The sequence below is a fragment of the Sporosarcina sp. P29 genome (genome assembly GCF_002743265.1).
Classification (GTDB): domain Bacteria; phylum Bacillota; class Bacilli; order Bacillales_A; family Planococcaceae; genus Sporosarcina.
In genome coordinates this window covers 1-57671 of the sequence record NZ_PDYX01000001.1, presented here as the reverse complement: position 1 = coordinate 57671, position 57671 = coordinate 1, and the positions used below count along the sequence as shown (strand labels likewise).

Here is a 57671-nt window from a genome sequence, read left to right as displayed (position 1 = left end):
ATTGTTGGCGTGGAGAAACATTTGGACAGATGCTTCGAGAAAGAGCAGAAGAACACGGTAATAAGATTGCAATAACTGATGGGGGAAAACAAGTAAATTATGAAACTTTGGATAAAAGAGTGGATCAACTTGCTTCCGGGTTTCAAAAGCTTGGTTTTAAAAAAGAAGATAGAGTAGTCATTCAAATTCCAAATACAGTTGAGTTTTTTGAGGTTTGTTTTGCCTTGTTCCGATTAGGAGTGTTGCCAGTATTTGCTTTGCCGTCGCACCGATATAGTGAAATACAGTATTTTTGTGAGTTGACCGAGGCAAAGGCTTATATAATGCCGGAAAACTTTTCCGGATATCATTATCATGAAATGGCTAAGACTATTCAGCGTGAAACAAGTACTTTAGAGCATATCATTACACTTGGTGAATCTGAAGAGTTGGAACAGTTAGCAGATCTTTATTTGGAAGAAGAGTATATTAAGCCTAATGTTTATCCAAATGACATCGCATTTTTACAATTATCTGGTGGTAGTACAGGGCTATCTAAATTAATTCCACGAACACATGATGAGTATATGTATAGTCTTCGTAAGAGTAATGAAATATGTCGAATGGATGAGAATAGTGTGTACCTTGCAGTTTTAGCAATTGCGCATAATTATCCATTGAGTTCACCGGGAGTGCTCGGTTCACTTTATGCAGGCGCAAGGATCGTGCTAGCAACAGGATCAAGTCCAGACGAGGCTTTCCCTATAATTGAAAAAGAAAAAGTAACGATTGTAGCACTTGTTCCACCGATAGCCATTATTTGGTTGGAAGCATTGAAGACACGTTCATATGATTTCACTAGTTTAGAAATCATTCAAGTTGGCGGAGCGCATTTCAATGCTGAAATAGCTAAACGAATGCAACAGACCTTTGGATGTAAGCTGCAACAAGTGTATGGGATGGCTGAAGGGTTGGTTAATTACACAAGATTAGATGATCCAGAAGAGACTATTATTAATACGCAGGGACGACCGATGTCACCCTACGATGAGATTCGTGTAGTTGACGAAGAGGATCGGGAAGTTGAACTAGGTGAAGTAGGGGAATTGTTAACTAGGGGCCCATATACTATTCGCGGATATTATAAAGCGGAACAACATAATGCTAAAGCATTTACGTCGAATGGGTTTTATCGCACAGGTGATTTAGTTAGCTTAGACGAAGCGGGAAATATTGTCGTTGAAGGTCGTATTAAGGACCAGATAAATCGTGGCGGTGAAAAAATAGCTGCAGAGGAAATGGAAGATCATATTGCTTCACATCCTAATGTATTTGACGTTGCTGTCGTCTCTATGCCGGATAAATTTCTTGGAGAGAGATCATGTGCGTTTGTTATCCCTAATGAGGGGATGATAACTAAAGTTGAAATGAAGGATTTTCTAATAAAAAGAGGGATCGCGGATTTTAAGATTCCTGACCGGGTTGAAATAGTGGATACCTTTCCACAAACATCATTTGGAAAGGTCAGTAAAAAAGCATTGCGTGAAATGATTACAAAGAAACTATCACCTATCTATAAATAAAATAAACGAAAAGGACGTGATTACATGGGAATTCCTACTATTCCATCTTATCAAATGCCGAATATATCTATTTATCCAACAAATAAAGTGTCGTGGCAGGTGGAGCCGGATAGGGCAGTTCTGCTCATACATGATATGCAGAATTATTTTTTGAACTTTTATGATACGGAACAATCACCGATACCAGAATTGATCCATAATATCGCAAAATTGAAAGAGCAGTGCAAAAAGCAAGGGATTCCAGTTGCCTATACGGCGCAACCAGGGAATCAGAACGCGGCAGATCGGGCACTCCTAACTGACTTTTGGGGAAAAGGATTATCCGATGATCCAGCTCAAACAGGGATTATTAATGATTTAGCACCAGATTCAAATGATTTAATGTTAACTAAATGGCGTTATAGTGCGTTTAAAAAATCAGATTTCTTGAATATATTAGAAAAGCAAGGGCGTGACCAACTAATTATTTGTGGAGTTTATGCCCATATAGGATGTTTAATGACGGCTGCAGAGGCATTCATGTATGATATACAGCCTTTCCTCGTAGCAGATGCGGTTGCCGACTTTTCATATGATGAACATAAAATGGCATTGGATTATGCCGCCAAACGTTGTGGAGTTACGACGTCTACAGATGAATTAATCAAAGTACTGTCGAAAGGTACAGAAAATAGCAATAATGAATCCCTTACATTTGAAACAATTCATGAGCAAGTTGCCTGCTTACTGGATATACAAGCGAAGGATCTATCAGACACAGATGATTTATTTTATATGGGGCTTGATTCTATTGGACTTATGAGTTTAGTTGAAGCATGGAGACAACAAGGTCTGGAAGTAAGCTTTATGGACTTAGTGGAAAGAAAAACATTAGCTGAATGGCGTGATTTAATGGAAAGCCGAATGGTGAAAGTATAAATATAAAGGAGGGGGTATCGTATGTCTAGCGTGTTAACGAAGTATCAGTCATTAACGGGTGCGCAAGCTGGAATTTGGTATGCGCAGCAATTGGAGTCGGATAACCCTGTTTATAATACAGCGGAGTATATTGACATAAATGGAAAGCTACATGTGGAGTATTTTAAGAAAGCTGTAGAACGAGTAATGAAAGAGACAGATTCCATTCATGCTAAATATGGAGCAGACGAAAATGGTCCATGGCAGCATATTTCCGAGAAAAGGGATTTTTCGCTTGAACTTATCGATGTTACTGGGGAAGTGGACCCTGATCAATCTGCAAAAAAATGGATGAAATCTGATATAGATAAACCGTTGGATTTAACTAAAGATGTCGTTGTTAAACAGGCTCTATGTAAGATAAGCGAGAATCGAAGTTTTTGGTATTTGCGTATTCATCATATTGCAGCAGATGCTTTCGGTTTTTCTCTAATCGTACAACGTGTTGCTCAGATTTATACAGCCCTAGTAAAGCAAGAAACGATAAAGGGAAATGAGTTGGGAGATTTTCAAAAGGTATTGGATGAACATCAATCGTATGTGCGTTCGGAGAAATTTATTCAAGACCGTGAGTTTTGGATGGGGCGATTCCAGGATCATCCAGACATTGTTAGTTTAAAGGGTTCATCGTTAGGATTATCTAAACGCATTATCCATAAGACAAGTTATTTGCAAGCAGATACGATAGAGCGGTTAAGGAAAACAGCTAGTTCCAGAGGGGGAAACTGGTATGAAACGATTGTAGCAGCTGTTGCTGTATATATGCAGCGTTTAACTAGTAGTGAGGACATTGTGCTTTGTTTACCAATGATGTGTCGTATGGGCACGTCTTCAGTAAAGGTCCCAGCAATGGTGATGAATTTACTACCATTAAGACTGAATATACAACCCAAAATGAGTTTCATAGAGTTGATAAAACAAGTTCATCAAGAAATGAAGCAAGTGCGGTCCCATCAGCATTATCGTCATGAATATTTACGGCATGATCTGAAGTTGTTAGGGGATGGTCAACGCTTGTTCGGACCTCAAATAAATATGATGCCATTTGATTATGGATTGGACTTCGCTGGTAGTAAAGGAACGACAAATAAGCTCCATACGGGTCCAGTAGATGACCTATCCTTGAATATATATGATCAACAAGACGGAAAAGGGATAAGGATTGATTTGGATGCCAATGCGGATATTTATGAACCGGATGAGGTAACTCTTCATCTAAATCGTTTGGTGAATTTGATTGAGAATATAGCTGCTGCAGATGCGGATTTGCCAATATCTCAATTAGGGGTACTTTTACCTGGAGAGTTTGACAATGTAATCAATAATTGGAATCAAACAACTCAACAATTGTCTTATATGTCTGTACAAGAAATATTTTTAAAACAAGTTACCCGTACACCGCATGCCGAGGCCTTAAGGTTCGACGATGAAAGCCTTTCTTATGCAGCATTAAATAAACGGGTTAATTGTCTGACGAATTTACTTGAGGAAAAGGGACTAGGGCCTGGTAAGTTTGCAGCTTTGGCTTTACCCCGATCCGTAGATATGGTTATTGCAATGTTGGCTGTTTTAAGAGCGGGAGCAGCGTATTTGCCAATTGATCCCGAATATCCTGTTGAGCGAATTTCTTATATTCTGGAAGATGCACAGCCGATTTGTATCCTGACACATAAGGACATACAATCTCAATTACTAGACAGTCATGTAGATCATGTCGTGTTGGATGATCCCGCTGTTCGTAATCAACTAACAGCTTATGCTGATATAGATTATCCGAACAGAATAGTAGCGCCCAAGAGTCCAGCGTACATGATTTATACTTCCGGATCGACAGGGCGTCCGAAAGGAGTTGTTGTTACAGTTGAAGGATTAACCAACTTCCTTTGCTCGATGCAAAATAAGTTTGCTTTGAGTCATCAGGATCGTCTTTTAGCAGTTACGACAATTGCTTTTGACATTTCAGCATTGGAAATATTTCTTCCGCTCATTAGTGGTGCATGTTGTGTGATTGCAAAGGATAACGCAAACAAAGACCCGGCAATATTAGCACAATTGATTGAAGACCGTAATATTTCCATTATGCAGGCAACGCCCACACACTGGAATGCGCTTGTATCGACCTATCCAGAAGCACTTCGTGGAATACGTATCTTGGTTGGCGGAGAAGCGCTTCCTGAAAAACTCGTAAAATCTTTACATGAGCTAGATTGTGAAGTGACAAATTTGTATGGACCAACAGAAACGACAATCTGGTCCACAGCTATTACTTTAAATACAGGGGAAACGGGTATTCCTTCTGTTGGCTATCCGATCGAAAATACACAAATATTCATTTTAGATGCCGGTTTACAGCCTGTCCCCCCAGGGGTAAGTGGAGATTTATATATTGCAGGTAAAGGGTTAGCACAGGGCTATTTTAATCGTCCGGATTTAACAGCAGATACATTCATTGCTAATCCATATGGAAATCCAGGTGAAAGGATGTACAAAACAGGCGATATTGCACGTTGGCATGCGGATGGAAAGCTTGATTATATTGGCAGGTCAGATCATCAAGTTAAAATCCGCGGTTTTCGAATAGAGCTTGGAGAAATTGAATCCGTCATAGCGAAAAACTCAGAGGTTAGTCAAGTAGTCGTTGTTGCTAGGGAGGACCAATCAGGGGATAACCGTATAATAGCTTATCTCGTGCCAGAAAAGAATGCCATTATTGATTTAGCTAAAACACGTAAATATGTGGAAGAATTACTTCCTGATTATATGGTTCCTTCTGCCTTTATTATAATGGACGATTTGCCGCTGACACCAAATAAGAAAATAGACCGCAAAGCATTGCCGTCTCCAGAATTCGAAAAAGGTAAAGATAGTCGAGATCCTAGAACACCACAGGAGGAAATAGTTTGTGATTTATTTAAACAAGTGTTAAATGTTTCACAAGTGGGAATTGACGATAGTTTCTTCCATCTTGGCGGTCATTCATTACTTGCTGTACAGTTAGCGAATCGTATTCGTGAAGTCTTTGAAGTGGAAGTTGGGATAGGGAAAATCTTTGAAACACCGACTGTAGAAGGACTTGTTAAACAGTTAGAGGCAGGACGGAAAGGAAGGCCCCCTGTTCAAAGAGTCGAATCCAAGGGTGATATCCCATTATCGTTTGCGCAGCGTCGATTATGGTTCCTATATCAGTTAGAAGGACCAAGCCCTACATATAATATACCACTAGTGGTTAGATTATCAGGGAAATTAGAAAAGAACGCATTGCAAGAAGCAATCTGCGATGTAATAGAAAGGCATGAACCGTTGCGAACTATTTTTCCCGAACATGCGGGGACAGCCAGGCAAGAGGTATTAAATCCAGAAAAGGTTAAGCCAGATTTACATGTACACCAAATAGAAGCATCCGAGTTAACAAGCCGATTGAATAATACTGTTAAATATTGCTTCCAATTGGATGAGGAACCTGCATTTCGAGTTGAGCTCTTTTCAACCGCAGAGAAAGAACATGTTGTTGTACTGTTACTACATCATATCGTTGGCGATGGATGGTCCTTGACGCCGTTAACACAAGATTTGAAGAAGGCATATAGGAGCCGCGTTAATGGCAAACAGCCGGATTGGATAAATTTACCAGTTCAATACGCGGATTATGCATATTGGCAAGAGAATTTATTGGAAGAAAAGCAAGGACAAGAGAGTCTTGTTAAAGAACAGCTTGATTATTGGTTAAATACCTTAGCGGATTTACCTGATCATTTGGAACTCCCAACAGATTATCCACGACCAGTGGAATCTAGCTATTTAGGGAAAACGTATCGCTTTACGATTGACGCGAGGCTTCATCAGAAGTTACTTCATATCTCTGCACAAAACGGAGTTAGTTTATTTATGACGTTGCAAGCCGGTCTTACGGCGTTACTGACTCGTCTTGGGGCAGGATATGATATACCTTTAGGGAGTCCGGTAGCTGGAAGAAATGATGATGCTTTGACAAATCTCGTGGGGTTGTTTATTAACACCTTAGTATTACGTACTGATACATCTGGTAATCCGAGCTTTAAGAAGTTACTTGGTAGAGTGAGAAAGGTAAATTTGAATGCGTATGAAAACCAGGATTTACCTTTTGAAAGATTGGTAGAGGAATTGAATCCTCCGCGTTCTAGATCAAGGCATCCATTATTCCAAATCATGCTTGCATTACAAAATACACCTGAGCCAAAGTTAGATTTACCTGAAATGAAGAGTGAATTGTCATTATATAGCGTAGGAGCTTCTAAATTCGATATGACGTTAGAGTTTCGAGAAAATGTAAGTGAATCGGGGTATGCGGAAGGATTAGATGGATTCCTTGAGTATAGTACAGACTTGTTTACAGAAGAGACAATAGAATCGATGATGAATAGACTGATTCGTTTGTTAGAATCTGCTGTGCTTGATCAGGATAAACCAATCGGACTTCTGGAGATTTTAGATCAAAATGAAAAGAAAGAGCTGGTCCAAGATGTAAAAGTGAATGATGAACAGGAAGAATCCAGTTTGTCAGTACGATTTGAAAAGCAGGCCATGCTTGAACCAAAAAATATAGCGCTCATCTTTGAAAACGAACAAATGACATATCAAACATTGAATGAAAGGGCTAATCAACTTGCGCATCTATTAATTGGACAAGGCGTTGGACCGGAGCAATATATTGTCTTAGCTTTACCTAGATCAATGGAAATGGTAATCGCTATGCTTGGTATTATAAAAGCTGGAGCTGCATATGTGCCTATTGATCCTAATTATCCGAGTGAACGAATTACCTTTATGATAGAGGACGTAAAGCCTTTGATGGTGATTACAAATGAAGAGTATACAAATAAATTACCTAATAATTATGCGGTGCCAAAACTTATTTTAGATGCAGAAGATACACAGGAAGTACTTAGTAAACAAAAAGATACGAATCCAATAGATGCAGAGCGTACAGAGCCGTTACAAGCTCTTCATCCGGCATATATTATATATACTTCGGGTTCCACTGGTCTGCCTAAAGGAGTAGTGATTCCCCATCAAAATGTGAATCGTCTACTAGGATCTACAGACGAATGGTTCCAATTTAATGCGGATGACGTATGGACTTTATTCCACTCCTATGCGTTTGACTTTTCGGTATGGGAAATGTGGGGGGCTTTGCTCTATGGTGGAAGACTTGTTATTGTGTCTTATGAGATTAGCCGTTCTCCGTATGAGTTTTTACAACTATTAGTAAATGAGAAAGTAACGGTCCTGAATCAAACTCCTTCCGCATTTTATCAATTAATGCAGGCGGACAGAGAACAGCAGGAATTAGGTAAACAGCTGCAATTACGATATGTCATTTTTGGCGGAGAAGCGCTTGAACTTAATCGACTAGAGGATTGGTATAAGCGTCATACAGAGGACGCACCTAAACTAATTAATATGTATGGAATTACGGAAACGACCGTACATGTTACGTATATGGAAATTAATGAAGCTCTTGTATCACTAAGAGCGAATAGTATTATCGGTCAGGAGATAAAAGACTTAAATGTATATATATTGGATGAATATTTACAGCCAGTACCAATAGGGGTTATTGGAGAAATGTATGTATCTGGTCCAGGGTTAGCAAGGGGATATTTAGGAAGACCAGGTTTAACGGCTGACCGTTTCGTGGCAAATCCATTCGTTGAAAATGGATCTAGAATGTACCGTACGGGTGATTTAGCCCGTTGGAAAGAATATGACATGTTAGATTACATCGGACGCGCTGATCAACAGGTGAAAATAAGAGGCTTTAGGATTGAGCTAGGGGAAATTGAATCTGTGCTATCCGAGCACCCTAGCATCGAACAGGTAACCGTGGTCAGCAGAGAGGGCCAGTCGAGTGGAAATCAACTGCTTGCTTATATAATATTAAATTCCGATGCAAGTGAAAATGGTGTTGATATCCGGCGGTGGGTTGCTAAACGTTTGCCAGATTATATGATACCTTCCGCATTTATCATGATTGATATATTCCCATTAACTCCTAATGGGAAGCTAGATTACAAGGCTTTACCTGATCCAGATTATTCTGAGGAAGTAACAGACAAAGGACCAAGAACACCACAGGAAGAAATATTATGTAATCTATTTATGGAAGTATTGGATTTGCCGTATGTGGGAATTGATGACGAATTCTTCCACCTAGGGGGACACTCCTTACTTGCTGTCCAGCTAATGACTCGAATCAAAGAATCATTTGGTATTGACCTAAGTATTGGGAATCTCTTTGAGTCTCCTACGGTTGCGGGTCTGGCAGAACGATTGGAAACTGGTGACAATACAAGTGCGCTAGAGGTTTTGTTACCACTTCGAACAAGTGGAAGCTTATCTCCTTTATTCTGTGTTCATCCGGCTGGCGGACTTAGTTGGTGTTACGCAGGTCTGATGAAGGAATTGAACAAAGATTATCCAATTTACGGTCTTCAGGCACGAGGTATTTCCGATCCAGATAATCATCCCCATTCATTAGATGAGATGGCTGAGGATTATGTTGAACAGATACAATCTGTTCAACCACAAGGTCCCTACTATTTACTGGGATGGTCACTCGGAGGTAATATCATGCAAGCCATGTCGACAAAACTGCAGAAAAAGGGTGAAAAGGTTGCGCTAGTTGCTATGTTAGATTCTTATCCAAATCATTTTCTCCCAATTAAGAATGTTCCAGATGAGGAAGAAGCACTTATTGCTTTGCTTGCATTGGGAGGTTATGATCCTGAAAGCGTAAATGGAGATGCACTTACGCTCGAAGATGCCATAGAGTTGTTAAGAAAGGATGGAAGTGCGTTAGCGAGTCTTGATGATAAAACAATCACTAATTTAAAGGAAACATATGTACAATCTGTTCAAAACTTAAGTGAATTTGAACCGGAAATATATCAAGGTGATGTCTTGTTTTTTAGATCGACTATTACCCCAGAGTGGTTTGATCCAATTTCCACTAATACATGGGAGCCTTACATCGATGGCAAGTTGGAAGTATATGATATTCATTGTCGTCATAAAGATATGTGCCAACCGGAACCATTAGCAGAAATCGGAGAGATTCTATCTAAAAAGCTAAGTATGTTGTATGAATCGACTAAAATAAACTCAGAGAGGAAGAGATAGAACATGAGTAACCCTTTTGAAAACGCAGAGGAATCTTATGCTGTATTAATCAATAGTGAGGGACAATATTCTCTTTGGCCTGGTTTTCTTCACATTCCATCGGGCTGGGATCAGGTTTATGGAGTGGCGAATAGGCAAGAATGTTTGGATTATGTAAATTCCAAATGGGATAATTTAATGCCGAACAGTGTGAAGACAATTGAGAATGTTAGTAATAGGAATTAACCATGAAGAAACGTGTAAGTGTGAAGTTTGCTGTAGGTGCAGTATATGTATTAGCGATGTTTATGTCTGCTCTCGACAGTACAATTGTTAATGTGGCATTGCCGGCTATTGGAGGAACATTCCATGTTCCTCCTGAAGCCATGGGAACCATAAATATTGGATATCTAATTAGTTTAGCCATGTTTCTACCAGCAGCAGGCTGGATGGGGGACCGTTTTGGAACAAAACGGATATTTTTGAGTGCGATAGGCATATTTACTATTGCATCTGTCTTGTGCGGATTTGCTCATAATATGTTTACGTTGAATGTATATAGGATTCTCCAGGGTATTGGGGCAGGTTTCATTACCCCTGTTGGCATGGCCATTCTATTTCGGACATTTACTCATGAAGAGCGTCCCAAGCTGTCACGTATGCTAATTATACCGATCGCACTAGCTCCGGCTCTTGGTCCTATTATAGGTGGTTTTTTAGTGGATACAATTTCCTGGCGTTGGATATTTTTTATAAATATACCTATAGGCTTGCTGGCTTTATTCATTGGGAAGGTATATTTACAGGAACATGTTGAGCCAACAGCCGGAGCATTTGATTATAAAGGGTTTATATTATCCTTAACAGGTTTTTCGCTGTCGATTTATTCATTGACACAGGGAACTGTTAAAGGGTGGACATCTCCTGAAATTATAGTAACGGGATGTTTGGGACTTGTATTAATGGTTTTACTTGTTCGCCTTGAACTGCGTGAGGATAAACCATTGATAGATGTGAGATTGTTCAAGGATCCAATGTTCCGCTCAATGAGTTTTATCGGTCTTTGTTCCGCCGCGGGTTTACTTGGAATGCTATATGTTTTTCCGCTAATGTATCAAAATGCGTTGAACGTTAGTGCTTTTCATACAGGTCTAACCACATTCATAGAAGCACTTGGATTAATGGTGGCTTCCCAGCTAATGCCTTGGACATTGAAGAAAATGGGTTTGCGGCGACTCCTTATTTTTTCTCTAATTGGTACAATCATTGTTTTTATGCTTATTTCGTTATTTGTTGCATCTAATCCGTGGTTACTTAGATTTTTAATGTTTGGAATAGGGTTTTTCTTAGGACAAACAGTTGGGGCAGCGCAAATATCAGCTTTTAAGAATATAGACTTCCCATCAATGGGCAGAGCTACAATGCTATTTAATATGCAAAATAGACTTGGCGCAGTTCTTGGGGTTGCTATCTTATCAGGAGTACTAGGAACATCCAATACGTCAACAGGGGAACAGGTTAACTTGCTAACCTATCAATATGCATTGTTTGGCGCTTCGATATTTTTAATAGTTGCATGTTTAATAGCAGTGAGAATGAATAAAACGACAGAAAATGATCCCACACTACACTTGAATCTGGTTGAGAAAGCAGAATAGCGGTCTATTATAAAATAAATCAAAATGTAAAGATGAAGGGAGCATTCCATGTGGTAGAAGTCTATATCTGTCAATTACCTAAAGAAAAGAGTCAAGCAAAATTGGGGGAATTACTTTTAAAAGTGCCTAAAGAAAGACAAAAGCATATTCGAAGGTTCTACCATCTGGATGATGCATACCGAACTATTATAGGAGATTATTTATTAGATCATGTTTTAAAGCAACGGACTGGGAAAACATTAAAAGAAATAACCTTAAAAAGAAATGCATATGGCAAACCGTATTTACCTGATTATCCATTTATTCAGTTTAATATATCTCATTCAGGTAAATACGTAGTTTGTGCAGTACATAATCAGGATGTAGGCATTGACATTGAGGAAATTCAAACTTTCGATTTACTCTTGGCTAAACAACTGTTTACTGTGGATGAATACCAAATGATACTTAATTCAAATGATAGAAATCATGCATGCTATGAAATTTGGACTATGAAGGAAAGTTATACAAAAGCAATAGGAATGGGACTGGTTATCCCGCTAGATGCTATTTGTATAAGAAAACACGTAGGTAACCTTATGGAAGTTGTTAGTTCGGACGAAAAGGAGCTAGTAACGAATTTCATATGTAAACAATATGCGATTCATACAGATTACAAGCTAACTGTGTGTGCACGTATGACTGGAGGGAATATGTTTCATGAACATCCAACCGAAATGAATTTCGATCAATTGTGTTGAATTACTATTTTCATTTCCAAATAAAATTTAAAAGCAGTTATATCTAGTAGTAGATAAATCCATTTGCAGCCACACTTCTCAATTGGTGTTACACAACTATTTACATCATTAGGAAAAAATTCATTTAATGATTGACAATGATTCTCATTATCGATAAAATGAGAATTGTTCTCAGTTGAGAAGGTGGTGATTCTTTACTACGGCAAAAAAGGAAGTCTCATTTTTTAGTACTCAGTTATAAAGGAGGGAAGGAATATAGGAAGGACGAAAAGAAAATCTGTAGTAATTGGTCTAACATTAGGAATGCGACAAGATAGGCTAACTGTATGTAAATGATGTACGTTTTTACCCGGTTGCAATTTCTTCGTCTGAAATACAAAGTTAGACGCATAAAAGATCCATCGAACTCAGAGTGATTTGTTATAAGATATTTTCAGTTAAATTATCTGACTGTTAAAGGGATTTAGAATAATTCTGAGGTGATTCCTCCGCGAATTGGCTAATAATTGCTATTTCGATAGAGGTAGTAGTTGAAATAGTTCATGGGTATAAAGCGAGGGCCACAGATGGCAGCATTGCAGTACCTGGGAATCGACTACTTCATCAACGTTATTCTTAGTGCAAGTTATGCTGTTACTCGCCGAGCGTGGTTTTAATCGTAAGAAATACGAAGGTTTGCCGTCTCAAGGACAATTAGGCATCGATACTTAAATTAAAAGGAGAAGATGAATGATGAAGAAGCAATTAAGCTTATTAGTATTTGCATTGATGGCTATATTGGTACTTGCTGCATGTGGAGGAAAAGTAGAAGAGGAAAAAACAACAGAGAATGATAAACAGGAATCCCCTGTTGACAAAGAAGCAACGCAACAATCTGCAGATGATAGTGCAGCTGAAAATGGCATGCAAGAAATTACATACTTAGGTGAGACCTATTCTGTACCAGAAAACGCAGAACGCATTGTCATTACAGGGGCGATGGAAGCGATGGAAGACGCAACGGTTTTAAATATAGAGCCAGTTGGAGGAATTACAGTTGCAGGAGAATTCCCAGAAACATTTAAAGCGGTGGTAGGAAATACAGAGTCAATCGGTGAAAAGCAACAACCAAATTTTGAAAAAATTCTAGAATTGCAGCCAGACGTTATTTTGGGAACGACAAAATTCAAAGATGAAGTGGTTGAAAAATTGGAACAAATTGCACCTACAATTTTAGTTTCCCATATTTCAACGAATTGGCAAGATAATCTGATGCTAATGGCTCAACTTGGAGATAAAGAAGAAGAAGCGAAAACACTTTTAGCCCAATATGACAAAGATATTAAAGCTGCGACAGAAATAAAGGAAGAGTTTAAAGGCAAGACGGTAATGGCGATTCGCATTCGTGGTGGTAGCTTGTTTGTCTACCCGGAGGATGTATTCTTTAACCCTTCTTTATACAATGAACTAGGAGTAGATGTTCCAGACGTTATCCAGAAAGCAAAAGCTCAAGAAGAGATTTCGATTGAGCAGCTAGCAGAAGCAAATCCAGATGTTCTTTTCATTCAAATTCAAACAAGTGGAAATCAGGAGAATGAGCAAGCATATGAAGAATTGAAAAAGAATCCAATCATTCAAAATATCAACGCTTTCAAAAATGATGCTGCTTATATCAATATTGTAGATTCTTTGTTAGAAGGAGGAACGGTATTAAGTAAAATCGAATTCTTAAAAGCTCTGGAAGAAAACGTGTTAAAGAAATAGAGGGAATTTAGATGTCCATAATTCGAAAGAATAAGATTGTATTAATCCTTTTCCTATTGATTTTATTTATCGTTACAATAACGTATTCAATCATGTATGGGGCTAGTCGTTATTCGGTTTTAACAATATGGCAAGCCTTGGTTCATTTTGATCAAACGAATATGGAACATCTAATCATACGATCTTCCAGGATCTCTAGGGTGCTAGGTGCTTTGTTGATCGGTGCTTTCATCGCGATATCTGGAGCGCTTATGCAAGGAATGACGAGAAACTACTTGGCCTCCCCCGGCATTATGGGTGTGACCGACGGTTCGGTTTTTGTTATCACATTGTCAATGATATTTCTTCCGAACGTTCAACCTGCTACCCTCCTAATATTTTCATTTATAGGTTCTTTAATGGGCGCAGTGTTTGTTTTTGGAGTCGCCAAGCTAGTGCCAGGTGGCATGTCGCCTTTATCGCTTGTAATTATCGGAACAATTCTAGGTATGTTTTTGAACGGCGTATCACAAGCCCTGGCAACATATTTTCAAATATCACAAAATATCAGTTTTTGGTACAATACGAGACTTCATCAAATTGATCCGGTCATGCTTCAATGGTCTGTACCTTTAGCAATCATCGGACTTTTCTTAGCATTTTACGTTTCAAAGTCTATTACAGCCATTTCCCTAGGAGATGAAGTCGCACAAGGTTTAGGAATTAACCTTGTGGTGATGAAAACATTGACGTTAGTGAGTGTCGCACTGTTAACAGGTGTGTCTGTAGCTTTGGTTGGTAAGGTTACCTTTATCGGTTTAATCATCCCGCATATCACACGTTTTTTAGTCGGCGAAGATTATAAAAAGATTGTTCTATACGCCGGATTGTTCGGTGCACTATTTTTCGCATGGGCGGATATAGTAAGCCGTTTGATTAACCCGCCATTTGAAACTCCAGTCGGTGTCATTACGGCACTTGTAGGCGTACCTTTTTTCCTTTATCTGATTCAAACAAAGGGAGGGAAGCGTTATGCCTAAGCTGAATCTAAATAAGCGTTTCTTTGTAGTAGCAGGTATTGGAATCCTATTTACGTTACTCGTTATTTATTTGAGTCTTACAAGCGGTCAATACCCATTGACGGTATCTGAAACGTTCCGAACGTTATTTGGTGTCGATCATATTCCAAATCATGAACTTGTGATCTTTGGTTTTAGGATGCCTAGAATAGTAATTGGTGTTCTAGTCGGTTTATCACTGGGAGTAGTAGGAGCCGTTTTACAAGGTGTGACGAAAAATAATTTAGCCGATCCAGGTATTTTAGGTATTCAGTCTGGTGTAGGACTCACAGTGGTTCTTTATATGTTTTTTGTTCAGGGGAATGTGAATGAGATGTCAAGTCTCTCGATCGTCGGGGTGTCTGTATGGGGATGGCTTGGTGGAGTCCTCGCTACTCTCCTGCTATTTATACTTTCAAGTCATCAAGGCCAGCTCGATCCAAAACGTTTGATTTTAGTTGGTATTGCATTGAATTCTGGTTTTGGTGCGCTTACCCTTTTTATCTCATTGAAGATGGATCCTAAAGATTTTGAAATGGCGACAGTTTGGTTATCAGGAAGTATTTATAGTGCATCATGGCAACAAGTATTATCTATGTTACCTTGGGTTCTACTAATCATTCCGTTACTCGTTTGGAAAGCACCCATTCTAAATGTGTTACAACTCCATGATATAACGATTGTTGGTTTAGGGGTTCGGATAAACCGACAACGCGTGTTGTTGGTAATGGGGGCGGTTGGATTGATCAGTGCAAGTGTGATTGTTTCCGGAAGCATTGCATTTGTCGGATTACTAGCTCCTCATATATCAAGGCGATTAGTGGGTATTCATCATCAACATATCATTCCGATGAGCGGTATTATCGGAATGATTCTTGTTGTAACAGGAGATTGGATTGGTAAGGTGGTCTTTGCACCTGCTGAATTGCCAGTTGGAATTGTTATTTCAATTATTGGCGTACCTTATTTCATTTATTTATTAATGCGAAATAGCCGAAAATTACGGGCATAAAGAATGGAGGTTGGTTATGACTTATAGACATATAGTGAAATCAATACGTCATTCTATATCAGAGACTGACTATAGAATTAAAATTGCCATCCCTAAGGAACCAGCACCAGAGGAAGGGTATCCTGTGTTTTATATATTGGATGGGAATGCTTACGGTGTTCTTTTCGAAAGTGTTGTGAAGTTGCAAGCACAACGCACCGAAAAAACAGGCGTACCTCTTGCGGTAATTGTCTCGATAGGATATGCACAAGAAGAAATCTTTTCACCTTTACGTATATATGATTTCACACCACAAAGTGAAGTTGTCAACTTACCAGAACGGCCATCGGGAGTACCGTGGCCTACCTCTGGCGGTGCGGAAGAATTTTTAAAGGTATTAAAAAAAGTGAAACGAATGGTTCGACAAGAAGTCGAAATGGATGTTCGCAAGCAACTAGTTTTTGGCCATTCGTTGGGAGGACTATTTCTAGTTCAAACGCTTATTTTGGAGCCGGAATTATTCACACATTATTATATTTGCAGTCCATCTCTTTGGTGGAACCAAGAGCAAATACTACAGGATGCTTTGAAAATCACTCCTATAGAAAGTGTGATCTTTATAGCGTCAGAACAACAGGAAAAGCATAAGATGTTTGAAAATGTACAATCTCTATATAACCATCTGAAATCTTTGCCCCTGCAATCGGTCGAAATGTTTACATCTCCGGATGAAAATCACATGTCCATCATTCCAGCCAGCATGTGCCAAGCATTGCGATTTTTAATGAAAAATAAGTGAGGTGAATGGAATGATTGATGTTGAAGAAATTACTGTCGGTTATGGCTCGAAAATCATTATTGAAGAACTAAGTGTCGCGATACCTAAAGGACAAATCACGACAATTATTGGACCAAATGGATGTGGCAAATCTACTTTATTAAAAACTATTTCTCGTATTTTACAAGCGAGTCATGGCGCAGTCTTTATCGATCAAAAAGCGATTCATGAGACAAGCACGAAAGAAATCGCGAAAAAGATGGCCATCTTACCCCAAACAGCGGAAGCACCCGATGGATTAACGGTATATGAGCTCGTGGCATATGGTCGTTTTCCACATCAATCAAGTTTTGGTCGTTTAAAAAAAGAAGATATTGAGGCGATTGATTGGGCGCTAGAAGCAACAAACTTAACTGAATTTCAAGAGCGACCCATTGAAGCATTATCTGGGGGTCAGCGACAACGTGTATGGATTGCGATGGCGCTTGCTCAAGATACAGATATTTTAATATTAGATGAACCGACGACGTATCTTGACATGGCGCATCAACTTGATGTTTTACAATTGGTAGAACGACTCAACAAAGAACAAGGGAAAACGATTGTGATGGTGTTGCATGATATAAATCACGCCTCTCGTTTTTCAGATTTCTTAATAGCTATGTATAATGGTGAAATTGTAACAGAAGGTATACCAGAGCGCGTCGTTACTTGTGAACATTTGCAGCAGATCTTTCAAATTCAAGCAATCCTATCGATTTGTCCTTTTAGTCAAAAGCCAATATGCTTATCTTATGGGAAATTAAATACGAGTGTATTATGAATACATGTTGTAATTTAACTAGTATATGTGGGATCAACAGGCTTATTTTAGCCTCTTAGAGAGATGTATTCAATTTTAATTAAAGTTATAGTAATGATACATATAATTAGCTAAGGAGAATATATAATGCAAATATACTGGACTAAAATTAATACTATTATAGAAGAAACACCTGAGGTTAAAACGTATATGCTCGACTGTCCGAAAGACTTTACATGGGAAGAAGGTTCCCACACCCACTTCGCACTGGAAGGTTTTAATGCGGGAGATAAACCAAACCGTAGCTTGATTCGTCACATGTCAATCTCCACTTTACCGCACGAAAATTTCATCGGTATCACAACACGCATCAGAGAGCAGTGCTCTGAGTTTAAAAACATATTAAGAAAACTTGAGGTTGGCGATGAGGTTGCAATCTTTAAAACACACTCAAATGTACCGCTTAAAAGAGAAGACAAAAATGTTTACTTGCTGTCATCAGGCGTCGGTCTGGCAACTTTTAGACCGCTTGTACTTGACTATTTCGATCGTGCTGATCACGTCAATCACATTCATTCGTTGAACATCGACTCATCAAATAATTTCTTATTCACGAATATTTTTGAGTCCGCACCTGACAAGAATTTCACATCACAATTCGTCGACACTCGTAAAGACTATTATGAAGAAGTGAAAAGTCTTTCGGCAGACAAAGAGGGACTCTTCTATGTTGTCGGCAGTGACGAATTCCTTGTGCAGAACATTGCAGTTCTACGTGAGCAGGGCATCAAACCTGAACAAATTATGATCGACAAGCATGAACATTCGTTGCCTGAGTTTTTATCGATTGATATGTAAACTTTAGTCCGACTTTAATAAAGATCATTGTGTAATATTCCTTTAAAAACTTTTAAATAATGACATGGATTTTAGCAGGAAACCAGTGAAGTAAGTAATCACAATGACAAAGCTTTTCCCAATTGGCACACGTCCTAACTAAGGATTTGTGTCTTTTAAAATTGAAGAGAGTATTTTGTGATTATTAGTAAAATGAAGGAATATGAAGAAATATGCAAATAAAAAAGTTGATTTTGAATTTAATTATTGACGAGTGAATAAAGGTATATTAATTATGTCAAGAATGAACATTGACACGTCACTGTTAGGTGTCCTATATGCGAGGTGGGAGGTTATGAGCGAAAGAAAACAAAAACGTGATGTGTATGTAGCTATCGCTGATCCAACAAGACGTAAATTGCTATATTTGTTGGCAGAGGCAGAGGCAGATGAATTACCTTTGTACGAGCTAACTTCGGAATTTCAAATGGGGCGTACTGCCATATCTAAACATTTGGCTATTCTTAAAGGGGCTGACCTAGTTACTGTACGTAAAGTAGGAAGAGAAACAAGATATCGAATAAATGCTACCCCATTGCAAGAAATTAAAAACTGGGTATCATTTCATGAGAATTTCTCGATGGAAAAAGTAGCACATGTAAAACAAAAGGTATCGGAGGAATAGACCATGGCAGATGTATCATTAGACTTTCAATTTACAAGTTCGATTGAGCAAGTGTGGAAAGCGTTAACAGATTCAGATATGCTGGCAAAATGGATATGGCAAAATGACTTTTCACCAGTAATCGGAGAAAAGTTCCAATTTCGTTCTGAGCCAAATGAATGGTGGGATGGAATCGTTAATGGTGAGGTGCTTGAAGTAGAGGAACCTCACATATTAACATACACTTGGGCAAGTGCTGGTGAAACGACTACGATCACATGGACGTTAAAAACAGGTTCAGATGGTAATACGCATGTACATTTTCAACAAACTGGTTTCAGTGAACAAACAAAAGCAACCAAAGGCGCTATTGAAGGAGCCAAATACAGTTGGACGAATTTTGGAGAGCAACTTAAAAAAATAGTAGAAAAATGATTACTTGTGGCTTTAGCTAACTGAACAAGCCCTAGTAGCGTATAATAAGTAACAATAAACAGAACACTAAATGGGTGTTATTTCCAATTAGTATTCTGTTTTTCGAATTAAGGAGAAATTAGAAATTTTACATCTGCTCCATTTGAATAGTAATCAATCATTTTTAATAAAATAAATTATAGATGGTTGAATATTTGCATCCTTACTATTGCGTTATGTAATTCTTAAAAGAAGATAGAATGAACAGCACTGCAAACGTTAAGAAAATTGACGTTTACAGTGCTGTTCTTTGTTTGTATTCAGTAAATTTCAGCAGAATTAACTTTGTCCGACAAAAACGTTTTGAACAACATCGCGATATCTGTCCAAAGATAGTTGTCGATCACTTGAGCACATGATACGAATGATTGACCTACATTTATTGAGCTATCAGTGGAAATTCCAAAGACTGGAGCCCATCCCCTTATCACCGTTTAATATAGTGGTAAATATTCCCCGCCAGCTGAATGTTGAATAATTGCTGGCCATCTGTCAGATCGGTTGAAAGAATTTCTTCAATCCGTTTTAGGCGGTAGTTCAGCGTGTTGGTATGGACGTGAAGGGCGACAGCGGTTCGTTTGATGTTTTGGTTTTGACGCAAATAGGTAAGTAGTGTTTGCAACAAGTCTCCTTTTCGAGTTTGTTCGTATTGAATAAGCGAGCCGATGACTTCGTGGACGAAATCGAGCAGTTCTTCTTCTGAATTTTGTAAGATGAAACGCTGGATGCCGAGGTCTGTGTAGGACAGTGCGCGTTCTTCGAAATGGTAGCTTTTCATGAATGTGATGCATTTTTCAGCTTCTTTGAACGATTCATGTGCGGCGGCAAGGTTTGATTTCATTCTGCCGATGCCGATAGTGATGTCGAGTTCACTGTATGTTTTTTCGATTTCCTGCTGCAAGTGCAAGGCGAGTTGTTTAATGCTACTTACTTGGTTTGCTGTCTGCAGTTTGGCAGGGTAGGAGAATAAGGCGACAAGCTTGTTTTGATCGATAAGCGCAGCGCCTTGCGAGTTTTTTCCCAGGAAGTACTTATTTGTCATATGGAGCAGGTTGTTGATGACGTTTTCGCTGATAGCACCGTGCTGCAATTTGTCTTTGTTTTCGACGTTGATACTGACGGCGATGTAGTTGCGGTTCAAGTCGAATTGTAGATTTTTTGCCTGCTTCATTAATGTTTCATCGATCGCCTGGCCAGATAATATTTTTGTCATGAATTCGCCCTGCAGACGCTGCTGTGTTTCATAGACAGCTTGTACTTTGACGAGCTCGAGCATGATGACCGTGCAAATGTGTTCGAGCGCGATGATTCCAGCTTCTCCGATTGGATCTTTTGAAACGATGATGAGCGTGCCGAGCGACTTCATTTTCGATTGTAGCGACAGCGCGATGAATTGATACGTTTCGAGGCCTAGCGTGATTTCAGAGACGCTATACGGCCTATTGGGCGACTGGTCGTTCTGTTTCGCAAAGCGTCGTACTTCGCTTTGCATCTCTTCTGACACAGGCGTGCGGCAGGCAGAAGCGGTCAGTTCGCCTATTTCATCGAATAAGAAAATATGCTCGCCGATTGTTTTGTAAATATAGTCGATAATGGATTGGATTCCTTCTCCGTTGACGACGAGATTGGCGATGTTGCGCTGCGTTTCAATCGAGCGTGACAGCTGCTGGACAATCTTTTTTTCTTTATAATAAATATTCGATTTTTCGAGCGCGATGGCGGCTTGCTCGGCGATCGCCTCTAATAGTTGCATATCCTCTTTTTTGAAATGAAGTGATTTATCGAATGAATCAAGCGTAATGACGCCTATGCACGTTCCTTTCGATAAAATCGGCGATGAAATGATTGAAGTAAAATGGAAATTATCAGGAATCGATTCGTCAAGAAGCGTTCGGTTGTCAGGAGTGAGTGTATCGAGCGCCTGTTTGATTTCTTCTTCGTTTTTAAACACTAGTCCTTTTTCCATTTGAAACGTCATACCCGTCATAGATTCCCCGCTGCTTAATTCAATCGATTTAAAGATTTGTGGATAAAACAAGCCATGTGCGGATTTGGCCATCAGGCGCTGTTTCTGCTGGTCGAAAACCCAAATTGAACCGCCTCCTGCTGCGTCTACTGCGGAAATTGCTTCACCGATAATTAAGTCGAAAATCGTTTCAATATCTAATGAAGAGTTTATGACAGTGGAAACATGTACAAGAGATTTGAGCTGGCGGTGAGTTAACGTGTCTTGCATAATCTATCATCCTAACCTTATGGTATTTTATGTTTTTTGTGTAAAACACACAAATTCTTTCGGAGAATCACACATGGAATTGACTTTTTTTATTGTTTATAATTATAAGTGAATTGGAAATAAAATGAAAGCGTGTCTATTGAAAGTATACGTATAGATGAAAGCGTTTGCAATGTAAGTGTTAATAGCACAAGTAGCGGCAATAACAGAATGTAATGAAAGAATGGAGGATATTGGATATGAATTTTGATTTAACGGATGAACAACAAATGGTGCGCAAGCTGGTTCGTGAGTTTGCGGAAGCGGAAGTGGCACCGGGTGCAGATGAGCGTGATCGTACAGGGGAATTCCCGAAAGAGATTTTTGAAAAGTTTTCAGAGCTAGGATTGATGGGGCTACCATTCTCAGAAGAGTACAGCGGTGGCGGAGCGGATACGACGAGTTTTGCGATTGTTACGGAAGAATTGAGCCGTGTCTGCGCATCGACAGGCATCACGTATTCTGCGCATATTTCACTTGGCGGCGCGCCACTTCATTTATTCGGCACACAGGAGCAAAAAGAGAAATATCTTACGCCGATTTGTACGGGCGAATCGTTCGGGGCGTTTGGATTGACGGAACCGAATGCTGGGTCCGATGCAGGTGGTACAGAGACGACAGCTGTACTTGAAGGCGATGAGTGGGTCATTAATGGTTCGAAATGTTTCATTACGAATGCGAGTTATGCGAAACATCTTGCCGTAACGGCGATTACAGACCGTTCGAAAGGAACGAACGGTATCAGTGCATTTATCGTACCAACTGATGCACCAGGGTTTACGGTCATCTCAAACTACGAAAAGATGGGGCTTCATTCTTCCAACACGACGGAATTGATTTTGGAAAACGTCCGTGTGCCGAAAGAAAATCTTCTCGGTGAAATTGGAAACGGTTACAAACAGTTTTTGGCAACACTTGACGGCGGACGGATTGGCATCGCCGCGATGGGTGTCGGCATCGCGCAGGGTGCGTACGAGAAGGCGCTAAATTACGCGCAGGAACGAAAGCAATTCGGTAGAAGCATTTCGAACTTCCAGGCGATTCAGTTCAAACTCGCGGATATGGCGATGAATATTGAACTGGCACGCAATATGGTGTATAAAGCAGCTTGGCTGAAAGATCAAGGCCGTCCATTCAAAAAGGAAGCGGCATTTGCAAAATTATTTGCTTCTGAAATGTGCATGCGGGTCTGCGATCAAGCAGTGCAGATTCACGGTGGCTATGGCTATATTAAAGAATACCAGGTCGAGCGTTTCTTCCGTGATGCGAAACTTTTAGAAATCGGTGAAGGCACGTCTGAAGTTCAGCGCATGGTCATTGCAAAACAGATCGGTTGCTGATTTGTGAAAGGATTTTTAATGAATTGACAAAGGGGCGATTGAATGGATATTGAACGAGTTTTACAATTAGCGGCAAATAGTAAACTTATTTATCCTAGTGAAGAAAAGGTGCGCTCGACGTCAATTGGTAGCGCGGAAGCTTTCCAAGAACTTCTCCAGCAGTCCCAAGAAGATCCGGCTGCATTTTGGGATCAGCAAGCCCGTGAGCTCGAATGGTATGAACCCTGGAAAGAGACGATCAGCGGCACGCTTCCCGATTTCAAGTTTTTCGTTGAGGGCATTACAAATCCGAGTATCAATTTACTCGACCGGCATATACATAACGGCGCCGGTAACCGGACAGCTCTCATTTGGGAAAGTGAGAACGGCGATTCCAAGTTTTACACGTATTCGATGCTTCTTGCTGAAGTGAACCGTTTTTCCAATGTGCTTCGGTCGTTTGGTGTGAAAAAAGGCGATTGTGTCGCGATTTATCTGCCGAACTTGGCGGAGGCGGTCATAGCGGTGCTCGCTTGTTTCCGTGTCGGGGCGATTTACAACGCAGTATTTTCGGGCTATTCCGAGCGTTCTTTGTCCGATCGTCTTGAAAGCTTTGAACCGAAAGTCATCGTCACCGCGGATGCAACAGTGCGCCGCGGCAAAGAAATCCGTTTGAAAGAAAAAGTTGATCAAGTAGCGCCGTCTACTTCATCAGTTGAAGCGGTCATCGTCGTCAATCGCATGGGTATCGATATCGATATGCAAGAAGGTCGCGATTACTGGTGGCATGAGCTGACGGAAAAAGCAAGCATTCATTGCGAACCTGAGCGCCTTGAAGCAAATGAAAGCGGCATTGTTTTCTATACGAGCGGCACGACGGGCAAGCCGAAAGGGATCGTCCATTCAGGAACGGCATTTGTCGTGCAGAACTATGTCTACGCGAAATACCATCTCGACCATCGAGATGACGATGTATTTTGGTGTACAGCGGATATCGGCTGGTTGACGATGCACATTTGGGGCATCGTCGGATCTCTTGCGAACGGCGTCACGACAGTTGTTTACGAAGGAGCGATCGATTATCCCGAGAAGACACGTTTTTATGAAATCATTGAAAAATATCGTGTCAATAAACTATTTACCGCTCCGACAGCGCTACGCATGTTGAAAAGCATGGGGGAGAAGCCGATCGAGCAGTTTGATTTATCATGTCTTGACGTAATCGCACTCGTCGGTGAGCCGTTCGATGCGGAGACATGGCACTGGACATATGAAGTGCTCGGCAAGAAAAAAGTTTATATTAACAACACTTGGGGGCAGACCGAAACAGCCGGCTCACCGATTTCAGGAGCAGCATGGCTGACGCCGATGAAACCCGGCTCTTCTGGCAAACCGTTTTTAGGCGCGGTGATAGATGTCGTCAATGAAGTCGGCGAACCTGTGAAAGCCGGGCAGCTCGGCAACTTGATCATTAAACAGCCGTTCCCGATGTTGTGCCGGACGATTTGGAGAGAGCCGGAACGTTATTACGGTTCCTACTACAGCCAAGTCGACGGCAGCTACTATGCAAGCGATCTCGCACTGATCGATGAAGACGGCTATATTTGGGTAGTCGGCCGCTCCGACGATGCGTTCAACGTCGCAGGTCACCGTTTGAGCACGATGGAAATGGAAAGTGCTGTGCTTGAATGTGCAGGCGTGGCGGAATGCGCGGTCATTGGTGTGCCGGATGAAATTAAAGGGGAAGTGCCTTTAGTTTTCGTTCGCCTTTCTGAAAATGAAGCAGAAGGGCAGGAAGTTAAAGAACGGATTAAAGAAAACATCATCCGCCAAATTGGAAAAATAGCCCTACCGAAAGAGATCGTCCTAACCGACTCACTGCCGAAAACGGTGAGTGGAAAAATTATGCGCCGTCTGATTAAAGAAATCGTTACGACAGGCAGTGTTGCAGGCGATGTGACGGGGCTTGAAGATCCATCGACAGTTAAGGAACTTCAGAGCGTCATGGAAGCGAATACTGCAGGCAAATAAATGAACAGCAGAGCCGGTCTTTTTGTGGCCGGCCTTCTCTTTCTTAAATTGATACTGATAAAAGCTTGTTACAGGATAAATTGAAAGGGTGAATGTCATGTTTAAAAAGATTTTAATTGCAAACCGTGGGGAAATAGCGGCCCGTATTATGCGTACATGCAGAGCGCTAGACATTAAGACGGTCGGTGTCTATTCGGAAGCAGATGCGGAAGCTGTCCATGTCAAGCAGGCGGATGAAGCATATTTGCTCGGCGGCCCCCGTGTAACAGAAAGTTATATGAAAATCGATAAAATTTTAGAAGCAGCTCATCAGTCGAAAGCAGAAGCGATCCATCCAGGCTATGGTCTGCTTTCTGAAAATGCCGAATTTGCTCGCCGCTGCGAAGAAGAAGGATTCGTGTTCATCGGACCTTCACCTGCAGTCATTTCTGAGATGGGCAGCAAAATTGCGTCGCGTAAGGCGATGGAAAAAGCCGGTGTTCCAGTCGTACCGGGTGTCACTCGTTCGCTTGCAGACGCGGAAGAAGCAATCGAAGTGGCGGAAAGCATTGGCTATCCGGTTATGCTGAAGGCATCTGCAGGCGGTGGCGGAATCGGTATGCAAGTTGTCCACAGCGCCGATGAAGTCGGCAAAGCGTTTGAAGGTAATCAAAAACGAGCTACTGATTTCTTCGGAGACGGCGCGATGTATATTGAAAAATTCGTCGAAAAACCACGCCATATTGAAATTCAGATTTTAGCGGACAATGAAGGAAATACAGTGTACTTATGGGAGCGCGAATGCTCAATCCAGCGCCGCCACCAAAAAGTCGTGGAAGAAGCACCGTCTTCATTCATTTCGGAAGAGACCCGAAAAAAAATGGGTGAAGCGGCGGTTAAAGCAGCGAAGTCTATCGGCTATAAAAACGCTGGCACAATCGAGTTTTTAGTCGATGCAGATCAAAACTTCTATTTTCTTGAAATGAACACACGACTGCAAGTAGAGCATCCGATTACGGAAGAGATTACGGGGCTTGATTTAGTGAAAGAGCAGCTTGAAATCGCAGCGGGGAAAACACTTTCATTTACGCAGGCAGACGTCAAACGCGATGGGCACGCAATTGAAGTGCGGATTTACGCAGAAGATCCGAAAACATTTTTCCCTTCACCCGGGACGATCACGAAACTGAAGCTACCCGAAGGACCGGGCGTCCGCCACGAATTGGCAGTCCACGGCGAGTCAGTCGTCACACCGTTTTACGACCCGATGATCGCGAAACTCGTTGTCAAAGGTAAAGACCGCGACGAAGCAATCGACCGGCTCCAGGAAGCACTTTCGAACTACCATATAGAAGGTATCAAGACAAATATTCCGATGCTACAGGAAGTAGCAGCGCATGAAGCATTCCGATCTGGGGAAACGACAACGGAATTTGTGGAAAAATATTTGACGAAGAAAAAGATAAAACAAAAGTAGATGAAATGACACTGGGAGGAATTAGTATGACAGAAATTACAGCAAGCATGGCAGGAAGCGTTTGGAAAGTACTTGTGAAAGCAGGAGACGCAGTAGAAGAAGATCAAGACATCGCCATCTTGGAATCGATGAAAATGGAAATACCGATTGCTACTGATTTTGACGGCGTCGTAAAAGAAGTAAAGGTAAACGAGGGCGAATTCGTCAACGAAGGAGACGTCATCGCAATCATTGAATAAATCCTGTAGAAGGAGATGAAACGATGAAATGGCCTGAAACGATTACGATTAAAGAAGTCGGACCACGTGACGGACTGCAAAACGAAAAAATCTTCATTCCCACAGAAGACAAAATCGCCTGGATTAATAAGCTGTCCAAAAGTGGTCTGACATCGATTGAAGTGACGTCTTTCGTCAATCCGAAATGGATTCCGGCACTCGCGGACGCAAGTGTTGTGATGGCGGGCATTAAGCGGCAGCCTGGCATCTCTTACTCAGCGCTCGTCCCGAACCGCCAGGGGCTTGAACGAGCTTTTGCGGCGGATATCGATGAAGCGGCGGTGTTCATGTCGGCGAGCGAAACGCATAATTTGAAAAATATTAATAAGACGATCGTGAATACATTGCCTGTATTAAAAGAAATTGTCCAAGACGCGAATGCGGCGGGCAAGAGGACGAGAGGCTATGTGTCTACAGTGTTTGGCTGTCCATACGAAGGAGTGGTCGATACAGAAGCAGTCGTCCGCTTGTCGGAATCTCTTTTTGAAATGGGTATTGATGAGTTGTCGTTAGGCGATACGATCGGCGTTGCGAATCCCCGGCAAGTCCAGGAAGTACTTGACGTGCTGCTGAAACGTTTTCCAGCGGACAAATTAGCGATGCATTTCCATGACACGCACGGGACAGCTTTAGCGAATGTCCTAGCCTCGCTTGATATGGGCATTACGGTGTTCGACAGTTCAGCTGGCGGGCTCGGCGGCTGTCCGTATGCACCGGGTGCATCAGGCAACGCGGCGACAGAAGATGTATTGTATATGCTGCACGGCATGGGGATTCATACCGGCGTTGATGAAGAGAAGATTTTAGCGGCGTCCGCGTTTATTCAAGAAAAAATCGGGCAGGCACTTCCAAGTAAAAACTTGCAGGCTGTCGTTGCGCATGATAGGTGAAGGGCGTGAGTGGATGGGGAATAAAGTGGTAGTAGAGAAGCGTGGCGACGGAATTGCGGTCATTTTATTGAATCGTCCGGAAGCGGCGAATGCATTGTCAGTCGAGATGCTAAACGGGCTTTACGATGCGTTGCTAGAATGTCGCTACGACCGGGAAATCCGCGCAGTTATTATAACAGGCGCCGGTGAAAAAGCTTTTTGTGCGGGCGCTGATTTAAAAGAACGTGCAGGAATGAACCCGGTCGATGTGCGCAAGACGGTTTCATTGATCCGCCAGACGATTAACAGCATTGAATCACTTCCTCAGCCGGTCATCGCCGCAGTTAACGGTGTTGCGCTTGGGGGCGGAACAGAATTGGCGCTGGCATGCGACATCCGCATTGCAGCAGAGACGGCAAAGTTTGGATTGACGGAAACTTCTCTCGGCATTATTCCAGGAGCAGGCGGTACGCAACGTCTGCCCAGATTGATCGGCAAAGGACGGGCGAAGGAGCTTATTTTCACAGCGCGCAGAGTCGAAGCAGCAGAAGCAGCGGAAATCGGGCTCGCTGAATACATTGTGGCATCTGATCAGCTGATGGCTAAAGCACTTGCTGTCGCGGGACAAATCGCAGCGAATAGCCCGCTTGCTGTCGCGCAGGCGAAGTTCGCGATTGACCACGGCTATGATGTCGAACTGCAGACAGGGCTCGCAATTGAACAGAACGCCTATGAAGTGACAATTCCTTCTAAAGACCGGCTCGAAGGACTGAAGGCATTCAAGGAAAAACGCAAGCCTGTTTATACTGGCGAATGATGAATGATCATAAGGGAGGCAGGACGATGACAACAGATACAAAATCTTTGCAGCAAGCATTGAATGAAAGAGTAGAACAGATTAAAAAAGGTGGCGCGCCGAAATACCATGAGAAAAATGCGGATCAAGGGAAAATGTTCGTCCGGGACCGCTTGAAATTATTATTTGATTCGGATCTTAAAATCGAAGACGGTCAATTTGCGAACTGCATGGCGGGCGATCTTCCTGCTGACGGAGTTGTGACAGGCATGGGGAAGATTAACGGCCAAGTTGTTTGTGTCATGGCGAATGATTCCACAATTAAAGCAGGCTCATGGGGTGCGCGGACAGTGGAAAAAATTATCCGCATCCAGGAAACCGCTGAAAAATTAAATGTGCCACTCGTTTACTTAGTCGATTCAGCAGGCGCACGGATTACGGATCAAGTCGAAATGTTCCCAGGCCGCCGGGGTGCAGGAAGAATATTCCAGAATCAAGTAAAGCTATCCGGCCGCATTCCACAAATCTGTGTCTTGTTCGGACCGTCTGCTGCAGGTGGTGCGTATATCCCAGCGTTTTGTGATATCGTCATTATGGTCGACAAAAACGCTTCGATGTACCTCGGATCACCGCGCATGGCAGAAATGGTCATCGGTGAAAAAGTAACGCTCGAAGAAATGGGCGGCGCGCGCATGCACTGCACAACATCAGGATGCGGCGATGTGCTCGCGAAAAATGAAGAAGACGCAATCGCTGCGGCGCGGAGATATTTATCGTATTTCCCGGCAAGCTTTTCAGAAAGGCCTCCTGTACATGATGCTGTGGCACCGAAACAGCTGGATAAGACATTGGAAGAAATCATTCCGAAAAATGAAAACGCACCGTTCAATATGCACGACTTGATCAAGGGGATTATCGATGAAGATTCATTTTTCGAAATTAAGAAACTGTTCGCAGGCGAGCTTATTACTGGCCTTGCGCGCATTGATGGAAAAGCAGTCGGCATTATCGCAAACCAACCGCGCGTTAAAGGCGGCGTGCTTTTCCACGACTCTGCCGACAAAGCGGCAAAGTTCATCAATCTCTGCGACGCATTCCACATCCCCCTGTTGTTCTTAGTCGACGTGCCTGGATTCATGATTGGAACAAAAGTAGAACGTGCAGGCATCATCCGCCACGGTGCAAAAATGATTTTTGCGATGTCAGAAGCCTCAGTGCCGAAAATTTCTATCATCGTCCGCAAAGCATATGGTGCAGGATTGTACGCTATGGCAGGCCCGGCATTTGAACCAGATGCGTGTTTAGCGCTGCCAACTGCTTCCATAGCGGTCATGGGGCCAGACGCAGCTATCAATGCAGTCTACGCAAATAAAATCGCTGCGTTGCCTGAAGAAGAGCGCGCAGCTTATATTGAAGAAAAGCGTAATGAATACAAAGAAGATATCGATATTTATCACTTAGCTTCTGAAATGATTATTGACGGGATCGTCCCGGCAGACTCACTGCGTGATGAGTTGATTACACGCTACGAAGCGTATGCGACAAAATATGTCCAAGTTACAGACCGCAAGCATCCGGTTTATCCGGTGTGATCGAAAGCGACAGCCTACGCGTCATCATGAACTGAGCCCCAAATGATAGACACTTTAAAAAGTGACTCCATTTGGGGTTTTTTATATGTCACTTCCTCTGTATACTGAAGGTAACTATTCGGCTAGAAGTGTTTTATATGAGTAAAATAATTTTCAATGAACATCGACGTAGACAGTTAAAATTAAATCCTAGTGTTCAATCTGTCTTAGATTGGATGATTCAACATATACCGGAATTTGAAACTTTGCTGTTAATAAGATTGGGTCCCTCACAAATTTTTTTTGACTTCTGGCAGAAGACTTCCGCTACAAAGAATGATTCAGGTATAGCCCCTTGAGTTAGCGGGAGATGAATGTCGGTTGTCACTAGCCAAAGTATGTATTCATCTGCTATAATCAGAACATACATTCCCGTTGATAGAGATGATATTAGTAATTATTTTAAAGGAGGTCACATAATGGTTTTTTCAAAATATCTGGCAAGTATCGATCATCCCGACCATCGTGAACGGATGGAGGAAGTGTTGAAGTGGGTTGCTAATGAATTTCCCGATTTGGAACCGGTCATCAAATGGAATACGCCAATGTTTTCTAATCATGGCACTTTTATAATTGGTTTTTCCGTAGCAAAGCATCATATGAGCATTTCACCCGAATACGCAGGGATTGCGAAATTTGCAGATGATATTGCACAACTCGGCTACAGTGCAACTAAAGGCTTGTTTAAAATTCAGTGGAATAAGCCAATCAATTACGAATTGCTTAAGAAAATTATTGAGTTTAATATAGAGGATAAAATGGACGTTACGAGCTTTTGGCGGAAATAGACAAGCGAAACTACCCACTGATATTTTAATTATTCTGGCAAAACCATTGAAGAGCAAATAGAGAATAGCTATTCTCAAAGAATTGTTAAATAAACGTCGTCTAATCAGCCTTAAACTGGTAATCAAGACTCTAAGAAATTGTCTTGATTAATTTATTTAGTAATTCAATTTTACTAGTAATCCATTCTGTGAAATGCTACCCTCCGAGAGTAGTGAGGGATAGAAGGCGCAAGAGGAAGACATACTAATTACTACTGATAAGTTAAAAATGGGTATATATCAAAATCTAGCTGCTTTTAATTATCGGAGTAAGAACGATTGGATATAAATGGGGAACATGTTCTGTACTAAAAGGAGGAGGGAAAAGATGGGGAGAGTAGTTCACTTTGAAATTCACGTAGACGACATGGAAAGGGCACAAAAGTTTTATGGGGATGTATTCGGATGGACCTTTCAGGACTGGAGTGAGTATGCAGGAATGCCTTACTACGGAGCAGTGACTGGTGATAGTGACCTTGGAGTGGATGGAGCATTAATGCAACGTCAAGGTCCACGTCCAGAACGTAACCAACCACTAAATGGCTATGCTTGTACTATAGGAGTCGATAATTATGATTTAACGGAAGCAAAAATTATTGATGGTGGAGGCAGTGTTGCATTACCTAAATACGCGTTGCCAGGAATGGCTTGGCAAGGCTATTATTTGGATACCGAGGGTAATGTTTTTGGGCTTCATCAACCAGATAAAAATGCAAAATGATAAGGTTTTTTGTGGGGAATATAATCTTAAACTAAAGAGACGTTTTGTTCCGCAATGATTTTAATGGGTTTATTTGCAGACAACTACATTCGTTTTGATTAAATTATAGGAGTGGTAGAATATGGCTATTGATATTTATTTAACGTTTAATGGAAATTGCCGTGAAGCTGTTGAATTTTATACAGAAGTTTTTGAAACAGAAGAACCTAATATTATGACTTTTGGGGATCAATCACCAAATCCAGAATACCCTCTTCCAGAAGAAGCCAAAAACTTAATTATGCATACTCGTTTAGCTATCGAAGGTAGCACTGTGATGTTTTCAGATACGTTCCCTGGTTCTCCTTTCACGCTTGGCAACAATATAAGCCTAGCTTACCAATGCACCGAAGAGAAAAAGTTACAAACGATTTACGAGAAACTAAAAGAAGGTGGAACAGTTGGGATGGAGCTCCAAGAGACGTTCTGGGCAAATCTTTATGGTAGTGTCACTGATAAATTTGGTGTAATTTGGCAATTGAGTGTAAACAAAGAAGACGCAGCTTATTAATAGCGCTCAATTTAAACTGCTTAATAATTCGTGATTTATTTGCGTTGATTAGCTGTTTAAACTATATTTCATACATTCATTAGTGAATGAAAAAATTACGTTTTCGATAAGTTGCTATTGAGCAATACAATAATTAAGTATAAGGGGTGTAAGTATGAGTAAAGTTTCATCTACTCGTTTGAAAATGATAAGAAATTTTGAAGTAGCTTCTGAAAAAGTATTTGATGCTTGGTTAAAACCAGAAATGATGGGAAAATGGTTCTTCACGTTGGAAGGAACGAATAAAGTGACGCGAAATAATCCTCAAGTAGGCGGTACTTGGGAAATTATTGACCACAGGGGAGGACAAGATTACCGTGCCATTGGCGAATACCTTGAACTTGATTCTCCTAAAAAAATCAAGCTCACTTTTAAGATGCCAGAAATGAGCGATTTAGAAGATACGATAACAGTTGAGATAAAAGAACTCGAGCAAGGCTGCGAGATGACATTCACACAATTGATCCATGTTGCTCAAGAATCGAATTGGACAGATTCTGAGATTGAAAAAGCACTTGACGAAATGCGTGATGGTACTGAAGTAGGTTGGAATTATATGTTTATGGGACTGAAGGAATTAGTTGAAACAGGTGAAGTTAGCTACAAAGGCTAATAAATGTTGAAATAGCTAGTTAAAATAGTTCAATCAAAAATAAAGTTTATGTAAAGAAAGGGAAGTTAAATATGAAGGACGTCAAACCATTTTTAATGTTTCAAGGCGGTACCGCAGAAGAAGCTATGAAATACTACACTTCACTCATCGATGAATCAGAAATTAAAAGTATTACTCGATACGGAGCGGAAGGGCCAGGTAAGGAAGGTACAGTTATACAAGCGTTATTTTCGTTAAAAGGGCAAGAGTTCATGTGTATCGACAGCCATATCGATCACGAGTTTACGTTTACGCCATCATTTTCTATTTATTTAACATGTGATTCTGAAGAGGAAATTGACAGACTTTATGAAAAAATGTTGCAAAATGGTACAGCCCTCATGCCTTTAGATAACTATGGCTTCAGTAAAAAATTCGGATGGCTGAACGACCAATTCGGAATTTCATGGCAGTTAAACTTACCAGAGTAATGTAGTGGTAAAAGAAATCTGAGATATTTCACAATCAGCTACTTAATTGAAAGCCTAGGCACATTTTTTATTTTATAGAAAAAGTAATATACAATTAAACGCTGACCCCATTTAGTTAATGTAAATGGGGTCAGCGTTTTTCAATTAAAAATATTACGAAAGCTTCGTGAAGATATCTTCAGCTTCTAGAAGAAGATGTATCGATATGCTTAGTAATAAAAATGTGTTCTAAATCGAATTATATTTATTGTTAATCGATAAATTACATGTTAAAGTGAAATTTACATTATAGAAGATAAATGAGGTGCGTTTTATGAAACGAGGAACAACGCTATTTTTAAAGTTAGCTGTCATATTCATAGGAATTCCAGTTCTAGCTTTATGCATATTTTTATTGCCGCAGATAGCAAGTGAGGCAAGTGAAGCTGCAGATAGAGGTTGGGATTTTGCTTATGTGGTATATAGTATTTTAGCAGTCATGTATATTTCGGTGATTCCATTTTATTTCGCATTATATCAGACCTTTACCCTATTAAACTTTATTGATAAAAATCAGGCCTTCTCTGAGTTATCTGTTAGGGCTCTAAAGAAAATTAAATACTGTGCGATCATAATCAGCGGCTTGTATGTAGTAGCTCTTCCATTCGTCTTTATTATGGCGGAGATAGACGACGCTCCGGGTCTCGTAATAGTCGGAATGATCCCTATCTTTGCATCCATAGTGATTGCCGTTTTTGCCGCTGTTCTTCAAAGGCTTTTAAAAGAAGCGATAGATATAAAAGAGGAAAATGATTTAATAGTCTGAGCTGAGGTGAATAACATGACAATTATAATCAATATTGATGTGATGTTGGCTAAAAGGAAAATGAGTGTTACAGAACTTTCCGAGCGAGTTGGAATTACAATGGCAAATATTTCAATACTGAAAAATGGAAAGGCGAAGGCGATTCGACTATCTACATTGGATGCGATTTGTAAAGCTTTAGAGTGTCAACCTGGTGATATATTAGAATACAAAATGGACGAAGATACTGTAAGTCCAGATTAGAAAATGAATGTAACAAGTTTTATAAAAAGGTTTAAAGATATAGAGCATTTCCGTGGAATATGGAATGTTCTATATTTTTGTCTATAATAAAATGAATTTACCTCACTGTTGGCCTAGCTTTTTTGAAACTGTGATTTCTAGGTAGAGAAAAAAGAGAAATCGCGATATGATAAGGATAGCTCAAACTTTATTGTTCTTGGAATAAAGTTTGTTATTCGTACAGATCTATATGTTGTCAGATGTTTAAGGGGGAATTGGTTTGGATATTTATCAGGAGTTTTCAGCCCGGCATTTTGGGGCTTATTTGGATTCGGAAGAATTCTTGGATTATATGCTGCGTCAGTGGTTGCTTAAAGGGCGTCATTTAGATGTTTGTCACGTCATCGACCATCCTTCGTTTACGAAAGTGATTAACGAATGCAGGGATGATGAACGGTATGCATTGCTTGTAGAATTATCTGACTTGTATGGCAGTGAAATTACGCTAGCGAGCCAATATAATGAAACATTACTCGCACTAGCATATGGTGAAGAATTCGATCCGTTTGAGCTAGATCAGGATACCAAAGCAAAAGGGGATTGGCGGTACCATCTTTGGTTCTATTTCTTCAATAATGAGGGACATGTGGCGGATTCTTGGCAACTGTTTAATTCAAAAATATATCCGTTATGTGCAACCTTGAATAACACACGTGCCGATCATATGCAGACACTTGCTAGATACTTCAATGAACTTAGTGTGCTAATGGATAAAACACGTGATCCCGATATTTTAGAGAGCGTAACGAAAAAGACCATTATGAATCTGTATGATCTGTTTTTACAAGTCGTTCATAACGATACATTGATCGACTTTGCGACGAAGCGAAGTTTTTGTGAACGCTTGATTCATATGATGAAGTACAAAGAAATGCACAGTGTCGGTCTGGAATTCTATATCACATTCAATGATCTATTCGATTTGAATGATATACCAACCGTCATGAGCTTGGTGAATCTTTCTAAGTCTGCTTATGATTATCACGCCGTGCATGTTTTGCATGGTGATATGCAAGCAATTCAATATCGCATCGAGAAATACAAAGGGGATATCGTTTCGCAACTAACGAAGGTTTCCGAGTACATATTACGAATGAAAAATGTTATTGAAGAACAACATGGTGGCAAGATACAGGAAGATTCCTTTATACAAGCCGATTTCAATTTTTTCTTTTACGAATGCGAAATTGAAGAAATGTGTACAGCGAATTTTTCCGAATTACCGTTTGAAGATCAAGACGCTATATTAAGGAATTTATTGAACGCAATGATTTGTTTTTATAAGGCAGATAAAACATTAACTTCAGAGGAAGGAAATGTGAAAGAACCAGCTTTAAACTTATTGATTGGCTGGGAATTAGGCAATGAAGGCATGAAGTTAAGAAACCGAGTTCTATCATTGGTGCCTGACGAAGGGATCGAATACCGTGAAATTATGATTACGGACGCTTTGATTCAATTAAATGAATTCCTGACAGAGTTTTACTTGAAAGATTTATCTTCAGAAGTTGAAGCGGTGATACAAAAGGCTGACCAATATGATTTGGAACCAATTGATCCTAATCAAGCGGCGACGCTGTTGGAAGAGACCTTTACATCACTCACTTCTCAAAGTGCGCTACTGTTCAATGAGGAAGAGAAAGAGCGCTTTGAAAAAGCCGGAAGACAATTGCCACTTTTATTAAAATCTAATGAAGTGAAACGTCTTTTAACGACTGCTGAAGCAAAATGGCGAGAAATGGAAAAAGGCTTTCAACGGGAAAATCAACAATTCGGTCAAAAAGCCACTTTTATTATGGCGGATTATGTAAAGGCAGTGGAAGAGTTTTTCGGTCATGTTCTAGTTAAAGCTCGGGCGGATAAACAGACGATGCCTTTAGTAGATGTAGCAATGCCTGAATCCGGATTAACTTCTGTCGAAATCGGCAGTGAAGAGTACTATCACTATGTCACGCTCGGTAGTTTCTATCATTATCTTAGCGCAAACGGTACGAGTTTATTAAAAGAAAATGTAGATAAAGGACATGTGGTAGCGTACTTCACACACTGGGTGAACAGTATTCGCGCATCCTCATTCAGTAAAGAAGTTGAGCTGAATATCGAAACGGCACAAGTCTTAAGAAGAGAGACACTAGTCCTACTAAGGCGCTTGGTTGCGGACTTAGCGAATTAAAACTCAAACTTTAAACAAACTCTGAACCTTAAATCAATTCGTTGACTATATACCCTGAGGGGTATATAGTTTATTTAAGATAACTACTAATTAAGGGGATGGCGTGATGAAGATTGTTGTAATTGGCGGAGTAGCTGGAGGGGCTTCAACAGCTGCACGTATTCGACGCATGGATGAGCAAGCAGAGATTATTATGTTTGAAAAAGGACCGCATGTATCTTTTTCTAACTGTTCTTTACCATTTTATCTCAGCGGAATTGTAGAAGATAGTAACAAACTAGTGTTAATGGATCCGGTCGCGTTTAAAAACAAATATAATATCGAAGCGCGTGTTAGCCAAGAAGTGATAGCCATTAATCGCAAAGAAAAAACGGTGAGTATTTCGCATGTGCTGACAGGCGAAACATATGAGGAGAGCTATGATCGATTAGTGTTATCTCCAGGAGCCAGTCCAATCGTTCCGAATTTGGAAGGTGTAGATTCGAAACATGTTTTCACCGTTCGTAACGTGGAAGATATTGAGCGTCTGAACAACTATGTACAAACGAAAGACATAGCCAATATAGCGGTTATCGGTGGTGGTTTCATCGGCGTAGAAGTGGCGGAGAACTTAAAGCTTGCTGGACGGAATGTTTCGTTAATCGAATTTGCCAACCAGGTCATGATGCCTTTTGATTATGATATGGCGCAAATTTTGCATAAAGAATTAATGGATAAAGGGATCAAAGTGATAGTTAACGATGGGTTGGCTAAAATTACTGATAACAACGTTACGTTGAATTCTGGTAAACAAGTTGATGCACAAGTAGTAGTTTTAGCAATTGGTGTTCGTCCCGAGACAGAGCTTGCGAAAGGCGCTGATCTTGAAATCGGTGAGCTTGGTGGTATTAAAGTAGATGCCAATTACCGCACAAGTGACAAATCGATATATGCAGTCGGGGATGCCATTGAAGTGTATCACCAGTTACTTCATAAACCGACTAGACTGGCTTTAGCTGGTCCTGCTCAACGTCAAGCACGTGCCGCAGCGGATCATATGTATGGGATTCCACATCAAAACAAAGGAGTCATCGGTTCATCAAGTATCCAGATTTTTGATCTAGTAGCAGCTTCGACTGGCCTCAATGAAAAACTGGCGATTTCTGCAGGAATACAGCATGACAGCGTTTATATTATTGCACCCGATAAAGTTGCATTGATGCCTAACAGTAACCCGCTTCACTTCAAATTAGTATTTGAAGTACCGACTGGGAAAATATTAGGGGCTCAGGCAATTGGTAAAGGAAATGCCGATAAGCGAATTGATGTCATCGCAACACTCATCTCGATGGGTGGTACGCTTGAAGATTTAAAAGAGCTTGAGTTAACCTATTCACCCATGTACAGTACAGCTAAAGATGTCGTCAACTTGGCTGCACTTGTAGCTCTTAACATTCTATACGGCCGTTATGAGCAAGTTCATGTATCGGAAGTGCGTGGACTAGTAGAACAAAATGCAGTGATTATTGATGTGCGTGAAGAAAATGAATTTGCGAAAGGACACTTAGTGAACGCGGTGAATATTCCACTCAGTCAGCTGCGCGACCGCATGGAAGAAGTGCCTAAAGATGTACCCGTCTATGTTCATTGCCGCTCATCACAACGTAGTTACAATGCATTGATGGCCTTGAAGAACAGTGGATTTGATAACATTGTGAATATATCGGGTTCTTTCCTTGGTATTTGTTTATATGAGTATTTCAATGATATGAATTCGGATAGAGAGAAAATTGTAACGGAGTATAACTTCAATTAAATTCAATTTATTACCTAAGCTCCCAATTGGAGAGCTTAGGTTTTTTTGATTAATGAACTGAATTGTAGACCACTTTGCTTTTTTAATATAATATTAACGAGTGATCAGGTTTACGTAGATTGTATAAAGGGCACTAGCAGAGTAGAGGAAAGTTAGGAGACTATCGTGTATGAGAAAAATTGCTTTATATGTGTTTTGTCTATTATTTTTAGCGGCAGGAATCGGCCACTTCGCAATGGAATCATTTTTCACAGGAATGATGCCCGAGTGGGTACCGTTTAGAAAAGCCGTTGTGTACATATCAGGTCTAATGGAAATAGCATTGGTTATTGGATTGTTCATGAAGCGGACACGCTTCGTTACGGGCTTTTTAATTGCGGTGTTTTTAGTTCTTGTATTCCCAGTTAATATATATATGGCCTTTACAGCTGAGAATTATGATGTATCAGCAACGGCATTGTGGCTAAGGCTCCCACTGCAATTTGTGTTAATTTGGTGGGTATTGAAAGTACGAAAGGTCTAAAAATGAAAGAACACACAAAACCAAAAGGAGTTTTGGTTTTGTGTGTTCTTTTTATTGTACTTTCAAATAAGCATTTCGGATCGTTAAATATTGGCCGTCTGTTATATTTATAGACGTTTCACCTTCTACTACATCACTCACGAGAAGATCCATCATATCTTGTCGGCTGTTTTTGCTAATCTCATAAAATCCTATGTCGCTTTGATCTTCTACCAACAAAGTATACGTACCAGCGGGGATATCTGTACCCACTTTGTATTGGCCATCCTTATATATTCCATTGGCTGGTTTAATACTAGGCGCGGAGGCTACCGGATACATTTCTCCACCTTTTAATGTAAAGTATTCACCTTGGCGTACTGTTACGTATGTGTGGGAACGTCCATCCAGTGCAACGTTGAACACAATACTGTCAGGGTTTCCTGATTGATCAGTTGTATTTTCCAAGAGTGTAACGCCATTGGAGAAAACGAGGTATTCACCTGGTTCAATATCAGTTCCTACTTCATAGGTCCCATCTGTCATAGAAGTCATAGTGGACGGGTTCAATTGTTTTTCCGGTTCTGTTGGCTTGGGTGCTGTTGTCGTCGGCTGTGTTGAATTTTCATCGGAAACGGTGTTAGATGGCCTTGTAGCTGGCTTTGTTGTGTGTTCTTTTTTTGATTCGTCCGGTTCTATTACATCGTTTTCGATTTCATTCATTTTAGGTTGTTCCTTATCGTGTTCTTCTGTTCGTTTAGGCTTATCAGATGTTTCTGTTGCTTCATTTTCTATCGGAGTTTCGATTAACGCTGGCTTTTCTATTGTAGTTTCGGGTGTTTCTTTATCGCTCACAATGGCAATGATTAGAGCTAACAGTAATACGGCTGCACCAACTACAGCCCACCACAATTGTTTTTTATTCATCTCGTATGTAACCTCACTTTTTGCATTGTATCTATATAATACATGAAAGACCTTGACAGAATCTACCTATTAGGTAGATTCATAAGCAGAGAAGTTGATTGTTAGTCAGCTTACCTATAAATTGATACATAATAAAGTATGCAAAAATGGGGAATAGCTAGTAAGAATGAAATCATGAGGAGGAATAATGATGAAAATTAAAGGGCTTCACCACATGTCAGCAATAACAGCTGATGCGAAGAAAAACCTAGATTTCTATACGAATATTTTGGGTATGCGCTTAGTGAAAAAAACCGTCAATCAAGATTCACCTTCTATGTATCATTTATTTTATGCAGATGAGAAGGGGAATCCTGGAACGGACGTGACGTTTTTTGAAATACCACGTGCCGGAAAAACATATGAGGGAACAAATAGTATTTCGGCTACTTCGCTTCGTGTACCAAATGATCAAGCGTTGGAATATTGGAAATCCAGATTTGAAGAATTTCACGTGCTGTATGAAGATATACGAGAGCAAGCGGGGAGATTAGTTCTGCCATTTCAAGACTTTGAAGGCCAAAGACTACTACTGATTTCAGATGAACACAATACAGGCGTAGCTGGTGGCGTTCCATGGAGTCAAAGTCCAGTTCCATCAGAATATGGCATCATTGGATTAGGGCCTTCACGTTTTACTGTGCAAAACGTGGATGAAACGACTGCACTTCTAACAGACATTTTAGGATTTAAAGAAAAAGATCGTTACGTCTCGGAAACGAAAGGGCAGCCCAATATCATAATCTATGAAACGGGTGAAGGGGGAACGGGAGCTGAAATTCATCTAGAACATCGTGCGGATCTTCCTAAAGAACGTCCGGGAAGAGGTAGTGTTCATCATATTGCATTACGTGTTGAAGATGAAGAGGAATTGAATGAGTTTATTCATAAGTTAAATGACAATGGGATTCCCAATTCACAATATGTTGATAGATATTATTTTCATTCAGTCTATTTAAAAGATCCGAACGGTTTAACTATTGAAATAGCAACAGATGGACCAGGATTTGATACCGATGAGGAGTTAGAGCATTTAGGAGAAAGCTTGGCATTGCCACCATTCCTCGAAAATCGTCGTGAAGAAATCGAGAGTCGTTTGGAACCTTTGTGAAAAAGTGAAAGTGAATCTCTCATCTAAATAGGTGGGAGATTTTTTATATGCTATTATTTACTATATGGTGTATATATTGAATAATATAATTAGAATAATATTATTATGTAAAGTAAAATGCAGATAGTTGGCTAAAATTTTGTTTGAATGATTTATATCTAACATCTCGTAAGCCCTTACATACCAGTAGTAATTTCAATATTTCACTTGATAATTAGCAGTATCCAGTTCGTACAATAGCTGAGTTAGCTGGCAAAGTGAGTCGATTCGTGGTGCAGTTTTATCATGCGATCATTGATGAAAAAGCCCACTCTGAAATGTTGCGGAAAATACCGCTAGACATGAGCCAATATCCTAACTTATCCGTTCTGTTCGAATACCTAAATATCAACGGGATGGTCACTGCGTTGCTGAATATTCTAAAGTAGACAATCATATTAGCTTTTGAACTAATGGCAATATCTACACGATTCCTGTAACGGATGAAGAAGGTTTGTTGTATTCCAGTGAGGCATTGTCAAAAGTGATTGAAGAAACTTTTTCATTGAATGAACCAGCAGGATCTAATGTCGGGATTTTCACCACAAGTAAAAATAAAGCAACAGATATTTATCAAAGACTTACAGTCACTCAATTGAATACTGAAAGTTTACAAAGCATGGCAAATTCATTGGTTGTTATATCAATAGATGAACACAGTACAAATTCTAATGAAGCGATACATAATCTTTTACTGAGTGGCAGGAATAAATACTTTGATATGACATTGCAAATCGTCATGACTAAAGCAAGCGAGCTTGGTTACTGCGTAGAATATACTGCAGTCGATGGGACGACTAGTTTCGCGGTCATTCAAGATGTACAAATTCAGCTCATTTCAACGGATTTGGAAAACATCGAAATGAACGTGCAACCTACAGCAGAAAAATTAGACTGGATGCTTTCAGCTGAAGTACAGCAAGAGCTCCATGCATTAGAAAAAGAGAATAAAAAAAGCGATCGAGAATATTTCACTCATGTGGTGAATTTTGAAGCTCTTGGAACGGATGAAATAAAACGACTTGGATTCAGTCCAGATTCATTTTTTCATATGGCGCTGCAAGTAGCTCAATATAAGACATTCGGTATGATGCGCTGTCCATGCGTTGGTTTAATAAAGAAAGAACCGAATGCATACGCCCTTCAAATACAGAAAATCTAATACTGGCGAAAGCAATAGTGGAGGAACAGCTAGAAGCTCCTCTTGTCTATCGTTTAATGCAATAATCAGGTGCTGCACATTCTCATCGATTAAAAGAAGCACAAAAAGGATTTGGAGTGAGAGACATCTATTTGGATTATAGAAGATATTTTCGTTATATCAAGATGAGCCAAAACGAAACAATTACCTGCACTATTTACTGATCCCAGCTATTTGAAGATGCGTCATGATTTTATTTCCACTAGTAATACGACACATCCACAAGTTGAAAATGGTGCATTTGCGCCGGTCGTGGAAGGTGGCTATGGAATTTTCTACGTCTTACTAAGGATCTACTAATTGTTAATCTTTCTAGCTATAGCGGTGGCGAACAAGAGGCTAAGATTTTGGCAGGGAACTTTGAATATGCATTGCAAGAACTACGGGCGATTGCATTCACAATCATGTAAGACATCCGTAATGGAGAGTGAATTAATGAAAACGTTAGAAGTATATTTAGCTGAGTATTTTGACGGGATTGAACTGGCACCTGCTCTATTTTACGAAACAAATAAAGCTATACGCTTTGAAATTTCTGAATCAATAGCATTTGATGAGCCGGATTTCTTAAAACAAGCATTTTATCGGTCCATTACATTATTCGAAGCGGTGTTTGGGGAAGATGATGAAATCATGATGGTCACTGATGTCCATACAAATAATCATTTTCTACGCGATCGACCGTTGAATGTCTATTCCAAGTTTATAAAACGAAAAGAATTATTATATACATTGCAGTTTTCTACGATTCCTAATCCTTATGGTGAAGAGGAGGAAGAACTTCAAACACATCGATTTATGCTTACTTGTAAAAAACAAGATATTCGGTATATGCAGTTACTGAAAGCGATTTGTTATGAAGATTACTCTGATCCGACTACGATTTTAAAACGAAATCTTGAAAGCGGTTATGATATATTCTTCATCAACCTATCCCAAAATATCATTTATCATCTATACGATGATCGTGGCTGTGATATCATAGCGTCTGACAGGGAATCTATTAGATTTCTTTATGAACAATACTCTGACTGGATTCTTGAGTATGATAGGCAGGAAGTGGATCAAGACTTTGCGTAGATAGGTAGAGGTTTTATGTATGAAATGTATTCCGTCAAATGTCTATTCAGGTCAGTTGTAGCAACGGTCGTTTGTACGAAAGTGTATGGTTGGTAGGTGTCTCTAAAAAGGAACTAACTGCTGTTAACGTCCTGTTTTATTTAATGAGAAAAGAAATCAGCAATTGGGTGAAATTAATGGTATACTAGGCAAGTATAATTTACAAGCGAGTAGGTGAAAGACATGATAGAAGTAAAACTTTCTCCAATTGGCGAAGGGGAATTCAATAGAGGAGTATTCGCAAAATGCGATATTAAAAAAGGGCAGTTGTTACATGAAGCGCCTGTTATCTCTTATCCAAATGAACAACATGAACATATTGAGAAAACTGTTCTAGCTGACTATGCTTTCGAGTATGGAGAAAACCATACCGCTGTCCTTCTTGGCTACGGAATGTTATTCAATCATTCTTATGAACCGAATGCGACGTATGATATTAATTTCGATCACCATACATTTGATTTCTTTGCCTATAGAGATATCAAAGCTGGAGAAGAAATTTTGATTAACTATAATGGCGACGTGGATGATGATGAGCAATTATGGTTTAATGAAGATTACGATGGTACGGCGAACGATTAATAAGCGTGAGAACACTTTGAATCAGCAGATGAATCGAAGTGTTACTCATTTCTATCATGTCCTAGTAGCTCAGCTGGATAGAGCAACGCCCTCCTAAGGCGTAGGTCGGGGGTTCGAATCCCTTCTAGGACGTTATTTGGTTACTATTTACTGAAACCGAACACTTTGATATCAAATAAATCCATGAAATTGATTACTAGAATGGACCCTTGAATTGTCTTAACAAATACTAGGTCTATAAATAATACTTGCCATTGTTAGAGTAATAAACATGAACACATATCTCAGCAAACCCACCAAACCCTCTAAAATTTGCGATAGTCAACCTCATCTAGTAAAATCATTTTCTAAAAGTGGAGATTTGATAAAAAATCACACTTTAAAACCACCTTAAGTATTAACAGAATATATAACCTGTTTTCACGCTTTACCACTTCAAATCCCCAAAAGGCAATTACTCAATTTAGAGTAATCGCCTTTCCATTTCTTATGCTTTGTCTGCGCAGACACATTTATTATTTTACCTTCTTAATCTTATTACATTTACCAGAAAAAGTTAAAACGTCTGCGATTACATCTTCTACATTGACATCTGAACTCATTTCTACAATTAAAGTCACGGTCACAGTGGCGTTTATTATCGTGATGATCAAAGTCACGGTCACAGTGGTGTTTATTATCGTGATGATCAAAGTCACGGTTACAGTGGTGCCTATTATCGTGATTTGATCTTACTTCTCGACATTTACAAACCAATTCTACTCGATTTCCCCGTCGATTGTTTTTAGAACACATATCTTTTCACCTCCATTACACTTTTCATGCCGGCCGACCTTATAATCAATATATGAAAAGGCTAGTGAGATGATTGGACAAATACTCTAGTTCGAATAAAAGAGTAAGTTTGAGTTTTAAATAAACAAGTATTCCTGGAGGCGCTGTATTCACGATGCTTCAATCACATTTCGTCCCAGTAGCTCAGCTAGATAGATCAAAGCCCTCCTAAGACGTAGGTCGGGGTTCGAATCCCTTTAAAACGTACGAATAAGAAGCGTAAATCGCATTTTCATCATCAATTTTAGACATAAATGATATCTCAACAATAGCATCCTGTGGGTTTACAGTGTAAGAGAGGGAAGTAAAGTCTTGCTAAATAAAAGCTGAACGTTTAGTATGGTAATTATATCTTTTTATTCTGAACATACCGACTGGTTAGTACATGAGAATAAGCTTTATGTATAAAGGGTAGTATGAACATTTGAGTGAAAGTAGTTTTAATGTAATGAAGGAAACTAGCAAACTATAGAAAAGGGGAAATAGACATGACGGTTCTTGATATGTTTAATTTAAAGGGGAAAACGGCAGTAGTTACGGGCGGTGGAAGAGGGCTTGGAGCACAAATTGCAAGAGGATTTGCGGAAGCTGGAGCGAATGTTGTAGTCTGTTCTCGCAAAGTGGAATCGTGTATTGAGATGAGTCAAGAGTTGGAAAGTCTAGGTGTGAGATCAATAGGTTTGGCTTGTGACGTGGCAAATGAAGAAGATGTGAGAAGAGTAGTTGAAGAGACAGTAAAGGAATTTGGAACCATTGATATTCTGGTGAATAATAGCGGTGCCACATGGGGGGCGCCCACAATAGATATGCCGATAGAAGCTTTTCAGAAAGTGCTTAACGTCAACGCAACGGGAACATTTATTATGAGCAGAGAAGTGGGAAAGGTCATGATCAAGCAAAACAGCGGAAAAATCATAAATATTGCTTCTGTTGCAGGACTTGGCGGAACACATCCAGATTTCATGGATACGATTGGTTACAATACTAGCAAAGGCGCAGTCATTGTACTGACTAAAGATTTAGCAGCAAAATGGGGTCGACATAATATTAATGTAAATGCCATTGCTCCAGGATTCTTCCCTACGAAAATGTCGAATGTTACAATCGAAAATGGTCGTGATTACATTTTAAATGGAACACCGTTAAATAGATTAGGTAGCGAAGATGACTTAAAAGGTGTAGCTGTATTTTTAGCGTCAAAAGCGTCTGATTACATCACTGGAGACGTATTAGTAGTGGACGGCGGCATGAGTAGCCAAATCTAGTCAATAGATAACGAGACTAAGTTTTCATATCTATTTTTCATAAAGGAGAGAATATACATGTCTAATAAAAAACAACTCTACCAAGGTGCTGCTTTTCTATATCGTCCATCAAGACAAGAGGAAGTATTTACTCCAGAGGAATTTACTGACGAACACCATATGATTGCAAATACAGCAAAAAACTTCATAAAAAAAGAAGTACATCCACGCAATTCAGAGATTGAAAAGCAAGACTTTACTCTTGTGAAATCTTTATTAACTAAAGCAGGAGATCTTGGATTATTAGCACACAGTATACCAGAAAAATATGGTGGGTTAGGTCTTGATAAAATCACTAAAGGGCTCGTCGGTGAGCATTTAGGCTCTGCCGGGGGATATAGTGTGGCACATTCCAATCATACGTGTATAGCCACGCTTCCAATCACATATTTCGGAACGCAATGGCAAAAGGAATACTACTTACCGAAACTGGCATCTGGCGAATTTATTGGCGCTTACTGTTTAACTGAGCCAACTTCAGGTTCTGATGCATTATCGGCGAAAACTACAGCGACATTAAATGAAGAAGGTACGCATTATATTTTGAACGGTTCAAAGTTGTATATTACAAATGCTGCCTTTTCTAATACATTTATTGTCTATGCAAAAGTAGACGGTACGGCGTTTACTGCTTTTATTGTAGAGAATGACTTCCCAGGGATTTCTCTTGGGCCAGAAGAGCAGAAAATGGGGATTAAAGGATCATCAACGACTGCGGTGTATTTTGAAAACTGTGAAGTTCCTGTACGTAATCTGTTGGGAGAAGTAGGAAAAGGTCACCATATTGCGTTGAACGTACTTAATTTAGGGCGTTTTAATTTAGGTTCTGCAACAATGGGTGCTTCAAAGTTCAGTATGAAACTAGCAATTGATTATACAAAAGAGCGCAAGCAATTCGGAAAACCTATCGCTGAATTTACTGCTACAAAAGAAAAGATAGCGGATATGACGACGCGGATCTATGCTGCAGAATCGCTTCAGTACAGAACGGCTTCTCTTTTAGAAGATGCACTTGGTGATTTGGAGCATTCAGAAGACCATCGTTTAATTGCTAAACGGATGATGGAGTATGCTGTAGAATGTGCAATTTGTAAAGTATATGGATCCGAAACGCTAGATCAAGTAGCCGACGAATCACTGCAACTTCATGGTGGTTATGGCTATATCAAAGACTATGCAATTGAACAAGTGTACCGGGATTCTCGTATTAACCGAATATTTGAAGGGACGAATGAGATTAATCGGTTGCTCATTCCCATGTCCTTACTAAGTCGCACTTCTAAAGGAATGGTTCCACTTCAAGAATTAGTAAAGGAAGCGAGTAAAGCATTGGGTCAGCCAACAACTCTGCAAAGCACTGAACTTTCAAGAGAACAAGGAGCAGTCACATTAGTAAGAAATATTTTCTTAGTATGTATTGGTCTCACGTATCAGAAGCATGAAGAACAAATTGCGAACGAACAAGAAGCTCTCATGGAACTTGCTAATATAGCAATTGATCTTTATGCAATGGAATCGGCTGTCTTACGAACAATGAAAGCAATAGAGTCTTCAAATAACAAGTCTGCCTCGCTAAAAATTAAACTAACAGAAGCACTTGTTACGGATACGTTACTACGTGTAGAAATGAATGCGAGAAGACTACTTTCCAGTGTTGCTTCGGGGGATACTAAAAAATACATCTTGAGCAATGTATTCGATAGATGTAGTGAATTATCGGTTGAAAATACAGTGGAAACAAAGCGCGGAATTGCTGATGCAATGAATCAAGCAGAAAACTATATTTCATAAAGGGGCAGATGATATGAAAGCGATTCAATTAGAGCAGTATGGTGGACCGGAAGTACTTCAACTTGTGAAAATTGATAAACCAGTTGTAGGAGATCGTGATGTATTGGTAGAAATTAAAGCTATTGGTGTGAACTATGCGGATGTTGCACGCCGTGAAGGTAAGTATGTTGTACCGACACCACTTCCTTTTATTCCTGGAGCTGAAGTCGCAGGGATTATTACGGAAGTCGGGAAAGGCGTAAAGCGTTTTAAGCCCGGTATGCGAGTAGTATCACTCATTGAATCGGCCGGTTATAGCGAATATGCGGCGATACCTGAAATGACGCTTGCGCCGATTCCAGACGGTGTGGAATATACCGACGCGGTTGCGCTACCCCTTCAAGGTCAGACGGCTTACCACATATTAAAGACAATGGGGCGATTACAAAAAGGAGAAACTGTTCTTGTTCATGCAGCAGCAGGGGGTGTAGGGGCGATTGCAGTACAATTAGCAAAACTATTTGGTGCTGGCAAAGTTATTGCAACAGCGAGTAGTGAGGAAAAGCTAGCACATGCAAAAGAGATGGGGGCAGATCATCTAGTTAACTACACGGAAGAAGGCTGGGAATCGAAGGTCCGAGAATTGACTGATGGTAAAGGTGTAGATGTGGCGCTTGAAATGGTCGGTGGAGATGTGTTTAGAAAAACACTGAAATGTCTTGCACCATTTGGGCGTATGGTAGTCTTTGGTGCGGCAAGCGGAGAACGATCTCCAATGGATGCGGGAGAATTGATGCAACGAAATCAATCGGTTGTTGGTTTTTTCTTGCCTCAAATCATGAAAAACTATGAAGTATATCAGAACAGCTTTAAAGAACTACTAGAATATGTACAAAATGGAGATTTACAATTAACAATAGGTGGTACATTTGATTTGGAAGAGGCAGCAGAAGCCCAGAGACAATTGCAGGGTAGGAAGACGATGGGGAAATTAGTATTGACGACGTAATAAAACATAAAGTTATAGTGTACTATTATATAATGAATAGCATCATTTGTGATTATAAGAAATGTTTCATATAATTTAACTACTAAATGGAAAAGGCTTAGTGAAAGTGATATTCCTTTTAGCATATAAATAGGTAACATAAAAATAAGCTGTTCTAGTCGTTTGAATGACTGGAACAGCTTATTATTGTATGGATTTATTTCGTTTTAGTATGGCTGGTCTTGACTATATTCTTGATCTTCCGCATATTCTACGTCTTGTTCGCTTCCATCATCGGTTGATTCATCCTCTAATGATAAAAACTCTCGTAATGCTTGTTTATTCTGTTCTAGGTTAATCTCAAGAACAGCACCAACGTCTGTGCGCAAGTCGCCAAATGATCCTTCTACCGGAATACGTAGGGATTCCATTTCGTTATTCTTTCCACCAGTCAACATACCTTTAGCAATTGTAAAGATAGTTTTACTGTCGATGTTCGTATCAATATATGGATCAATAACGCCCATTAATTTAGGTATATTGACGAGTGTCTGTAAACTCATCGCTTCATCTTTCAGTTTACCTAAAGCTTCTTGCTGACGTTCTACGCGACCGTAATCACTATGGATATCATGGCGGAATCTCACATAACCAAGTAATTGATCCCCGTTTAATTTCTGTTGACCAGGATAGAGTGTTAAACCTAGCCCGTGTGACATTTCATATGGAATATCGACTTCAATTCCGTCAGGCGCGATAACATCGACAATTTTTGAGAAACCTTCGAAATTAACAATCGCGTAATATTGCACATCCACATCGAAATTATGCTTAATCGTTTGTCGCACTAATTCAGGTCCTCCGAGTGCATAAGCGGCATTGATCTTTTCCATACCGTGACCTGGAATATCGACGTATGTATCACGCATAAGAGAGATTAACTTCACTTGGTTTGTTGTCTGATCGTAGTGACCAATCATCAAAGCATCTGAACGCGTGTCATCTTCGTCGCCCCTTGCGTCATCACCAATTAACAATACGTTAATTTCGCCAAATTGTGATTCGCCACCTTCAAAGTCGTCAAAAGCGGAATTGTTATCGGAAAATGTATTGCTGCTATCGCTGAGTTCTGTATGTATTTCATTTGTTTTGCCACCGTTCGCAAAGGATAAGCCGTTTGAATATTGCGCAGCGACATATCCGCCACCCGCTAAAAGTAGCAAAGTGAATACCATGAATATTAATCGCTTATATTTTCTCTTAAGTTTTTTCTTGCGACGCTTTTCAGTCACTCTGTTTTCCATTAATGTCACACCTACTCATCTAATTATGAATTCTTTGTTAGTACGCTTGAAGCAATTTGGACCGCGATCGCATCATCCAGATACCCGACCGCAAAAATGTAGTCCGGGATGACATCCACAGGAATGATAAAGTATAATAATGCGCTACCGATAATGGCTAGATCACGCTTTGCAACATCTTGCATTTTAAACCGTGTAAATAATTCTTTCATTTGATCGACGAATGGACCTACTCCGCCTGTCAGTTTTAACTTCTTATCGAAATCATGTAAAATTCTTTTTCTACCTTCAGTAGTTTGAACATACGCTTCATAACTTGCAAGCTGAAGTTCGACTTTTTCAATGGAAATATCTGCAGATAGAAGTTCTGATGTTTCGACCAGTTGTTGAATCGTATCATCATAAGCAGAAGGTATCGTGTTTTTATGATCAACTGGATAGCCTGCCGCCTGAAGTAAATTGGCTAATGGTATTTCCAAAATGATCGCAAATTTCTCTAGGTGATCTAGTGTTGCTTTGCGTTTGTCATTGATGATCCTAGAGATAGTTGAAGTATCAATATCTGTGAGTTCGCTTAGTTTGCGCATGGACAATGAACGTTCTTCTAAAACATCACGCAATAATTGCCCGATAGACAGACCAAGACTACCTTCTGACATGACACTACCCCTCCATTTCTACGACAACGGTAAAAATATATACTTCTTTAAAAGAATAAATGGTTGTTGGCAAATTGTCAACAGTTAAAGTCAAGGATCATTATTTGTCGAAAAACGTCTGGATTTGGTCATATTAAATTTTTTAAAAGTCTCAATCGATAGGTTTTAGAGTGTCCTCAATTTATAATAGAAGTATAAATGAAAAAAGAGGGGATTACTCATGATTGGGCAACAGGTATTTGAAACGTAACCTATCATTTTCACTACTTTCTTTGATCTTTTATTGTTTCAAAAGAAATAACTGAATTACTACTTTACGAAAATAGGTCAAACTAGTGGGATGCTAATCATCATCATTATTATTATTATTAATTTTAACTGGTTTACAACACGATTTCCACAATAAGAGGAGGAACTACCATGTTGAAAAAAATCGTTATGTTGTTGGCCATCGTTGCTGTTCTAGGTGCTTGTTCGTCTGCTGGAACGGATAGTGACGCAAATAGTATTGCTTTGCAGGATCTTCATGGAAAAAACGTTAGTCTTGCAGATTATAAAGGCGAAAAAGTGTATGTAAAGTTCTGGGCTTCTTGGTGTCCGATCTGTTTGGCAGGTCTAGATGAAGTCAATACGCTTGCTAAAGAATCCACGGATTTTGAAGTGCTTACTGTCGTAGCCCCTGGTTTTAATAATGAAAAGCCACACGATGAATTTGTCAAATGGTTCAAAGGTGTTCAACATGTGGAAGCTTTGCCGGTATTATTAAATGATGGCGGCAGTCTCGTGCAAGAATTCAATGTTAAAGGATATCCAACGTCGGCTTTTATTGATACAAAAGGGAAATTGGTCCGCTCACAACCAGGCCACTTATCAAATGATCAAATTATCGATGCCATGTCACAAATTAATTAATGAAGGGAGCTCACTATTATGAAGTTAAAATTCATACTCGGTTTACTCGGTATTTTACTGCTTACAGGGTGTGGCTTAAGTAATCCGGAGTCATCATCCAGCCTTGATTCACTGACTGCTTCTTCAGGTTCCAAGTATCCCGCCAATCCCAATGAAGATGTAGAATTTAACGAAGAAAATCTACAGGATATCTATTTGGCCGGTGGTTGTTTCTGGGGAGTGGAAGCATATATGGAAAGAGTGTATGGCGTATATGATGTGACTTCCGGCTTTGCAAATGGCACAACGGAAAATCCAACATACAATCAAGTAATCACAGGAAAAACCGGCCATACAGAAACAGTTCATGTACAATACGATCCAGCACATACGGATTTGAAAACCATTGTGGAACATTTTTTCATGATTGTGGATCCTACATCTTTGAATAAACAAGGAAATGACCGTGGTACACAGTATCGTTCGGGCATTTATTACTCTAATCCAGAAGATCAAGCGGTTATTGACGAAGTCGTTGCTATTGAGCAGGAACGCTATGATGACGACATCGTGACGGAAGTAGAACCGCTGACGAGCTTTACATTAGCGGATGAGTATCATCAGGATTACTTAGAGAAAAACCCAGATGGCTATTGTCATGTTGAATTCGATACGTTGGAAGATCAAGAAATACCATCTATAATTGACGTAGCGGACTATCCTAAGCCTAGCGATAAAGAATTAAAAGAGAAGTTGACGAAAGATCAGTATCAAGTGACACAAGGTGACCATACAGAAGCAGCATTCTCGAATGAATACTGGGATACGTTCGAAAGTGGCATCTATATCGATGTTGCAACCGGTGAACCATTATTTTCGAGTGCTGATAAGTATGATTCACAGTGCGGTTGGCCAAGCTTCACGCAACCAATCGTTCCGGAAGTAATGACGGAACATATAGATAAAAGTTTCAATATGGTACGAACTGAAGTCAGAAGTCGTGCAGGAGATAGCCATCTTGGCCATATTTTCGAAGACGGTCCAAAAGATCGTGGTGGGTTACGATATTGTATTAACAGCGCATCAATCGATTTCGTACCGCTAGAAGAAATGGAAGCTACAGGTTACGGCTATCTAACAAGTTACGTTAAATAATATACACGGTATATAATAGAAGGAAAGGGGCCGCACCTTGGCTACCTTTCCTTTTTACACGTCGAGGGGAACTGCGGGTCGTGACAGTTTCTGCGGATGATTGGATTTGGTTGTCCAATTAGCATGTAGTACAACAAAAGAAGGTATTCATACCATTGAAGAGCATGTTAAACTCTATTACGGTGAGGAATACGAGCTGCAGTAAATTCTGCTTCTTAATTAGGAGCGACTGTAACGATTTTTTCTGTAATCCAGTGAAATGAATTTCATTCGTCAGGTAAAAAGACTGATTTTACAGGCTGTATTCGCATATAACTAATGTAAAAGAGGGGAAGGGATTCAATGCAAGAAATGGTATCGAAGTGCAGATCGGAAGTAGAAGGTATTTATAATAAATTCGATGCGAGCCATGATCTCGACCATATAGATCGTGTAATGAAAAATGCTGAGAAAATTTTAGCGACTGAGCCGGGTGCTGATGAATTAGTCGTTCGTTTAGCAGTGCTGTTGCATGATGTGGAAGATGCGAAATATGAAGAAATGCATGAAGTAACTACGATAGAGTTGCTTGAAAAAATAGGTGCGACACAACAGATTACAGAAAACGTGATATCTGCGATTGAAAGTGTATCATTCAGTGGCGGCAACGCAAAAGATATTACCTCTATTGAAGGCGCTATTGTCAGAGATGCTGACCGTTTGGATGCGATTGGCGCGGTAGGCATTGCGCGTGCATTTGCGTTTGGTGGCGCGCGCGGCAGGAAACTTTACGATCAGCAAGAAGAAGCTCGAAAGGATATGTCTGTGTCAGAATATCGTAAAAAAGAAACGGCTACGGTTACGCATTTTCACGAGAAGTTATTATTGCTAAGAGAATTGATGGTCACGAAAGAAGGCACGCGTTTGGCGAAAGAAAGACATGACTTCATGGAAGTTTTTTTACATCAACTAAGTAAAGAAATCGATTAAAAATTAGATTGCTAATTCTGAACTCGATAGGATAGAATGAAGTAACTAACAATCATCATCTATCCGATAGAGAAAAAGGTGACGTCTTGGACAGAAATAATCGATTATTCATCATTACACTCGTTGTCATCGCCTTATTTACACTAGGTGGATTCGCAGTACAAAAAGGATTCATCACTTTCTAATAGCAAAACAAATATTCAGAGCTCTTCGGTCGTAATGGATCGGGAGCTTTTTTATTTGGATTAATTAGTTTAGATTTTAAACAAAACCCAGATATCAACAAGAGATATCTGGGTTTTCGATAGTTATTGGATAAGAATCTTTAATTCATCTGTAGTTAGACCCATATCTTTTAATGTTCTGCCAATCTTAAAATAGTCTGTATTATTATAAGCGGAGGCTATATGGATACAAGACTCTACAATTGGTACACGAATACCGACTGCTTGTGCTAATTCGAAGCAGGGAACGAGTAAGTAAGGTACATCTTCGGTTACATAACGGTTTTTAGAGCTATTTGGTGCGCTGTTGATTTTACCATGTGTTGTAGAGTCACGATTGAAATCGTATACTGATTCATAATTTGAATCATACAGAGCATTCATTGCTTCTAATTCAGTCTTCAATGAAAATCCAAGAGCCGCTCCAACAGCAAGTCGTTCTTGATCCATTTTCGCTGCCGCATTCGCAGTGGCTGGACTACAGCAGTCTCGATAATAGTTAAAATCTCCGTTAAAGTTTTCAAGTAGTCCCATATTTAACGTTGTCAATAATGGATGACCACCAAAGTTGATGTTTTCCAACCCTGCTACTAATGGGTTATCTAGAAAATATACTGGAACTGGAAGGGATTCTGTAATCAGTTGCTTCACTTCATCCGTCGCATTTTCTGACGGAAAAATGCTGACAGATAAAAACTCTTTTAAGCCCATGATAGTTAAAACACCAGGTTCAACAATGCGCGTTGCCCATGGAATACTGATTCCATCCACAAACGTAATATCTTTATTTTTTTGATTGGATTCATTTTTCATGCGATTTAAGACTAGTCCGCCGTAGTTACCAGGCATTAAGAAAACGACTTGCCCATTTTGCAAGTGAGGAAGCATTTGCTCAAATAAATGCTCTTGTGCGAATGAAGGGCAAATCATTACAATCAATTCCGCAAACTCCATCGCTTTCTTAATATCGGTTGTCGCATGCGTGATTTCCTCGAAACCTGGAAACATCATCTCCGCACCATGATCTTCTGGTAGTGCTTTGATCCCGCCTTGTTTATTTACCGCATTGATCTGTGTATCGAATTGAGGGGAATCGTATAGACAAATACTGTGTCCGAGTTTTGATAAATGATAAGCTGCGGTTAAGCCGCCGTTACCTGCACCAATAATTGAAATTTTATTCATATAAAAACCTCCTATAATTTATATAATAGACAAAGTGACTAATACAACAGTGGTAATTAATATAATCCCGAGCACGAATGGAATAATGTGTTTAAGCCAGCGTTCGTACGGAATGTTCGCCAATGTCAAAGCGCCAACTAAAACGGCTTGTGTCGGAGAGAACAAATTCATTGTTTCTGCACCAGCTTGCATGGCGGTTACAATATAGGCCCGGTCAACTCCTGCGAAGTCTGCGAGAGGGGCCAGTATAGGAATTGTCGCTGTGGCTAGTCCGGATGAAGATGGGATTAGGAACGCTAACGGTATATACAAGAGATAGGCAAGCGGTGCAATAATAGAGCTGCTGACATTTGCCAATAGATGTTCCCCGAAATTCAGGATCGTCCCAATGATCATTCCGTTTGTCATAATGACAGAAATACCTTTTGCCACTGCAAGAATGAGTGCAACACTGATTAAATCTTTTGCTCCATTAAGGAACAATCTAACTATTTCATCTTCTTTATATGAATACATCTTTCCGATAATAATGGAACCTAGGAAGAATAAAACTGTTAATTCCCCAAAACCCCATTCCCCGAGCGGACTAATATGTCCTAATACCACACCGAGTATAGGTGTTTGTTGGATGTTGTCATGCAAAGTATTGAATAATGAAATCCCGAACTTATCCTGCCAGGGGATTAGAGCAACAACCATAATGAGGAAGAAGCTACTGAATACTGCGAGTACCGCTTTTCTTCTTCCCGTAAGATCCGCCACATCATTCGGATCGATTTTTTTAAAAGGCTGTTCTACTTTACTTTTGATATCAAAGACAATTGATTTTTCGGGATACATCTTCACTTTTGCTGCGTACCGCATCACAAAGGTAATGCCGAATGCAAGGAACAATGAGAAAAGTAATAAACGGTGAAATATTCCGTCCCCTATAGAAATACCTGCCAGGTTAGATGCGATTCCAACAGAAAACGGATTTGTAATTCCACCCGCCACACCAATCCCGGCACCTAAGAAAATTACCATGACGGCTGTAACGACATCGTAACCGGCTAATAGAAGAATCGGGACTACAATGGGATAGAACGCAATCGTTTCTTCCGCCATCCCATACGTAGCACCACCGATGGCACAGATAGTCATTAAAATAGGAATCATTAATTTTTCGCGACCTTTTAATGAAAACACTACTTTAGATAGACCTGCATCGATTGCTTTCGTTTCAAATACAATACCTAAACAACCACCAAGTACTAGAACGAAAATAATAATATCAATTGCATCAAAGAATCCGTTAATCGGAGCGGAGAATATGTCCCACAAACCTTGGGGATTCGATTCGACTTGTTCATATGTACCGACAATGGGTGTCCCATCTTCATTGTAAGAATATTCTCCAGCGGGTATGATAAACGTCAGGAATGCAATCCCTACTGTAATAATAAGCAATGTAGTAAAGGCAGTTGGCAATTTGAACTTCTTCTTTTCCATAGGAAACCTCCATGTATCTTATTTTTGTATGCGCTTACTTTTAAAGTGCATCAAGTTAGCTATTTCTTATGATAGAGAGGGAATGTGTCTACATTTTCATATAAATGTATTCGTTTATGTTTGAAATGTGTTTGATTGTGTCACGGATTAGAACGGCTCTACATTCGTATAGAAGGATTGTATACTTTAAGTACTACATATAATGAGGGAAGTGAGCGAGATGAAAACGATTTGTCTTGTTGAAGATGAACAGGATCTACTTCAGGTACTTTCAATTTATTTAGAGAAAAACGGCTGGAATGTGGTGAAATGCGGTGATCTACACGAAGCTTTTGGTCAATTACATGTCCAGATAGATTGTTGGGTAGTAGATATCATGCTCCCGGATGGTAGTGGATTTGAATTGTTGAAAGAGATCAAAAAGCTCGAGGTTAATACCCCAGTCATTTTGATTTCCGCAAGAGGTGAAAGTATAGATCGAGTTATTGGTTTTGAAATTGGGTGTGATGACTACATTACGAAACCTTTTTTGCCGGCGGAATTAGTTCTTCGCGTAAAGAAAATTCTACAAGTTACAGCTATGCAAAATCATACTGATTTTAAAGTAGTAGGTCCTTATAAAATAGACAAGAATCGAAGGTTAATTTTAATGGGAGATCAGGAGTTAGATGTGACGAGTCGGGAATTTGATATTATACAATTCTTTATAAAACATAATCGAGCCGCAATCCCTAGGGAATTATTGTTGCAACAAATTTGGGGGGAGGATTATTTTGGTAGTGAACGTGTTGTCGATAATTACATCAAAAGAATCCGTCAGAAAATGCCGCTATTTCATATAGAAACTATCTATGGTTTTGGATATAGGTGCAATGTATGAAAAAACGTCAGACATGGCTTGCGTCGAAAATCACTATTTTAATGGCTGTTTTCAGGTTCTAACTCAAATGTTGGGGTGGAGTGAATTTAAATCCACCCCTCAACCTAAATGAACGCCAATTTCTTTATACTGTATGTTTAATAAAATTTTCGCCCTAAAGTGATCGAAACGTCTAAAGCCATAGGCA

Annotated in this window: 49 protein-coding genes, 1 tRNA gene and 1 pseudogene (1 of these 51 running past the window's edge); 45 read left to right on the top strand and 6 right to left on the bottom strand. The window is 40.0% G+C overall.

Translation table 11 applies throughout. From position 1 onward, the window contains the following. The 14 genes from CSV68_RS00250 to CSV68_RS17265 form a co-directional block, all read left to right on the top strand. A protein-coding gene (locus tag CSV68_RS00250) for a (2,3-dihydroxybenzoyl)adenylate synthase (protein ID WP_099661201.1) crosses the window boundary here: on the top strand, window positions 1-1562 show its 3' portion. It extends 55 nt beyond the left edge of the window; only the last 1562 of its 1617 coding nucleotides appear in the window; the start codon falls outside the window, past its left edge; it ends in the stop codon at window positions 1560-1562. A gap of 24 nt (window positions 1563-1586) precedes the next feature. Next, a complete protein-coding gene (locus CSV68_RS00245; protein WP_099661200.1) occupies window positions 1587-2480 on the top strand; it encodes an isochorismatase in 894 nt (297 codons plus the stop codon). Window positions 2481-2501: 21 nt separating this feature from the next. Further along, complete coding sequence (locus CSV68_RS00240; protein ID WP_099661199.1) at window positions 2502-9677, top strand: amino acid adenylation domain-containing protein; 7176 nt, start codon at window positions 2502-2504, stop codon at window positions 9675-9677. A gap of 3 nt (window positions 9678-9680) precedes the next feature. Continuing rightward, complete coding sequence (locus tag CSV68_RS00235) at window positions 9681-9902, top strand: MbtH family protein (protein ID WP_099632892.1); 222 nt, start codon at window positions 9681-9683, stop codon at window positions 9900-9902. Between the two features lie 2 nt (window positions 9903-9904). After that, complete coding sequence (locus CSV68_RS00230) at window positions 9905-11314, top strand: MDR family MFS transporter (protein WP_099661198.1); 1410 nt, start codon at window positions 9905-9907, stop codon at window positions 11312-11314. 50 nt (window positions 11315-11364) lie between these two features. Continuing rightward, complete coding sequence (locus CSV68_RS00225; protein ID WP_158232975.1) at window positions 11365-12054, top strand: 4'-phosphopantetheinyl transferase family protein; 690 nt, start codon at window positions 11365-11367, stop codon at window positions 12052-12054. A 732-nt stretch (window positions 12055-12786) separates the two neighbouring features. After that, window positions 12787-13797 (top strand): ABC transporter substrate-binding protein, encoded by a 1011-nt coding sequence (locus CSV68_RS00220; RefSeq protein WP_099633022.1) that lies wholly within the window; start codon window positions 12787-12789, stop codon window positions 13795-13797. An 11-nt stretch (window positions 13798-13808) separates the two neighbouring features. Further along, window positions 13809-14816, top strand: coding sequence for a FecCD family ABC transporter permease (locus CSV68_RS00215; protein ID WP_099661197.1), 1008 nt, complete (start codon window positions 13809-13811; stop codon window positions 14814-14816). After that, a complete protein-coding gene (locus tag CSV68_RS00210) occupies window positions 14809-15846 on the top strand; it encodes a FecCD family ABC transporter permease (RefSeq protein WP_099632896.1) in 1038 nt (345 codons plus the stop codon). The genes CSV68_RS00215 and CSV68_RS00210 overlap by 8 nt, the downstream gene beginning before the upstream one ends. Window positions 15847-15862: 16 nt before the next feature. Continuing rightward, window positions 15863-16624 (top strand): alpha/beta hydrolase, encoded by a 762-nt coding sequence (locus tag CSV68_RS00205; protein ID WP_099632897.1) that lies wholly within the window; start codon window positions 15863-15865, stop codon window positions 16622-16624. A gap of 10 nt (window positions 16625-16634) precedes the next feature. Continuing rightward, a complete protein-coding gene (locus CSV68_RS00200) occupies window positions 16635-17426 on the top strand; it encodes an ABC transporter ATP-binding protein (protein ID WP_099632898.1) in 792 nt (263 codons plus the stop codon). Window positions 17427-17552: 126 nt separating this feature from the next. Further along, window positions 17553-18263, top strand: coding sequence for a dihydropteridine reductase (locus CSV68_RS00195; protein WP_099632899.1), 711 nt, complete (start codon window positions 17553-17555; stop codon window positions 18261-18263). 334 nt (window positions 18264-18597) lie between these two features. Next, window positions 18598-18927: an ArsR/SmtB family transcription factor gene (locus CSV68_RS17270; protein WP_199174992.1), complete on the top strand. Its 330-nt coding sequence runs from the start codon at window positions 18598-18600 to the stop codon at window positions 18925-18927. Between the two features lie 3 nt (window positions 18928-18930). Beyond that, the gene (locus tag CSV68_RS17265) at window positions 18931-19341 is read left to right on the top strand and encodes an SRPBCC family protein (RefSeq protein ID WP_099632901.1); all 411 of its coding nucleotides are present in this window, start codon (window positions 18931-18933) and stop codon (window positions 19339-19341) included. Window positions 19342-19807: 466 nt separating this feature from the next. On the opposite strand, the gene CSV68_RS00185 is transcribed toward CSV68_RS17265, so the two are convergent. Then, complete coding sequence (locus CSV68_RS00185) at window positions 19808-21616, bottom strand: helix-turn-helix domain-containing protein (protein WP_099661196.1); 1809 nt, start codon at window positions 21614-21616, stop codon at window positions 19808-19810. Window positions 21617-21855: 239 nt separating this feature from the next. Between CSV68_RS00185 and CSV68_RS00180 the strand changes: the two genes are divergently transcribed. The 17 genes from CSV68_RS00180 to CSV68_RS00095 all read left to right on the top strand — a co-directional run bounded on the left by CSV68_RS00180 (window position 21856) and on the right by CSV68_RS00095 (window position 38833). Beyond that, complete coding sequence (locus CSV68_RS00180; protein ID WP_099661195.1) at window positions 21856-22995, top strand: acyl-CoA dehydrogenase; 1140 nt, start codon at window positions 21856-21858, stop codon at window positions 22993-22995. Between the two features lie 42 nt (window positions 22996-23037). Next, window positions 23038-25005, top strand: coding sequence for an acetate--CoA ligase (locus CSV68_RS00175; protein ID WP_099661194.1), 1968 nt, complete (start codon window positions 23038-23040; stop codon window positions 25003-25005). 97 nt (window positions 25006-25102) lie between these two features. Then, the gene (locus tag CSV68_RS00170; RefSeq protein WP_099661193.1) at window positions 25103-26461 is read left to right on the top strand and encodes an acetyl-CoA carboxylase biotin carboxylase subunit; all 1359 of its coding nucleotides are present in this window, start codon (window positions 25103-25105) and stop codon (window positions 26459-26461) included. A gap of 26 nt (window positions 26462-26487) precedes the next feature. Beyond that, entirely contained in the window at window positions 26488-26700 is a 213-nt protein-coding gene (locus CSV68_RS00165; RefSeq protein WP_233190367.1) for an acetyl-CoA carboxylase biotin carboxyl carrier protein subunit, read from the top strand. A gap of 23 nt (window positions 26701-26723) precedes the next feature. Continuing rightward, complete coding sequence (locus tag CSV68_RS00160) at window positions 26724-27629, top strand: hydroxymethylglutaryl-CoA lyase (RefSeq protein ID WP_099661192.1); 906 nt, start codon at window positions 26724-26726, stop codon at window positions 27627-27629. A gap of 13 nt (window positions 27630-27642) precedes the next feature. Next, window positions 27643-28425, top strand: a complete 783-nt coding sequence (locus tag CSV68_RS00155) for an enoyl-CoA hydratase (protein WP_099661349.1) — start codon at window positions 27643-27645, stop codon at window positions 28423-28425. 26 nt (window positions 28426-28451) lie between these two features. Beyond that, on the top strand, window positions 28452-29996 hold the full coding sequence (locus CSV68_RS00150) for an acyl-CoA carboxylase subunit beta (RefSeq protein WP_099632909.1): 1545 nt from the start codon (window positions 28452-28454) through the stop codon (window positions 29994-29996). 455 nt (window positions 29997-30451) lie between these two features. Beyond that, on the top strand, window positions 30452-30823 hold the full coding sequence (locus CSV68_RS00140) for an iron chaperone (protein ID WP_099661348.1): 372 nt from the start codon (window positions 30452-30454) through the stop codon (window positions 30821-30823). Window positions 30824-31190: 367 nt separating this feature from the next. Then, on the top strand, window positions 31191-31583 hold the full coding sequence (locus CSV68_RS00135; protein ID WP_099624638.1) for a VOC family protein: 393 nt from the start codon (window positions 31191-31193) through the stop codon (window positions 31581-31583). Between the two features lie 121 nt (window positions 31584-31704). Then, window positions 31705-32133, top strand: coding sequence for a VOC family protein (locus CSV68_RS00130; RefSeq protein WP_099632912.1), 429 nt, complete (start codon window positions 31705-31707; stop codon window positions 32131-32133). A gap of 154 nt (window positions 32134-32287) precedes the next feature. Further along, window positions 32288-32785, top strand: a complete 498-nt coding sequence (locus CSV68_RS00125) for an SRPBCC family protein (RefSeq protein WP_099661191.1) — start codon at window positions 32288-32290, stop codon at window positions 32783-32785. Between the two features lie 71 nt (window positions 32786-32856). Further along, complete coding sequence (locus tag CSV68_RS00120) at window positions 32857-33255, top strand: VOC family protein (protein ID WP_099632914.1); 399 nt, start codon at window positions 32857-32859, stop codon at window positions 33253-33255. Window positions 33256-33568: 313 nt separating this feature from the next. Then, window positions 33569-34060, top strand: coding sequence for a DUF2975 domain-containing protein (locus CSV68_RS00115; protein ID WP_099632915.1), 492 nt, complete (start codon window positions 33569-33571; stop codon window positions 34058-34060). 15 nt (window positions 34061-34075) lie between these two features. Next, window positions 34076-34303 (top strand): helix-turn-helix domain-containing protein, encoded by a 228-nt coding sequence (locus CSV68_RS00110; protein WP_099632916.1) that lies wholly within the window; start codon window positions 34076-34078, stop codon window positions 34301-34303. Window positions 34304-34562: 259 nt separating this feature from the next. After that, window positions 34563-36515, top strand: coding sequence for a hypothetical protein (locus tag CSV68_RS00105; RefSeq protein ID WP_099661190.1), 1953 nt, complete (start codon window positions 34563-34565; stop codon window positions 36513-36515). A 106-nt stretch (window positions 36516-36621) separates the two neighbouring features. After that, on the top strand, window positions 36622-38310 hold the full coding sequence (locus CSV68_RS00100) for an FAD-dependent oxidoreductase (protein ID WP_099661189.1): 1689 nt from the start codon (window positions 36622-36624) through the stop codon (window positions 38308-38310). Between the two features lie 169 nt (window positions 38311-38479). Next, a complete protein-coding gene (locus CSV68_RS00095) occupies window positions 38480-38833 on the top strand; it encodes a DoxX family protein (RefSeq protein ID WP_099661188.1) in 354 nt (117 codons plus the stop codon). Window positions 38834-38884: 51 nt separating this feature from the next. On the opposite strand, the gene CSV68_RS00090 is transcribed toward CSV68_RS00095, so the two are convergent. Then, window positions 38885-39739: an Rv1352/Rv1906c domain-containing protein gene (locus CSV68_RS00090; RefSeq protein ID WP_099661187.1), complete on the bottom strand. Its 855-nt coding sequence runs from the start codon at window positions 39737-39739 to the stop codon at window positions 38885-38887. 190 nt (window positions 39740-39929) lie between these two features. Between CSV68_RS00090 and CSV68_RS00085 the strand changes: the two genes are divergently transcribed. From CSV68_RS00085 to CSV68_RS00045, 10 genes and pseudogenes are all read left to right on the top strand, one after another. Next, entirely contained in the window at window positions 39930-40889 is a 960-nt protein-coding gene (locus tag CSV68_RS00085; protein WP_099661186.1) for a ring-cleaving dioxygenase, read from the top strand. A gap of 460 nt (window positions 40890-41349) precedes the next feature. After that, a complete protein-coding gene (locus CSV68_RS00080; RefSeq protein WP_099632922.1) occupies window positions 41350-42090 on the top strand; it encodes a choline/carnitine O-acyltransferase in 741 nt (246 codons plus the stop codon). A 189-nt stretch (window positions 42091-42279) separates the two neighbouring features. After that, window positions 42280-42429: pseudogene (locus tag CSV68_RS17590) on the top strand (choline/carnitine O-acyltransferase); the annotation flags it as partial. A gap of 135 nt (window positions 42430-42564) precedes the next feature. Continuing rightward, complete coding sequence (locus CSV68_RS00075; protein ID WP_099632923.1) at window positions 42565-43209, top strand: DUF3885 domain-containing protein; 645 nt, start codon at window positions 42565-42567, stop codon at window positions 43207-43209. A gap of 222 nt (window positions 43210-43431) precedes the next feature. Further along, entirely contained in the window at window positions 43432-43830 is a 399-nt protein-coding gene (locus CSV68_RS00070) for an SET domain-containing protein (RefSeq protein WP_099632924.1), read from the top strand. 58 nt (window positions 43831-43888) lie between these two features. Then, window positions 43889-43962 (top strand) — tRNA-Arg (locus tag CSV68_RS00065). Window positions 43963-44415: 453 nt separating this feature from the next. Further along, the gene (locus tag CSV68_RS17105) at window positions 44416-44559 is read left to right on the top strand and encodes a hypothetical protein (protein ID WP_158232976.1); all 144 of its coding nucleotides are present in this window, start codon (window positions 44416-44418) and stop codon (window positions 44557-44559) included. Window positions 44560-45152: 593 nt separating this feature from the next. Beyond that, a complete protein-coding gene (locus tag CSV68_RS00055) occupies window positions 45153-45929 on the top strand; it encodes an SDR family oxidoreductase (protein ID WP_099632926.1) in 777 nt (258 codons plus the stop codon). Window positions 45930-45986: 57 nt separating this feature from the next. Beyond that, a complete protein-coding gene (locus CSV68_RS00050; protein WP_099661185.1) occupies window positions 45987-47759 on the top strand; it encodes an acyl-CoA dehydrogenase family protein in 1773 nt (590 codons plus the stop codon). Between the two features lie 13 nt (window positions 47760-47772). Next, on the top strand, window positions 47773-48747 hold the full coding sequence (locus tag CSV68_RS00045; RefSeq protein WP_099632928.1) for a quinone oxidoreductase family protein: 975 nt from the start codon (window positions 47773-47775) through the stop codon (window positions 48745-48747). Window positions 48748-48953: 206 nt separating this feature from the next. Here the strand turns inward: CSV68_RS00045 and CSV68_RS00040 are convergent, their stop codons facing one another. Together CSV68_RS00040 and CSV68_RS00035 are read right to left on the bottom strand one after the other, a co-directional pair. Continuing rightward, window positions 48954-50030 carry an LCP family protein gene (locus tag CSV68_RS00040; protein WP_099632929.1) on the bottom strand — a complete coding sequence of 359 codons (1077 nt, stop codon included), beginning with the start codon at window positions 50028-50030 and terminating at the stop codon, window positions 48954-48956. Window positions 50031-50053: 23 nt separating this feature from the next. Next, window positions 50054-50689: a DUF1232 domain-containing protein gene (locus CSV68_RS00035; RefSeq protein WP_099632930.1), complete on the bottom strand. Its 636-nt coding sequence runs from the start codon at window positions 50687-50689 to the stop codon at window positions 50054-50056. A 420-nt stretch (window positions 50690-51109) separates the two neighbouring features. Between CSV68_RS00035 and CSV68_RS00030 the strand changes: the two genes are divergently transcribed. From CSV68_RS00030 to CSV68_RS00020, 3 genes are all read left to right on the top strand, one after another. Further along, window positions 51110-51601, top strand: a complete 492-nt coding sequence (locus CSV68_RS00030; protein WP_099661184.1) for a redoxin family protein — start codon at window positions 51110-51112, stop codon at window positions 51599-51601. Between the two features lie 18 nt (window positions 51602-51619). Continuing rightward, window positions 51620-52735, top strand: a complete 1116-nt coding sequence (gene msrB / locus CSV68_RS00025; RefSeq protein ID WP_099632932.1) for a peptide-methionine (R)-S-oxide reductase MsrB — start codon at window positions 51620-51622, stop codon at window positions 52733-52735. Window positions 52736-53077: 342 nt separating this feature from the next. Next, window positions 53078-53704: an HD domain-containing protein gene (locus CSV68_RS00020; protein ID WP_099661183.1), complete on the top strand. Its 627-nt coding sequence runs from the start codon at window positions 53078-53080 to the stop codon at window positions 53702-53704. A 308-nt stretch (window positions 53705-54012) separates the two neighbouring features. On the opposite strand, the gene CSV68_RS00015 is transcribed toward CSV68_RS00020, so the two are convergent. Together CSV68_RS00015 and CSV68_RS00010 are read right to left on the bottom strand one after the other, a co-directional pair. Next, on the bottom strand, window positions 54013-55113 hold the full coding sequence (locus tag CSV68_RS00015; RefSeq protein WP_099661182.1) for an NAD/NADP-dependent octopine/nopaline dehydrogenase family protein: 1101 nt from the start codon (window positions 55111-55113) through the stop codon (window positions 54013-54015). A gap of 18 nt (window positions 55114-55131) precedes the next feature. Beyond that, window positions 55132-56604 (bottom strand): YfcC family protein, encoded by a 1473-nt coding sequence (locus CSV68_RS00010; protein WP_099661181.1) that lies wholly within the window; start codon window positions 56602-56604, stop codon window positions 55132-55134. 220 nt (window positions 56605-56824) lie between these two features. On the opposite strand from CSV68_RS00010, the gene CSV68_RS00005 reads away from it, so the two are divergent. Continuing rightward, entirely contained in the window at window positions 56825-57484 is a 660-nt protein-coding gene (locus tag CSV68_RS00005) for a response regulator transcription factor (RefSeq protein WP_158232977.1), read from the top strand. Window positions 57485-57671 lie beyond the last annotated feature (187 nt).

Coding starts and splice junctions, on each gene's coding strand:
- CSV68_RS00075 (WP_099632923.1), top strand. CDS start 42,565: ATGAAAACGTTAGAAGTATATTTAGCTGAGTATTTTGACGGGATTGAA.
- CSV68_RS00240 (WP_099661199.1), top strand. CDS start 2,502: ATGTCTAGCGTGTTAACGAAGTATCAGTCATTAACGGGTGCGCAAGCT.
- CSV68_RS00120 (WP_099632914.1), top strand. CDS start 32,857: ATGAAGGACGTCAAACCATTTTTAATGTTTCAAGGCGGTACCGCAGAA.
- CSV68_RS00150 (WP_099632909.1), top strand. CDS start 28,452: ATGACAACAGATACAAAATCTTTGCAGCAAGCATTGAATGAAAGAGTA.
- CSV68_RS00245 (WP_099661200.1), top strand. CDS start 1,587: ATGGGAATTCCTACTATTCCATCTTATCAAATGCCGAATATATCTATT.
- CSV68_RS00010 (WP_099661181.1), bottom strand. CDS start 56,604: ATGGAAAAGAAGAAGTTCAAATTGCCAACTGCCTTTACTACATTGCTT.
- CSV68_RS00085 (WP_099661186.1), top strand. CDS start 39,930: ATGAAAATTAAAGGGCTTCACCACATGTCAGCAATAACAGCTGATGCG.
- msrB (WP_099632932.1), top strand. CDS start 51,620: ATGAAGTTAAAATTCATACTCGGTTTACTCGGTATTTTACTGCTTACA.
- CSV68_RS00195 (WP_099632899.1), top strand. CDS start 17,553: ATGCAAATATACTGGACTAAAATTAATACTATTATAGAAGAAACACCT.
- CSV68_RS00215 (WP_099661197.1), top strand. CDS start 13,809: ATGTCCATAATTCGAAAGAATAAGATTGTATTAATCCTTTTCCTATTG.
- CSV68_RS00210 (WP_099632896.1), top strand. CDS start 14,809: ATGCCTAAGCTGAATCTAAATAAGCGTTTCTTTGTAGTAGCAGGTATT.
- CSV68_RS00035 (WP_099632930.1), bottom strand. CDS start 50,689: ATGTCAGAAGGTAGTCTTGGTCTGTCTATCGGGCAATTATTGCGTGAT.
- CSV68_RS00155 (WP_099661349.1), top strand. CDS start 27,643: ATGGGGAATAAAGTGGTAGTAGAGAAGCGTGGCGACGGAATTGCGGTC.
- CSV68_RS00205 (WP_099632897.1), top strand. CDS start 15,863: ATGACTTATAGACATATAGTGAAATCAATACGTCATTCTATATCAGAG.
- CSV68_RS00175 (WP_099661194.1), top strand. CDS start 23,038: ATGGATATTGAACGAGTTTTACAATTAGCGGCAAATAGTAAACTTATT.
- CSV68_RS00090 (WP_099661187.1), bottom strand. CDS start 39,739: ATGAATAAAAAACAATTGTGGTGGGCTGTAGTTGGTGCAGCCGTATTA.
- CSV68_RS00165 (WP_233190367.1), top strand. CDS start 26,488: ATGACAGAAATTACAGCAAGCATGGCAGGAAGCGTTTGGAAAGTACTT.
- CSV68_RS00110 (WP_099632916.1), top strand. CDS start 34,076: ATGACAATTATAATCAATATTGATGTGATGTTGGCTAAAAGGAAAATG.
- CSV68_RS00055 (WP_099632926.1), top strand. CDS start 45,153: ATGACGGTTCTTGATATGTTTAATTTAAAGGGGAAAACGGCAGTAGTT.
- CSV68_RS00180 (WP_099661195.1), top strand. CDS start 21,856: ATGAATTTTGATTTAACGGATGAACAACAAATGGTGCGCAAGCTGGTT.
- CSV68_RS00115 (WP_099632915.1), top strand. CDS start 33,569: ATGAAACGAGGAACAACGCTATTTTTAAAGTTAGCTGTCATATTCATA.
- CSV68_RS00230 (WP_099661198.1), top strand. CDS start 9,905: ATGAAGAAACGTGTAAGTGTGAAGTTTGCTGTAGGTGCAGTATATGTA.
- CSV68_RS00235 (WP_099632892.1), top strand. CDS start 9,681: ATGAGTAACCCTTTTGAAAACGCAGAGGAATCTTATGCTGTATTAATC.
- CSV68_RS17265 (WP_099632901.1), top strand. CDS start 18,931: ATGGCAGATGTATCATTAGACTTTCAATTTACAAGTTCGATTGAGCAA.
- CSV68_RS00095 (WP_099661188.1), top strand. CDS start 38,480: ATGAGAAAAATTGCTTTATATGTGTTTTGTCTATTATTTTTAGCGGCA.
- CSV68_RS00125 (WP_099661191.1), top strand. CDS start 32,288: ATGAGTAAAGTTTCATCTACTCGTTTGAAAATGATAAGAAATTTTGAA.
- CSV68_RS00160 (WP_099661192.1), top strand. CDS start 26,724: ATGAAATGGCCTGAAACGATTACGATTAAAGAAGTCGGACCACGTGAC.
- CSV68_RS00005 (WP_158232977.1), top strand. CDS start 56,825: ATGAAAACGATTTGTCTTGTTGAAGATGAACAGGATCTACTTCAGGTA.
- CSV68_RS00220 (WP_099633022.1), top strand. CDS start 12,787: ATGAAGAAGCAATTAAGCTTATTAGTATTTGCATTGATGGCTATATTG.
- CSV68_RS00170 (WP_099661193.1), top strand. CDS start 25,103: ATGTTTAAAAAGATTTTAATTGCAAACCGTGGGGAAATAGCGGCCCGT.
- CSV68_RS00070 (WP_099632924.1), top strand. CDS start 43,432: ATGATAGAAGTAAAACTTTCTCCAATTGGCGAAGGGGAATTCAATAGA.
- CSV68_RS00030 (WP_099661184.1), top strand. CDS start 51,110: ATGTTGAAAAAAATCGTTATGTTGTTGGCCATCGTTGCTGTTCTAGGT.
- CSV68_RS00130 (WP_099632912.1), top strand. CDS start 31,705: ATGGCTATTGATATTTATTTAACGTTTAATGGAAATTGCCGTGAAGCT.
- CSV68_RS17270 (WP_199174992.1), top strand. CDS start 18,598: ATGAGCGAAAGAAAACAAAAACGTGATGTGTATGTAGCTATCGCTGAT.
- CSV68_RS00135 (WP_099624638.1), top strand. CDS start 31,191: ATGGGGAGAGTAGTTCACTTTGAAATTCACGTAGACGACATGGAAAGG.
- CSV68_RS00185 (WP_099661196.1), bottom strand. CDS start 21,616: ATGCAAGACACGTTAACTCACCGCCAGCTCAAATCTCTTGTACATGTT.
- CSV68_RS00020 (WP_099661183.1), top strand. CDS start 53,078: ATGCAAGAAATGGTATCGAAGTGCAGATCGGAAGTAGAAGGTATTTAT.
- CSV68_RS00200 (WP_099632898.1), top strand. CDS start 16,635: ATGATTGATGTTGAAGAAATTACTGTCGGTTATGGCTCGAAAATCATT.
- CSV68_RS00050 (WP_099661185.1), top strand. CDS start 45,987: ATGTCTAATAAAAAACAACTCTACCAAGGTGCTGCTTTTCTATATCGT.
- CSV68_RS00100 (WP_099661189.1), top strand. CDS start 36,622: ATGAAGATTGTTGTAATTGGCGGAGTAGCTGGAGGGGCTTCAACAGCT.
- CSV68_RS00045 (WP_099632928.1), top strand. CDS start 47,773: ATGAAAGCGATTCAATTAGAGCAGTATGGTGGACCGGAAGTACTTCAA.
- CSV68_RS00040 (WP_099632929.1), bottom strand. CDS start 50,030: ATGGAAAACAGAGTGACTGAAAAGCGTCGCAAGAAAAAACTTAAGAGA.
- CSV68_RS00015 (WP_099661182.1), bottom strand. CDS start 55,113: ATGAATAAAATTTCAATTATTGGTGCAGGTAACGGCGGCTTAACCGCA.